Source organism: Salinivibrio sp. ES.052, from assembly GCF_900141775.1.
Classification (GTDB): domain Bacteria; phylum Pseudomonadota; class Gammaproteobacteria; order Enterobacterales; family Vibrionaceae; genus Salinivibrio.
Genome location: NZ_FSRI01000002.1, coordinates 633,015 through 690,685 on the forward strand (window position 1 = coordinate 633,015; position 57,671 = coordinate 690,685).

The window sequence follows — 57,671 nt, forward strand, 5'->3', positions numbered from 1 at the left end:
ACGGTAATATCAAACGAGGTATATGCGCCCGCACGATCGGCTAATTGATTATAAAATAGGAATAAATAACCGGCGGCTAAGCTTCCTACAAGGGCAAAGGCCCAGTCTATAAGCGGGACGCGGTCGCGAGGTGAGGTCTTATGTGCAGGGTAGGCGGTGTACGCCAAAAACATGGCAAAAGCCAAGTGTACGGAGCGTGCTTCGGTATTATTGAGTACGCCAAAATCGAGTGCAAACGGTAGTGGTGACGCATACCAAAGCTGAAAAAGGGACCAAAAAAGTGGTACCAGCCAAAGAATACGTCCTGATAGTCCATCTGGCGAGCGCGCGCCTGTGTCTGCTTGCGCCACCATGTCTTGCACATCAGGAGACGGTTGATGTGTCTTCGTCATGCAGTGTGTCCTTATTATCATGTGCACCGCTGATGCGGCTGCAGTGTCCCGAGAAATGCATACCTGGGCTGCTTCATCATTGTTTTGATCAGCCCGTCTGCAGCCCACTGTTAAGCTCATAGTATAATGAACCCTCAACGAAAACGTGAACAGTGTGTTGGCAGCTAGTGGTCGATAGTAACAGAGCGGTATCGAAAAATTAAAAGGATGTTATCGCTTTTATATCAATAGAGGGGAATGAAAGGCGAGAGAAAGCAGTCAGGCAGCGGCATTACGCTGCCTGATAGATGAATCAATAATAATATTCGAACAAGTCACACACCGCTTCGAAAAGCGCTTCTGTCGTTGTGCCTCGAGTCGGGGTAATAAAAATGGTGTCGTCGCCGGCCACCGCGCCCAAAATCCCTTCGGCTTTACCGAGGGAGTCGAGGAGACGCGCAATCAGCTGGGCAGCCCCTGGACCCGTGTGAATCACCACAACGGCCTCGTTGTAGTCTATCTCCATCACCAGCTCGCGTAGCGCACTTCCTGTGGTCGGTACACCGAGTTCGATGGGTAAGCAGTAGACCATTTCCATTTTGGCGTTACGTGTCCGCACGGCGCCGAATTTGGTCAACATGCGCGACACTTTCGACTGATTGATGCCCTCAAATCCTTGAGCACGTAAGGCTTCGACAATCTCGCCCTGAGAACTGAATTTTTCTTCTTTGAGGATCGCTTTAAACGCTCGAACCAATTGGTCTTGTTTTTCTGAGTTACGCATGACAGCTGACTCGCAATAACAAACGAGTAGCTATTTTGCATATACATGCATTCGGGAGCAATGACTGAGCGCGTAAAATGGCGACAATATCACTGTTGCTCGCCTTCACGTTAGTACTGAGGATCACCCATTTATGTGGTGAGAGAAAAAATGAGAGCTTAGGCTGATCATCACCGCCTGACGCTTGAGTGGGGGTATGCCCGAGCATATGATAAAGCAACAGTTCGCACCATTGATGGGCGATTTGTGCCCGAACAGAAGCCGGACCGGATCCGGACTATAAGAAATATCGAAAGGAGAACGACATGAAAGTTGCTGTGATTGGCGCCGCGGGAGGCATTGGTCAGGCCCTAGCCCTACTACTAAAAAATAACCTACCAGCCGGTTCCGACCTGGCGTTGTACGATATCGCTCCTGTCACACCAGGCGTTGCTGTCGACTTGAGCCACATTCCGACCCCGGTCACGATTAAAGGTTTCAGCGGTGAAGATCCGACTCCAGCGCTAGAAGGTGCGGATGTGGTATTAATCTCTGCGGGAGTAGCACGTAAGCCGGGTATGGATCGCTCTGATTTGTTTAACGTTAACGCCGGCATTGTGAAGTCACTGGCAGAAAAAATTGCCGATGTTTGCCCAAAAGCCTGTGTCGGCATCATTACCAACCCAGTGAATACAACCGTTGCCATTGCTGCTGACGTACTAAAAGCAAAAGGCGTGTATGACAAAAACAAACTGTTTGGTATTACTACGCTGGATGTGATTCGCTCTGAAGCTTTCATCGGCGAACTGAAAGGAATGGATCCGCGTGATGTGTCGATCCCCGTGATTGGTGGCCACTCGGGCGTGACTATTCTGCCACTATTGTCGCAAGTAAAAGGGGTGACGTTTAGCCAAGAAGAGGTTGAAGCCTTGACGCCACGCATTCAAAACGCTGGCACCGAAGTGGTAGAAGCCAAAGCCGGTGGTGGTTCTGCGACCTTGTCCATGGGTCAGGCTGCATGCCGTTTTGGTCTATCGCTGGTCCGTGCCCTGCAAGGCGAGCAAAACGTGGTGGAATGCGCGTACGTTGAAGGCAGTGGCGAGCATGCCCGTTTCTTTGCTCAACCCGTACGTCTAGGCAAAGAGGGGGTCGACGAGATCCTCAGCATCGGTGAGCTCAGTGCCTATGAGCAACAATCGATGGACAAGATGCTAGAAACGCTGCGTAAAGATATTAAAATGGGCGAAGAATTCGCTGAGAAGTAAGCGAAGCGATAATCGTAGAAAAAAGCGGCGCTCGAGAGGCGCCGCTTTTTATAGGGGGAAGGTGACGATTAGGTGTTGCGGTCGACCGCCAATTTGGCGAGCGTCACCAGCGCTTGTTTATACGGTGATGGAGACAGTGAATCCAGTGCTCGGATCGCTTTTTCTGACTCCTGCTCAGCGCGTTTGCGGGTGTAGGCTAGCGAACCACAGGTACCCATGCAGGTCAAAATTGCGTCTAACTTGTCACGCCCATTGCCTTTTTCGATAGCCTCGCGAATCATGGCGGATTCGGCCTCAGTCCCATGCTGCATTGCGTGCAACAACGGCAGAGTCGGCTTGCCTTCGGCTAAATCATCCCCTGTTTGTTTGCCCATCTCATCGTCAGCACTCGTATAATCCATCACATCATCAATTAACTGGAATGCTGTGCCGAGATAGCGGCCATAGTCTTGCAAGGCTTTTTCTGTTTCAGGATCAGCCTCGTTCAATATCGCACCTATCTGGGTGGCAGATTCAAACAAACGGGCTGTTTTAGAGTAAATTACCTGCATATAACTGCTTTCACTGGTGTCTGGATCGTTACAGTTCATCAATTGCAGCACTTCCCCCTCAGCGATCACATTGGTGGCTTCACTCATTAAGTCGAGAATTCTTAGAGAGCGTAAGCTGGTCATCATCTGAAAGGAGCGAGTGTAAATATAATCTCCGACCAAGACGCTTGCGGCATTCCCAAACAAGGCGTTGGCGGTAGCATTACCGCGACGCAAGTCCGACTCATCGACAACATCATCATGCAGCAAAGTGGCCGTGTGGATAAACTCAATAAAAGCGGCGGCAGTGGTATGCTTATCACCTTGATAGCCGAGCGCTCGAGCCGATAATATGGCCAACATGGGGCGTAGGCGTTTACCACCGCTGTTGACGATGTAAAAGCCAAGTTGATTAATCAGCGCGACGTCAGAATTGAGTTGTGCGAGTATATTTTGATCGACCTGCGCCATGTCATCGCTGATCAAGGCTTGGATTGATTTGAAATCCATGAATATATCCGGGCGTTGTCCTAGTTACTTGCCTGCCGAGCTAACGATATCACGCACCATTTACAAAAAGTAAAGGGTGAGGCACGCATCGCTAATGCGTTCAGACGGTAGAAGTTCTTCGTCAATATCGGCACCAGAGCGGGTATTTAGGCTTGCATGGTACACCAGATAACGTGTGACGAGATAGCTCTCTCATGGGGAAAATGTTTGGGAGTTAATGCTGAGCACCTTTTCACCAATTTTCTTGCGTTACCCTCTTGCCTCAAAGTAATTTCTACCGTAGAATTCGCGCCCTATTGATGAATTATATGCGCACCCCTTGTTGCTCATTAATGCAGCAGGCCGTGCGGAAATGCGGAGTAAACCATGTACGCAGTTTTCCAAAGTGGTGGTAAGCAACACCGAGTAAGCGAAGGCCAGACTATTCGCTTGGAAAAGCTAGACGTTGAAACTGGCGCAAGTGTAGAACTTGACGAAGTATTGCTAGTGGCAAACGGCGAAGACGTTAAAGTTGGCGCGCCTTTTGTTAGCGGTGCAAAAGTAACGGCTGAGGTTGTTACCCACGGTCGCGGCGATAAAGTGAATATCGTTAAGTTCCGTCGTCGTAAACATTCTCGCAAGCACATGGGCCACCGTCAGTGGTTCACTGAAGTCAAAATCACTGGCATCAGCGCTTAAAAGTAGGAGAGAGAAGAGATGGCACACAAAAAAGCTGGCGGTTCTACTAAAAATGGCCGCGATTCAGAAAGTAAACGCCTAGGTGTTAAGCGCTTCGGTGGTGAGTCTGTACTAGCAGGTAACATCATCGTTCGTCAACGTGGCACAAAGTTCCACGCAGGTAGCAACGTCGGTTGCGGTAAAGACCACACTCTATTCGCTCTGTCTGATGGCAAAGTGAAATTTGAGACCAAAGGTCGTCATAACCGTAAATTCGTGACTATCGAAGCTGAATAAGCTTCAGCGCCAAGCGAATTTTTGAAGCCCTGCCTTTTGGCGGGGCTTTTTATTGTGTCTGGTGATCTAAGCCACCGCCTCGCCACGGTATGCAGAAAATCGGCTAAAGCTGAAAAATGATCCTAAGATCGATAAGATCGCCATTCACTAATCTGGGATAAGGCCAGTTGCGATAAACACAGGTTTTGAGCAACGGGTGCGGAGAAGTTAGCATGAAGTTTGTAGATGAAGCGATTATTCGCGTCGATGCCGGTGACGGAGGCAATGGAACCGTCAGCTTCCGACGTGAAAAATATGTGCCTAAAGGGGGCCCAGATGGCGGTGACGGCGGCGATGGTGGTGACGTCTATCTGCTTGCCGATGAAAACCTCAATACCCTTATCGATTACCAATTTGAACGTTTTCATGCCGCGGTACGCGGTGAAAACGGTCGGGGTGGAAACTGTACTGGGAAGCGTGGTGAAGATTTAGTTCTGAGCGTACCTGTCGGCACACGAGCCATTGATGAAGACACGGGTGAAGTGATCGCTGACTTAACAGAACACGGTATGAAAGTCATGACGGCCAAAGGGGGCTTTCATGGTTTGGGAAATACGCGCTTCAAATCCTCGATAAATCGTGCACCGAGACAGAAGACCATGGGGACAAAGGGGGAAGTGCGTCAACTGCGTCTTGAACTGCTGTTGCTTGCCGATGTCGGGATGCTCGGGCTGCCAAATGCAGGCAAATCCACCTTTATCCGTGCCGTGTCTGCGGCGAAACCGAAAGTGGCGGATTATCCCTTTACGACACTCGTGCCTAGCCTCGGTGTGGTACGTGTTGCTGCAGATAAGAGCTTTGTGGTGGCAGACATTCCTGGTCTGATTGAAGGCGCTGCAGAGGGGGCGGGGTTAGGCATTCGTTTCTTGAAACACCTAGAGCGTTGTCGCGTACTATTACACATGATTGACTTACTGCCAATCGATGGTACCGACCCGGTAGACAATGCATTTACTATCATAGATGAGCTTAATCAGTATAGTGAAAAGCTAGCAGATAAGCCGCGTTGGTTGGTCTTTAATAAAGTCGATCTGATGCCGGAAGACGAGGCGCAAGCGCAGATTGAGCGGGTGCTGGAAGCGCTGGCATGGGACGATAAATATTATGCGATTTCGGCTATCAACAAGGCCAATGTTCAACCGTTAATCTATGACTTGATGGCGTCCATTGAGGCACTGCCTGCGCCTCAGCCTGAAATTGAGCCTGAAGATGAGACGGTGGCATTCAAATGGGACGATCATCACGAGCAACAGCTCAAGCAAGACGACGATGATGATGATTGGGATGATTGGAACGAAGACGATTACGACGTCGAGATCATTTACAAGCCATAATGCTCTAAACGCCGCTGCCAGTTGCAGCGGCTTTTTTTTTGCCCTGAGTTTGCTTATAAACTGATGGGAATTTTATTTGCATCAAAGAGCAGGGTTAGTGAATCGTCAATACTGCAACGTGTCGCGCGTTTATTAAGAGGGATTTTGAGGTGACAAAGCGGTTAACCGAGCCAGAACAACGAGCCATCTCTCGTTTGGTGATTGAAGTCGGCCAGCGGCTCTTGCAGCATGGTGCTGAGAGCAAATTGGTCAGTGATGTTAGCATTCGGTTGGGGCAAGCTTTGGGGTTAGATAGCGTCGAACTGGCCTTGTCTGCGAGCTCACTTGTTGTCACGACCCTGAGCCAAGGCCATTGTATTACCACGGCAAGACGCTGCCCTGATCGCGGTATTAATATGAAGGTGGTGACGGATATACAGCGTACGGTAATTTTGGCGGAAAAAGGTATTCTAGACGCCTCAGCAGTACGCAAACGCTTGAGTCGCATCAAACCATTTCGATATCCACCTTGGTTGGTAGTGGGAATGATTGGCTTGTCATGTGCCGCCTTTAGCCGTTTAGCGGGAGGCGATGCGGTGGTGTTTGCTTTGACCTTTGTGGCGTCAGCAACCGGAATGCGGGTTCGGCAACTGATTGCCCATCGCCACTTTAACCCTTTTTTGACTTTTGCTGTAACGGCGATGGTCACCACTTTGATATCCAGTGTCGGGACCATCATGAATTGGGGAAATGAGCCCTTTCTGATCATGGCATCGTCCGTTCTGATGTTGGTCCCCGGGTATCCGTTTATCAATGCAGTGTCGGATATGGTGAAAGGTTTTGTGGACATGGGAATAGCGCGTTGGACCATGGCGTCGTTATTAACGTTTGCGACCGCTCTTGGGATTGTTGGGGCGATGAACCTCGTTGGCGCATGGGGGTGGTTATGAGCTTACTACTCGCGTTACTGGAAGATATGTTTTTTGCCATGATCCCTGCGGTTGGGTTTGCGTTAGTTTTTAATGTGCCGGCTAAAGCACTTAAATATTGTGCCTATGGCGGTGCCGTCGGACATGGTTTGCGCTTTCTTTTAATGGAGTCAGGGGTGGCGATTGAATGGGCGACATTGGCCGGAGCTACCACGATCGGTTTTTTAGGCGTTTACTGGTCACAGCGTTTTTTGGCTCACCCTAAGGTGTTTACGGTGGCAGCGATCATTCCCATGATCCCAGGCGTCTACGCGTTTAAAGCGATGATTGCGTTGGTGACCATCAACAATCAAGGCTACAGTCCCGCGTTATGGGCTAGCTTAATTGAGAACCTGATCAGTGCCGGTTTTATTCTTTCCGCGCTGGCAATTGGTCTTGCGATGCCGGGGCTATTGTTTTATCGTCGCCGACCAGTGATCTAATCGAAGAAGGCGATCGCAATGCGAGTTAGCTTAGTAGCCGCAATGGCAAACGACCGAGTGATCGGAAAAGACAACCAGATGCCTTGGTACTTACCGGCTGATTTAGCGTGGTTTAAGCGCACAACACTGGGCCATCCTGTGGTGATGGGACGTAAAACCTTTGAGTCGATTGGGCGTCCGCTGCCTAAGCGTCTCAATGTGGTGATCAGTGGTGATTCGGATTTTTCGCCAGAGGGTGTCACTGTGGTGCGCTCTCCCGAGCAAGCGCTTGAGGTTGTTGCTGGCAATGAAGAAGTGATGGTGATTGGTGGTGGCACTATCTATCAGGCGTTTCTGCCTCGTGCCGACCGCTTGTATCTCACCTTTATTGATTTGGACGTCGATGGCGACACCCGCTTTCCGCTATGGGGAGAGGGATGGGTAAAAACAGAGGTCGGCACGCACCCAGTGGATGAAAAAAATGCCCACCCCGTCACCTTTACGGTCTGGGATCGCGCTTAACCTTTTTCTACTGGGCTGGGAGGGTAAAGCAGGCTTTGTCTTCCCAACGAAGCAGTGTGAGCTTACCTCCCCAAACACAGCCAGTATCTAACCCATAGAGTTTGGGCTGCAGGGTGCCATTCAGTGCGGCCCAGTGGCCAAAGACCACCGCTTGTTCAAGTGGTTGGCGTTCAGGTACGTCAAACCAGGGCAATAAGCCACTGTCTGATGCTTGAGCAGGGGGTAATTTGCACTGCATATCCAGACGTCCATCAGGGTAGCAAAAGCGCATCCGCGTGAAGCTATTAATGATATAACGATAACGTGCGAGTCCAGTCAGCACCGGATCCCACTGTTCTGGGCTGTCGGCATACATGTTTTCCAGTAGCCAATACTGATCATCACTGCACAGTATCGCTTCTACCTCGCGCGCACAGGCCACCGCCGTGTCTTTATCCCATTGCGGGCTAACTCCAGCATGGGTTAGCAAAAAGCCACCGTCAGGCGCGGAGACGTCTATTAGAAGCGGCTGTTGTGCCAGCCAGTCAAGCAGTTGCTCCCGATCAGGCGCATCAAGGATCGGCTGGGTATTGTCTTTTACTTTGACAGGCTTAATACCATTTGCCACTGCAAGCAAATGTAAGTCATGATTACCCAACACGAGATTAGCCGCGTCCCCTAGCTGATAAAAGTAACGTAATACGCTAAGTGAATCTGGCCCTCGCGCGACCAAATCCCCGACTGAGTACAAAGTGTCTTTATCTGGGGAAAAACCGACCTTGGTAAGAAGCGCACGCAATGTACGCTCACAGCCATGGATATCTCCGACAAGATAGGTCGCCATATGCCTCCTTGATGGGATTAATGGAGTATGTTTGGCAGCGCGAGACGGAAAGGCGCGATATCGACTTTAAACGACTGATCGTCTTGATCTTGCATGGTGTAAAAGCCTTGCATCACGCCCACAGGCGTCTCAATGATGGTGCCACTGGTATAAGTGTACTTTTCCCCGGCTGCGATCTTGGGCTGCTCGCCGACAACGCCTTCCCCTTCGATTTCTAGCTCTTTGCCATTTGCATCGGTGATCAACCACTTCCTACGCATCAGTTGCGCGGGGGCATCTCCCTGATTTTTAATCGTTACCGTATAAGAAAAGACGAAACGCTCGTTATCTGGCTCTGATTGATCTTCCACGTATTGCGTCGCAACGTGGATCTCGAATTGCGTTTGTTCAGTGGCTTGCAAGTCAAGGCTCCTGTTTATGATGAATGATTCGCGTCTAACCAGTTTGCTAGGCTAGAGAACTGCGCCAGTGTCATGTTCTCAGGACGTAAACTGGGGTCGATACCGAGCGCAGTCAAGGTGTCAACATCGACCAGCGACTTAAAACCGTTACGAATCGTTTTACGACGTTGGTTAAATCCTTCACGACAAACGCGCTCCAACCATGACAAATTGGTAACAGGGTGAGGCAACGTTTGATGTGGAACGAGGCGAACAACGGCTGAATCGACCTTGGGTGACGGCTTAAAGGCACTCGGCGGCACTTCCAACACTGGGACCACTTTGCAATAGTATTGTGCCATCACAGTGAGGCGACCATAGGCCTTGGTGCCTGGTCCGGCAGCGAGACGTTTCACCACTTCTTTTTGCAGCATAAAGTGCATATCTTGCACGTGATCGGCAAAGGAAAAGAGGTGGAACATTAGCGGTGTTGATACATTGTACGGTAGGTTACCGAAAATGCGCAGCGGCCCTTTTTTCGCCAGCTCCGCGAAATCAAACGCCATGGCATCGGCTTCATAAACCGTTAGTTTACGCCCCATAAAAGGGTGGCTACGCAAGCGTGCGGCCAGATCGCGGTCAAGTTCGACCACATTGAGGTGATCGACTTGTTCGGTAACAGGCTCGGTTAATGCACCTAAACCCGGACCAATCTCTACCAGGTTTTCACCCGAGAGAGGATTGATCGCCGATACAATTTCGTCGATGACATAGGGGTCGTTTAGGAAGTTTTGTCCGAAACGTTTTCTGGCACGGTGGCCTTGATGGACTTTATCGCTCATGCTTTGCTATCTACTAATTCAATGGCGTGGGAGATGGCCGTCCGCAGGCTTCCTGTATCCGCCGTACCGGTACCCGCTAAATCCAATGCGGTACCATGATCTACTGATGTTCTGACAAAGGGGAGGCCCAAGGTGATATTCACTGAGCGTCCAAATCCTTTGAATTTTAACACAGGTAAGCCCTGGTCGTGATACATCGCTAAGACAGCGTCGGTATCTTGCAAATATTTATCTTGAAAAAGGGTGTCGGCGGGCAACGGACCGACGATATCCATGCCCTGTTCGCGTAACTCGTCGAGTGCTGGAATAATAATATCGATTTCTTCTCGACCTAGGCAGCCGTCCTCACCCGCGTGCGGATTGAGACCACAGATATAAATTCGTGGTTGCTTAATCGCGAATTTCTCTTGTAAATCCTGATGTAAAATCGCGATGACATCATGCAAGCGCTCACGCGTAATGGCTTTAGCGACATAGGCGAGTGGGATGTGCGTCGTGACTAACGCAACACGCAAGCCTTCGGTGGCCAGCATCATCACCACTTGATTAACGTTGGCGTGTTGGGCAAAAAATTCGGTATGGCCACTGAAGGACACGCCAGCGCGATTGATGATCCCTTTATGCACGGGCCCGGTGACAACGGCCGCAAATTCGCCTGACATATTGCCCTCTGCCGCTCGAGTCAGCGTCTCGAGCACATAGCGGCCATTGGCTTCATCTAACTGGCCTGGCACCACCGCTGCTCCCATCGGGATATCCGCAACGACTAGCTCCCCGGCTTGATGAGGACGAGGCAGAGCGGATGCGTCGTAGTCGCGCAAACTGACAGCGAGATTGAGGGCTTGGGCTCGCTCTGCCAACATTTGCTTATTGGCGACCGCCACCAGCTGATGCGGCCAAGAGAGGAGAGCCATTGCTAAGACCAAGTCCGGACCAATACCTGCGGGCTCCCCAGGTGTAATGGCGATACGCTCAGCTGTCATCACTGATTACCTCAACATAGGCGCCTGCGCGTAGTGTTTGAAGCCAAGCTTGTGCTTCTTCATTAAACTTTCTGTTGAACAGCATACGGTAAGCACGGTTTTTAACTGCCGCATCGGTTTTGTCGACATCGCGACGATCGGTCACTTCGACAATATGCCAGCCATGTACAGTCTTAAAAGGATCGCTGATTTTCCCCTCTGGGAGGGTGTCAACCTTGGCTTTAAACGCGGGCACATAGGCGTCTGTGGTTGACCAACCTAAGTCGCCGCCGTTTACGGCAGAGCCGGGATCATCACTGTATTGTTTAGCTAAATCGGCAAAGCTTTGTTCGCCACGTTCAACTTGTGCAATCAGCTGGTTGAGCTCTTTTTTCGCCCCTTTATCACTGAGCACGATCGAGGGTTTGATCAAAATATGGCGGGCTTTGACTTCGGTAACCGCGACCGTTTCCAAACCTTGCACATCATCGATTTTCAAAATATGAAAACCCACACCACTGCGAAATGGCCCGATAATCGCGCCTTTTCCTTGGTTGGTAATTTGGTCGGCGAAAATGGTTGGCATTTCTTCTAGGCGTAACCAGCCCCAGTCTCCGCCATCAAGTGCTTTGGGTCCTTTGGAATATTCCATCGCCAGCTCAGCCACGTTGCCGGCATGACGTAACGTATCGACTAAGCGATACGCTTGCTTTTTCACCGCTTCACGTTCAGCTTTATCCGCGTCATCATCCAATTTTAGTTGGATATGCGAGAGCTTATAACGCACTTTTTGCATTTTTTGCTCATTAAGCTGACTGGCTAATGTCTCCACTTCTTGCGGCAAAATGCTAATACGGCGGCGTACCTGTGCATTGCGGGCTTCTGAGATGGTCAGCTCCCGGCGTACTTGCTCTCGGTACTGTCCCCAAGATACACCTTGATCGGCCATTTTTTCGCGTAAAGCGTCAACACTGATCGACTGTTCTTGAGCAATGTTACGGATAGCTTGTTGCAACTGACTATCGTCAATTTGAATGCCTAGGCGTTTCGCTTCCTGTAGCTGGAGTTCTTCGACGATAAGCCGTTCGCGCATTTGCTCTTCAAGTACATCTTGAGGAGGCAATTCACGATCGCTATTGGCTGCATTTAGGGTAACGGTGTGGCGCATTGCCGTCATTTCACTCTGCAATACCACGCCATCGTTCACTACTGCGATCACACGATCGAGCTCTTTGGGTGCCGCTTGCGTCAAGGGGGTAAGCAACACTAAAACGCCAGTGATGAGGGCGTGACTCCATTTGTTCATTCTTTGTCCACTTTTATTCATAGGTTCAACAGTCCAGACCACAATAAGGCGCGTTAGTTCTTTAATGCAAAGGGATCGCGATAACCCAGCGCGTTGCCTGAGTCAGTGCTGAAATTAAAGCCACTGTCTGCCCCCAGCCCAAGAAGACTAAATGACAAGGTCACATTGTTATCGTAAACCGGGTCGGCATTAATGTTGGACCGCGAGAGTAAGTATTCGTTATAACTTAACCCGACCACCCAGCAATCGGAGCGGTAGGTAAGACTGAGCTGGTTTTCTAGCATGATATCTTGGGTCATATCACGCCAGTACTGCCCTTTAAAACTGAGGCCATCCCAAAGCGGGAAGCCGGTGACGACACCAGCTTGTGAGAGGCCGTCATCAGTGAGTCGACTGATATTTCGGTTTGGCAGCGTTGAGACAATATACTCTTGTGCAACGTAGCGATAACTGGTTTGGGCATAAAATTGGCCGCGGCGGTATTCAGCAATCGCATTACCAAACTGCATTTCGCTAAGGTTGCTGTCATATTGCATGGAGGCCCGCAAAAAGAAATTGTCATCGATGTTGGCCTCTCCTTCTAATGCCCAAGATGAGTAATCAAAGGTTTCTGCATCTTGGTTAGAGGGTTGGTCAAAGTAATAGATTTGCCCGAATGACAGATTCAAACGTTCTTTGTAGCCACCGTCGTAAAAGCGCGTGGTGGCACCGTAGGTGAGTTGATTTGCCGGATTAATATAATCGATGCTGCTAAATTGGTTGCCGCGAAATAGGCCATAGTAGTCGGTCTGTAGGCGTGCGGTATCATAGCCACCGCCGCTAAAGTTGACGGGGTTATAGATATCCCCCTGATCCACGTCTTTGATGTACAAATACTGGATCTGTGGCTCGAGGGTTTGGCTAAAGTGGCCTCCCATCGCCCAGAAGTTGCGCTCCAAGACCAATCCAGAATGTAATCGCATGGTCGGAATTTTTCGTTCAACCGACTTACTCAGTGTTGCTGTCGATTCTGCATCCGGCATTGCGTTGTCAAAGCGTTGATCGTAATGCGTATACAGCATGCTAGCTTCTGCAGTGGCGTTAAACCAAGGTCGGGTAAACGGCATCGTCAATGTGGGTGCCAGGTGTGTCCGTGTTGCTTCTGGTTTATTAGGGTCGTCATTCGCAAACACACTAAATTGCGCAGGAACACTGATGTCTAGCCAGTTAGCGACCTGAGGCGCGTAATAGTTTATATCCACTTGTGGCATCAGACGGTAAACGCTGGTGTTTTCGGTTAGAGCTTGGAAATCACGGACACGGACTGTGCTGTTCCAGTCTAAGCCGCGGTAACTGATTTCACCGGTTTGGAGTAAGGTGTTGTCTTCACGCTTACCGACATCGGAATCGATATTTTGGAAGTAGGCAATATCACTGACTTTGCTGTAATCGGCTTCGTAACGCCAGTGACCTTGTACACCGTCATGTTGCCAGTTAAAGCCCCAACGTGCATCGAGATCAGGGTTGCGCTGGTCATCGGGAAGGTATTCAGAATACAGTGACCCGCTACCAAAAGGCGCAAGGTAACGGATGTTAGTGTTTAACTGTACGCCCCGCTCCGACATGTATTTGGGCGTAAGCGTCGCATCAATTTGTGGATGGATATTCCAATAAAATGGTGTTTCCATCTCAATGCCATCGCGATCGCTCCACGAGATTGAGGGGTATAAAAAGCCCGTTAGCCTGCCATCTTCAACTGGTACCCGCAGGTATGGCAGATAAAAGATCGGTACATTCATCACCTCAAATTTGGGGTGATAAAGGTTGGCAAATAAGCTGTTATCTTCTTTCTCAATCTTTGAGGCGGAAAAACGCCAGCTTTTATCTTCATCTGGACACGTGGTATAGGTGCCGTCCTCAAGCTCATAGAAGGTGGTGCCGTTTTTAAACACCCGTTTTGCTTCACCCCTCCCTGGGGTACACAGCATTTTGTACTGGGCGTTATTAAGCGTGGTGTCTTCGTTTTCGAGATTGGCTTGTAGGTAATCAGAAGTCACCATCATTTGCCCATCATTGAAGACCACATCTCCTTGTGCGGTGACGATACGCTCAGGGTCACGTAATGTTGCGGTATCGGCCGTCATTTTACGATGACCTTGCGTCACCTCTACATTACCGCTGTAGATGGCTTTCTCGTTAGTTTGTGCCTCCGCACGATCCGCGACCACTCGAATAGGCGCATTATTGACATCTTGTGTCTGCTCACTATCGGGGATACACCGCGCCTCACTATCAATGCAGGGCTGGGTATCTTGGTCTGTGTTGGCAAACACAAGTGCTGGGCCGTAGAGCGTCAGGCTGATCATGGTGGCTAAAAAGCTACGTGCAGTCGGTGACATTGAAGAAGACATTCCTGTTTTATCTGATTGCGTGGTGTACACGAAGGCAACGCATCAGTATGCTTTGGCTGCAAAATGTGATTATCATAAATCAATTTACGCCCAGCATCACCTGTAAATGTGCAGGGTGTGAAACTAGCAATGAGACCATGGCATGCAACTATATGGCAAGGTAATTGGTGCTTTTCTCGGCATTTTGTTGGGAGGCCCAATCGGTTTTTTTCTTGGCCTATTTTTAGGTCATCAGTTTGATAAAGCCAAACAGCGCGCGCGTTTCGGTGGGTTTGGCCGTGGATTTGGGGCGCAAGGCCCTCAAGCGCAACGTGTTTTTTTCCATGGCACCTTCGCGGTGATGGGACATATGGCGAAAGCCAAAGGACAGGTGACGCAACAAGAAATCCAGCTGGCTAGCTTACTGATGGATCGTATGCAGCTGCATGGTGAAGTCAGACAATTGGCCCAGCAGGCGTTCCGTGAGGGGAAGGACAGTGACTTTCCGCTGGATGAAACCCTCAGTGGTATTCGTACCCTGAGTCAGGGCCGGCGTGATTTATTGAGTTTCTTTTTGGAAGTTCAGGTGCAAGCAGCCTTTGCAGACGGTGAACTTCATCCCAAAGAGCGTGAGCTTTTGTATGTGATTGCCGAGGGCTTAGGCTTTTCGCCACAGCAGCTAGAGCAACGTTTACGGATGCAAGAAGCCGCATTTCGCTTTAGCCAAGGCTATCAAGGCGGGTGGCAGCATCAATCCGATGGCCCTGGTGCGCCGCCACAGCAGAGTGAAATTGAGGATGCCTATGACGTATTAGGTGTTGAACCTTCCGCTTCCTCTCAAGAGGTGAAAAAAGCGTATCGGAAATTGATGAATGAACATCACCCCGATAAATTGATGGCGAAAGGTTTACCGCCTGAAATGATGGAACTTGCCAAAGAAAAAACGCAAGAAATCCAAAAAGCGTACGATGTGGTAAAAAAAGCCCGCGATATGTAGCGGGCGTGCTCCTTTAATCGATATGCGTTTAATCGATGAGGGTGTGTTGTGGTGCACCGCTAAAAAAGCCATCAATGTTGTCTACCAGCTGTTGTACCAGCGTCTTCACCGCATCATCGGCGCCCCACGCAACATGCGGGGTGACGATGAGGTTGGATAAGGACGCTGAGACCAACGGGTGTGCATCCGGCGCTGGCTCTTCACTCAGCACATCCAAGCCTGCGCCACCAATTTGACCGCTTTTCAACGCGTATAATAAGGCCTGTTCATCCACGAGATCGCCGCGTCCAGTATTAATCAATATGGCATGCTGTGGCATCTTGGCCAACACATCTTGATTAATCAGGTGTTGGGTCTTATCGGTTAACGGACAATGCAGCGAGAGCACATCTGCCTGGCGAATCACTTGTTCAAAAGGTTGATAGCCCGGCCGGCATTCGCTGGCGTCTTGGTGCTCAGCAAAGATGACGGTCATCCCGACGGCCTGTGCCAGCTGCGCAACCGCTTGACCCAATGCCCCTTTACCAATAATCCCTAACGTACTGCCTGCGACACGGCCAATCGGATGGGTGAAAAAGCAAAACTGCCCATGCTTCTGCCACTCACCCTGACGCACATCGTTGTGATACCCCATCAGTTGACGCTTTAACGCAAAAATGAGTGCCATCACATGCTCGGGAACCGATTGCACCGCATAACCTTGTATGTGACAAACTTGAATACCGCGTGTACGACAGGCATCTAGGTCGACATTGTTGACGCCGGTGGCGGCGACAGCAATCAGTTTAAGATTTGGTAAGGCCGCGAGGATATCGTCACTGAGCACGACTTTGTTGGTGATGGCGACATCGGCTTCTTTCAGTCGTTCGATCACTGCATGAGGCGCGGTCGCACCATAAGCTTGCCAGTGATGAGGATGGCGAAGCGTGGGAAGCGGGATATGGTCAGGAAGGGTGTCTTGATCAAGAAAGACGACCTTGATGGGGGAGTGATGAGCCATGTGGGTCTCCGTGTCTCAATGCATGGCTCTAGGGTGTGAGATTTGCGTCGTTTCTGCAAACCTTAACCGTCAGGTTGTGATGAAACCGTGTGTCGGATGAGTGCCACCCATATTTACTCTGCGCCCACTAGCCGCCATTCTGTGCCAGTTGATAGTCACTCGTAAGCCGGTTATTCGGCATGTCATGATAAAAATCACAGGGGGCCTGAAAGTGCATCGGCATGTGGGTGGTCGGGTGCAAAATGCTCAACTCCGCGGCATGTAAGTGCAGACGAGAGGCATACCGAAAGGCTTCTGGCCGGGCATAAAACTCGTCACCGACAATACCGTGCCCAAGCGCTTGCATGTGAACGCGCAGTTGATGCGAACGTCCTGTGAGTGGGTACAGAGCCATTAAGCTCGTCTGTGCGCCTTGACGCAAACAGCGATAGTGAGTTTGCGAGGGTTTACCGTGTTCAAAACAGACTTTTTGCCTTGGGCGGTTGGGCCAATCGCAAATTAAGGGCAAGTCAACGTTACCTTCAGCAGGCTCAGGGTGCCCCCAGACTTCGGCGTAATATAACTTGGTGGGGATCCGATCACGAAATTGGGCTTTGAGGTGCCGCTCAGCCTCTTTGTGTGCCGCAAACACCATGACGCCGGACGTCGACATGTCGAGTCGGTGCACTAACTCGGCGTCGGCAAACGCGGCCTTTACACGTGACCAAGCACTGTCATAGTGGGCCGGGTCTCGCCCGGGGTTAGCAAGCAAGCCACTGGGTTTATTGATGACTACCAAATCAGCGTCTTGATATAAGATATCGAGCCAGGGCTCCGTGGGAGGATGATATTCAGTCATTGCCATATAAGGGATCGGGGCCAGCGGGCCCCGCCTTCGTTTAAGAGTGATTACTGGTGGCTGACCACAATCAAGCGCAGGGCATCTAAATCGATTTGTGCGTGTTGAATATGGTGCGAGAGAGTGCTGATTTGATCACGCAGCGCGTCGAGTTCATCATCACGGATATTTGGGTTAACCGTTTTAAGTGCTTCGAGTCGCGCCAGTGCCTGATTCAGTTCACTGTCCATTTCTTGATAGGCAGAGGCTTGAATATCGGCTAAGGCTTTTTCTGCCAGTGGGTCGCTTTTTTCGATGAGCTGATGTACCTGAGCCTGCACCGAGTTGACCATTTTACTGCCCAAATGACGATTTACCGGGCTGAGTTGGCGCTGGAAATGTTCAAACTCGACATTTGACGAGAGATCATTGCCATTGGCGTCTAACAACAACCGAACGGGCGTTTGTGGTAAGAAACGGTGAATGCCAGAGGATTTTGGGGCTTGTGCATCAACCGTGTAGATAAGTTCAACGAACAAGGTACCAACCGGTAGCGATTTGTTTTTAAGTAGCGAAACCGCCGTGGTGCCGATGCTTTCGCTTAGCAACAAATCAATCCCGCCACGAACAATGGGATGCTCCCAAGACACAAATTGGACATCTTCGCGGCTTAGGGCCGTTTCTCGGTCAAAGGTCAATGTGCAGCCATCGGCTGGCAGGCCAGGGTAACTCGGGACCATCATGTGCTCTGACGGTTTGACGACTAATGCGTTTTCGCCCTTGTCGTCTTGGTTGACGCCAATGGTGTCAAACAGCCCTAGCGTAAAGGTGACTAAGTCGGTGTCTCCATCATGTGCGGCAATCGTCTGTGCCAGCTCATTCGCGGCCTTCCCACCGTGAGAGTGCATTTCCAATAACTTATCGCGCCCTTGTTCCATCTCCGCTTTCAGACGTTGGTTCATGGCGGCGCTGTCGTTGATGAGCGTACTCAGCGACTCATCTTGTTGGTTGTTCGCCAGCAGTGCCAATAAGGTTTCACTATATTGCTCAAAGACTGCCCGGCCAGTGGGGCAGGTATCTTCAAACGCATCCAGGCCTTCATGATACCAACGCGCTAAAATGGTTTGTGCGGTGCCTTCAAGGTAAGGAACATGAATAGCAATATCTTGGTTCTGACCAATACGGTCAAGGCGACCAATGCGCTGTTCGAGTAAGTCTGGATTCATTGGCAAGTCAAACATCACCAACTGATGAGCAAACTGGAAGTTACGTCCTTCTGAGCCAATTTCAGAACAAATGAGAACCTGTGCGCCACCTTCTTCCTGTGCAAAGTAGGCCGCAGCCTTATCACGTTCGACAATCGACATGCCTTCATGGAATACGGTTCCGCGAATACCTTCACGCTCACGCAACGCTTGCTCCAACGTGAGTGCGGTTTGGGCGCGTGAGCAAATGATCAGCACTTTATCGCTGCGATGTGTTTTTAGGTAATCCAGTAACCAATCGATGCGTGGGTCAAATCCCCACCAACTGGCGCTGTCGCCCTCAAACTGCTGGTAAATATCTTCTGGGTAGAGGTTTTGTACCGCTTTTTGCTCGCGTGTACCAGTGCCACCCATCATGGTCGCGACGCGCATGGCGGTTTGATACTGGCTGGGCAAGGCCAGCGGGTGCATGTGTAGTTGACGGCTTGGGAAGCCGCTAATTGCCGCGCGGGTATTACGAAATAACACTCGGCCTGTACCGTGGCGGTCCATTAAATCATCAATCAGCTGTTGGCGAGCGCTTTGCTTGGTTGCATCATCACCACTATGAATATCAGCGAGACGGTCGTCGAGTTCGTCACTTTGTAATAGGGCACGAATGCCATTTTGGGCCTCATCGCTTAGTGGTGCATCGGCAAGTAAGGCTTCAACAGCATCGGCAACGGGAGCATATTGTGCGGCTTCGTCGATGAAGGCGTTGTAGTCATAAAAACGATCGGGATCGAGCAGGCGTAAGCGGGCAAAATGGCTTTGCTGGCCAAGTTGTTCTGGGGTCGCAGTGAGTAGCAAGACACCGGGCGTGTGTTCGGCAATACTTTCGATGATTTGATATTCACGACTCGGAGCATCGGGAGTCCAGGTGAGGTGGTGGGCTTCGTCTACCACAAGCAAATCCCAATGGGTCTCGCACACTTGCTCAACGCGACGTCGATTTTTACGCAAAAATTCGAGTGAGCATAATACCAATTGTTGGGTATCAAAGGGATTCGGTGAGTCGGCAAAGGCTTCGACACAGCGCTCTTCGTCAAAAATAGAAAAGTGCAGGTTAAAGCGGCGCATCATCTCAACCAACCACTGGTGTTGTAAGGTCTCGGGTACCACGATCAGCACGCGTTCCGCACGACCCGCGAGCACTTGCTGGTGGATGATCATTCCCGCTTCAATCGTTTTACCTAGACCGACTTCATCGGCCAATAGCACACGCGGCGCATGGCGGCGACCCACTTCATGGGCAATGTAAAGTTGATGTGGGATCAAGCCTGCCCGCATCCCTGTGAGACCGCGTAATGGGCTGCGCAGCTGTTGATGTTGATTGATCAAAGCCCGATAGCGCAATGCAAAGCGATCCATGCGGTCTATCTGACCGGCAAAGAGTTTGTCTTGCGGCTTATTAAAACGGATATGATGGCTGAGCAAGATTTCACGCAGCGAAACCTCTTCGTCTTCTGTGTCTTCGCGGGTGCCGAAATAGGTTAATACGCCATCGTTTTCCTCAACACGTGTGACCGTCATGGTCCAGCCTTCGTGGCTCTCTACGTTGTCACCGGGGTTAAACATCACCCGGGTGACGGGGGCATCATGGCTGGCGTATAGCCGTGTTTCATCACTAGCAGGAAACATTAGGGTCACGGTACGGCCATCTACGGACACGACGGTGCCCAGTCCAAGATCATGCTCCGTATCACTGATCCAACGTTGTCCAAGCGCAAATGACATAAGGGAAAACCTCTGAATTAACTCGATTGTCGAAAGACTCGGTGCTGCGCGGACGCAACCCTCTTTAAGTCGTGTGTTATTCAGTGTGGCACTGAAAAAATTGGTCGCCAATAGTACTTCAACTTGTGAGGAGGGTCACGATGAAACTCAACGAATCGCTGCAAAGATCGCGTTGACATACAATCGTCATTAAAGCGCGGCAAAGATAAAAGCGTGAACTGGCGCAGTAAAACGAGTTGGGCGGTTACCAATGGCCAGGTCTATGCTTACTTTACGCGCTGTCATTGCGACAGCGAACTGCCGACACAGGAGGTGCCTATGGGCGACGCTGACCGGAAGTTGTTTGTATTGGATACCAATATTCTCCTCCACGAACCCTTCTCTATTTACTCCTTTCAAGAACACGATGTCGTGATCCCCATGACTGTCCTCGAAGAATTAGATCGCATCAAAGATAGCAAGCGTGATGTCTCACGTGATGCACGGGTTGCGATTCGAGTATTAGAAGATATCTTCAAAGAAGCCACACCCGATGAAATTGGCGAAGGCATTATGGTTGGCAAAGGGGATGCCACCGGCACGGTATCTATTCTTGCCGATTTTGAGATTAAAGAAACCGTCCATGCGTTTGCAGATAAAGCCGGTGATAACCGGATATTAAATGTTGTCCTTCACTTACAAACCAAACGCTCACCGCGAAAAGTGGTGTTGGTGACTAAAGACATCAACATGCGTCTACGCGCCAAAGGCGCTGGCGTGATGCATGTCGAAGACTATCGCTCCGATCAGTTAATCGACGATGTTCGTTTGCTCACCAAAGGCTTCCATCAGTTTGCTGGTAATTTTTGGGATAGTGTGGGCGAATGTGATAGCCAAGCCTATGGCTCGGATACCCTGCACACGTTACCATCTGAATTGCTTGAAACGCCGTTTATTAATCAATATTTATTAGACGATAGCGGTGATTTTGCCGCGAGGGTTCAAGCCATAAACGGGGAAAAAGTCGTCATTAAAGATCTGAGTCGCGAGCGATTAATGCACCGTTCGGCATGGGATGTTAAACCGAAAAATATCTATCAAGGAATGGCGCTGGATGCCTTGCTGGATCCCAGCATTGATCTGTCGATCCTCACTGGCCCTGCAGGTTGCGGTAAAACCATTTTGGCCATGGCAGCGGCGCTGGAATTGGTCGTAGAGAAGGGGATGTATGACAAAATCATTGTCACCCGCAACACGCCAGATATTGGTGAGTCCATCGGCTTTTTACCGGGGACGGAAGAAGAAAAAATGCTGCCTTGGTTGGGCGCAGTGACCGATACGCTCGAGGCGTTGCATATGCAAGATGAATGTACCGATGGTTCGATGCGTTACATTATGGAAAAGGCCAATCTGCAGTTTAAATCGATCAATTTTATGCGTGGCCGCTCGATTCAAAATGCCTTTGTGATTTTAGATGAGTGCCAGAATCTAACGGCATCCCAATTGAAAACCATCATCACCCGCTGCGGTGAGGGAACAAAGTTGGTGTGCTCTGGAAACTTAGCACAAATTGACTCTTCGTATTTGACCCCAGTAACATCTGGGCTCACCTATATTGTCGAGCGGTTTAAAAACTTTGAAGGCAGTGCCTGTGTGTACCTCAATGGCGTGGTACGCAGTCGGTTGGCTGAATTTGCCGAAGAGAATTTATAATCGTGGATATTCGGTGGCGGTCCTCAGGCTGCCACCTTTATCCGTCGCCTAAAACAGTTCGACATCGTCTTCAGCAACAAAGGTTTTTATCATGCCAGATTGGCGAAGATCATCATAAAAGGCAACTTGATTGCGTCCATTTTGTTTCGCGTGATAAAGCGCCTGATCGGCATTGCCCAAAATGGTACTTGTGCTGAGCTGTCCGCGCTCAATGCGCGTCGCCCCCATTGAAATGGTCACCGTTTGCGCCGCGCCAAAATCACGCGCATTCACATTAGCAACCAATGTGTTGGCTTTTTGTTCTGCCATTGCACGAGTGCAGGGCTGAAATAGCACCACAAACTCATCTCCTCCGTATCGAAATAAAGAGTCTTGTGCGGAAAACGCCTGACGCATTAATGAGGCGATCAATAAGATGACTTCATCACCAAACACATGACCAAAGTTGTCATTAATCTGTTTAAAATGGTCAATATCGAAGATACCAATCCACGGTGATTGCACGTGCTCAGCATCGTCATCATCAACCGATTCACTTTGAGCTAAGCGTTCACAGATAAGGTCGAGTTTCTTAGATAACACCTTACGGTTGAACAAACTGGTAAAACTGTCTCTTTCACTGGCCATGATGATTTGTTGATAGTTTTCATAAATATGAGTGAGGCCTGATAGCAGTGCCCGTTGTTCATGGGAGAGTGTCGTGGCTCGGCCGCAAAGAATACTGCGGATATCATCGCCTTTCTCATAATAAATGGGGATCGCAATCAAAACATGATCGTCACTGTGGTGTTGCGTGATTTTTTGTGTGGATAGGCACTCATCAAGTAACGCGTCGATTTGGTCAATGTTTTCTTGTTGGAAAGCGCTATTCGCGTTGGTACCTAATACGGTAAAAGCTGGTTGCATATCGGCGCAGTAGTCGAGAAGCACCACTTCATCCACTGGGGTGAGTGCGGTGATTGATGTGAGTAGACTCTTGGTAATGGCATCCACTTCAGTTTCAGCTGTAAAATCAACGATCGAGTCAAGAATTTGGATGCTACTAGCGGCCACAAGGCGCCTCCTTTTAACTGTCCATGCAAATCATAAGTATAGAACCCAATACAAAGGGTGCCATTATGTTCATGCAATCCGCTGCCCGATATAGTCACGCATAACCCTAGGTGGATCGTTCAGTGCGTTCACCGGCTGATAAAGTTGGATTTGGCCTTGATCCAAGTAAACAAATTGGGTGGCAATCGCTTGTGCATCTTCCGGGTGGTGGGTGACCATTACCACGGTGGTGCCTTGCTCTTGGGCAGTGCGTTTGACCAACGACAGCATGTCTTTTTTAAGCGCGGGATCGAGCGCAGAAAAAGGTTCATCTAATAACAGCAATGGTTGATTACGGGCGATGCTCCGGCCTAAAGCAATGCGTTGGCGTTGACCGCCCGAGAGTTGACCGGGCAGCCGTGACAGATAGTCAGTTAAACCGACGGCGTGGGCGGCACGGAGAATGCTGTCACGTTGGGAGGCGGTAAGCTTCAGTGATGGTGATAAACCAATGGCCATATTGTCGAATACTGACAAATGGGTAAAGACGTTGTGCTCTTGAAATAAGATAGACAGTGGCCGCTGGTGGGCGGGCGTCGTGGTGACTGGTTTGTCTTCAATGGTGATCTCGCCACTATCTGGCGCGATCAGCCCAGCAATCAGTGATAATAAGGTGCTTTTCCCTGCTCCGCTGGGTCCGAGCACGGCCACAATCTCTCCGGGGGCAATGTGAGCGTCAAAGGTCATCCAATCTTGCTGGTAGCGGTATTGGACATGAGACAGAGTTAGCATGCTTGCCTCCATTGGATAAGGCGGGTCAGTAGGGCATAACAGCCCAAACTAGTGAGCAATAACAGCATGGCCGCCGCCGCGCCCGCTTCCATTTGATAGCTGCCCATTAAGCGAAACAAATACAGCGGAAGGGTTTGAAAGTTTTGGCTGCCAAAAAGTGCAATCGCACTGAGATCGCCCATCGATAACACAAAACTCACCGCCACGCCGCGCGCGATGGGCGCGCGTAAGCACTGCCATTCGATAAGACGTAGGCGATTTATACCTTTGAGGCCCAAGGTCGCACAAAGGTTATGATAGGACTGAGCGAGTTGATAGGCGGGCGCGCTTAGAACTTTTATCAAATAGGGCAATGCCATGAGTGCGTTGACGATCATTACCAGCCATAAGGCGAGACTAAACACATCACTAAACTGGCGGAAAAGCAAAAAGAGCCCGGTGCTGAGTACGATACTCGGTACCACTAAAATGATAGCGCCGAGGGTTTCAATCCCATCCGCCTGTTTTTTTCGTCCATGTAAGCGCCAGTGCCGACTGGCTAAGATCACCGCCACGGCTAACACAAAAGCAAAGACGGTGGCGCCCGTGGCAATGAACAGCGAGTGCAGAGTCGCTTGCCACAGTGCGCTATCGCCGAGCACCGCTAATGCGCTAGGGTTCAGCCCCCGAGCAATCACTACGCCGAGAGGCGGTAACACCAGTAGCAAAACGAGGCCAATCCAGAGACTGTCCCAGCATTTGGCGGCGCGGCTATCCAAAGACGCAGGCAGCGGAAGCACTTCACTGGGCGTGCTCGGCAGCGGACGTGTCAATGTTTGCACAGTAAATGCAATGGCTCCGCACAGCAGCATTTGCCACAGCGCGAGAACAGCACCCGTTTGTAAATCGAAATCAAAATGAATGGCTTGGTAAATGGCCAGCTCGATGGTCGTCGCTTTTGGCCCGCCACCCAGTGCCATGACAGTCGCGAAGCTGGTAAAGCACAACATAAATACTAGCCCCACGATATGCGGCAAGCTTTGGCGTAAATATGGCCATTCTAGGTGCTTAAAACGTTGCCAGCCTTTGAGTCCTAGCTGGGTAGCCAGACGGCGTTGATCGGCCGGGATCCCCTCTAAGGCTTGTACCATTAATTGGGCGGAAAAAGGGAGATTAAAAAACACATGGGCGAGTAAAATGCCGCTTAAGCCATAAATAGAAAACGGCATAGCAGTATCGAATTGCGCGAAAGCTTGTGCAATCCAGCCGCTACGGCCATAGATAGCAACCAATCCAAAGACCCCCACCAAGACCGGGAGCACCAAGGTCATGGCGAATAGCTTCAGCAGCCATGCCTTTGCTGGAAACTGTCGGCGAGACAGTGCATGAGCGACTGGCACCGCCAGCCCAACGCTAAGCACGACGGATAAGGCGGCCTGTTTAAAACTAAAATAGGTGACATGGCGTAAATAGGTATCTTGCCATAAGGTGGCAAGTGACAAATCGTGGCTGTGAGAGAATAACGCCCAGAGTGCGCTCCCAATCAAAGCCACGACCAAGCTGGCCGCAATACTGCCCGGCCAGGTTCGAGAAGGGTTGAGCATCTTGGCTATTCAACCAGCGCGGTTTGCCAATCGCGCACCCACTGTTGGCGGTTGCCCATCACTTCATCGGGCTGATACAACAGGCTCTCTTCTGGCTTATTCAATGTATAGAAGGCGTCAGGCAAACTGATATCGGTCACCGGGTACATCCACTGTGTGGTTGGAATGACTGACTGTGCTGCATCACTGAGCATAAATTGCAAAAATGCATCGGCTCGCTCTGGTTGGTCGGTATAAGCAGATTTAGCCGCGACCTCAATTTGCATGTAGTGCCCTTCTTCAAACATGGCGGCGGCAAAGCGATCATCATCATCGGTGACCAGGTGGTAGGCGGGTGAGGAGGTGTATGAGAGCACCATATCGGCTTCTTTGTTGAGGAACATGTTGTAGGCTTCAGTCCAGCCTTTGGTGACGGTGATGGTGTTGTCTGCAAGCTTGCGCCATGCTTGCTGATTGTTATCGCCATACACCTTTTGGATCCAAAGCATTAGGCCTTGGCCGACGGTTGAGATCCGAGGGTCTTGGTAAATCACACTGATGTCATCGCGCTCCTCAATCAAGGCTTTTAGGCTTTTGGGTGGATCGAGCAAGCGGGTCGTGTCATACACAAAAGCGAAATAGCCGTAATCGTAAGGGATAAAGAATTTATTGTCCCAGCCGCCCGGTACTTGCAGACGCTCGGTATTGACTGCGTGTTCCGCAACAATGCCGCTACGTTCGGCCTCTTTCATTAAATTAGTGTCCATGCCGAGTACGATGTCGGCTTTGGTGGTTTCCCCTTCAATACGCAGGCGGTTAAGCAAGGCGGCACCATCATTCAGTGAGACGAACTCTACTTGGCAGTCACAACGTTTCTCAAATTCGGTTTTGATTTTTGGTCCAGCGCCCCATTCGGCGATAAAAGAATCATAGGTATAGACAGTCAATGGGTCGGCGGCACGAGCGCCAAGCGATATCACTGATAAAGAGAGCAGGATTAAAAGAGAAGAAAAATGTTTCACAGCACGCTCCTAAGTTGGGCGTGGGTGTTGAGGCAAGTTGATGACAGCATCAAGATCTCAATCCCTACGCCAGTGTTAGCTGGATCAGGTTCGATGGGTCTAGCGCAATGCGCAATCTCAGCCGAGAGGCTCCCCAATGAGTACGCTGTTATTGTACTGATTGGCTTAGTGTTAACCAAGCCTTTTAGTCACTGGGTTGGTTGAGGTCCCAGTTGTAGTCATATTCCAATGTTGCCTCTTGTGGTAATGGCATATCGCGATAGTGGTTTATATGGGCGATCACATCTTTTTCGTCGCCGCCAAAGTCAGCCTGGAACCATTCATAAATGGAGGAAAGCTGCCATTTTCCGCCTTGCTGACTGACACCTTTGTCGCTGTTAATAAACGTGTAGGCCGCGTGTTCGAGCTGTGCCTCAAGTGAGTTTGCTTGAAAGGCTTTGGATTGCAGGTTGGGACAGCCCAGGCTGGCGCAATTGACCGCATAGTGAGTGCGTGGGTCTTGCCAAAGAGGGCGCAAAATACGGTGTTCGATATCGTTTAACGTGAGCGGCTCCCCAGCGACCGTAACCACCTCGTCGTCCCATGGCCCAAAGCTAAATAATCCCCCTAATTTGGTGATGGAGCGCACCGGATACTCGGCTAAAATCAGTTTCACAGTGACTGCATTATAAAGGTTGACCCAGTAAGCGTATTGCTCGTTTTTAGTGAGGGTGCGCGGGTCGCGCTCTGTCAGCATACGAATGTAATGATCGAGTGTCTCTTTGTCGGGATCCGTGACCGCAGCATAGTTAAATAAGGTGTGCTGCCCCTGAGGTTGCAAATACTTATCGAGTAACACTTGCCAGCTGTGATGAGTAAAGGTGGCTTGGCTATCAGGGTTGTGCGCGTCCCACATTGGCCAATAGTCTGCTTTAGGGGCTGCGTGTGCGATCAGAGGTAAAAGTAACCCGAGTAGAAGTGTTAAACGCTGTAGCATCGCCATCCCCTATTGATATCAAACGTCTGTATATACTAGACCAAGGCAAGAGCCTATTGATTTCATTTTGGGATAAAAAACAGGATATAGCGATAAAAAAACGCTGCTGAGGCAGCGTTTTATCGATGAGTGGATGGATTTACGTCAAGAAGTCAGGGATCTGCTGTTCAAAGCGCGATATGTCGGCTTCATGTTGCAATGTGAGCCCGATACTATCCAATCCATTGAGCAAGCAATGGCGGCGAAAGTCATCCATCTGGAAGCTAAAGCCGTGCTCACCGGCACGGATGGTTTGTGCGGGTAAATCGAGGGTCACGGTCGCGCCTTCATTGGCCGCCACATAGGCAAACAAGGTATCGATTTGTGCTTCATCCAGGGTGACCGGTACGATCTGATTATTGATGCAGTTGCCATAAAAAATATCGGCAAAACTGGGAGCAATGATGACTGCAAAGCCATAGTCGTCCAATGCCCACGGTGCGTGCTCGCGTGATGATCCGCAACCAAAGTTCTCTCGGGTCAGCAGCACACTTGCGCCTTGGTAGCGGGGTTGGTTAAGGACAAAGTCGGGGTTAGGTTGTTTGCCTGCATCATCCAGAAAACGCCAATCGTGAAACAGGTGTTGACCAAATCCAGTGCGGGTGACTTTTTGCAAAAACTGCTTTGGGATAATGGCATCGGTATCGACGTTGGCTGCATCTAAAGGGGCAACAATGCCGGTATGAGTGTGTATGCCTGACATAAGGCCTCCTTATAATTGGTTAACGTCGACAAAATGACCGGCAATCGCTGCCGCGGCGGCCATGGCTGGGCTAACCAAGTGGGTACGTCCCTCGCGGCCCTGGCGCCCTTCAAAATTACGGTTGCTGGTGGATGCGCAGCGCTCTTTGGGGCCTAAGCGATCGTTATTCATCGCCAAACACATCGAACAGCCGGGTAAACGCCATTCAAAGCCCGCCTCACGGAAAATGACATCCAGCCCTTCTTGTTCTGCTTGTGCACGTACTTGTTCAGATCCAGGGACCACCATGGCATGGACGTTCTCGGCCACGCGTCGACCTTTAGCGACCGCGGCGGCGGCCCGCATGTCTTCAATCCGTGAGTTGGTGCAAGAGCCAATAAAGACTTTATCGATTGTAATGTCCTTGATCGCTTGGCCGGGCGTTAGCCCCATATATTTGAGGGCGCGTTCGGCCGAGTGGCGCTCAATGGGATCATGCATTTGCTCAGGGGCTGGGACCTTATCGTGCACACTGACGACTTGGCCGGGATTGGTTCCCCAAGTCACCTGATGGTGGATGGTGCGGCCATCCAGGGTGATCACACGATCAAAGGCGGCATCGGGATCGGAGTAGAGGGTTTGCCAGACGTCAACGGCTTGCTGCCATTGCTCGCCTTTGGGCGCGAATTTTTTGTCTTTTAAATAGGCAAAGGTGGTCTCATCAGGGGCGATCAGGCCGGCTTTGGCGCCTAATTCTATCGCCATGTTACAGACCGTCATTCGTCCTTCCATGGACAAGTGGGTAATGGCATCACCACAAAATTCCACCACATGCCCGGTGCCGCCTGCATGGCCCACTTTGCCGATAATCGCTAGCACGATGTCTTTGGCGGTGATCTCGGGCGCGGTCGGACCGGTCACTTCGATTTTCATGGTGCGCGCGCGGGATTGCTTCAGGGTTTGCGTCGCGAGCACGTGCTCAACTTCGGAGGTGCCAATCCCAAATGCAAGCGCCCCAAAAGCACCGTGAGTCGCGGTATGAGAATCACCACACACGATCGTCGTGCCGGGCAACGTAATGCCGAGCTCCGGGCCCATCACATGGACAATGCCTTGGTAGGGGTGATTCAAGTCATACAGGGTGACACCAAATTCTTCACAGTTTTTGGCTAGCGTCTCCATCTGGATACGCGCCATTTCTCCTGACGCGTTAATGTCCTTGGTTTCGGTAGAGACATTGTGATCCATGGTGGCGAAGGTTTTACTCACTTGGCGCACTGGACGGCCTTTCTCTCGCAGGCCGTCAAAGGCCTGCGGTGAGGTGACTTCATGGACCAAATGACGGTCAATGTATAAAAGCGGCGCCTCACCAGGCTGTTCGGTGACAATATGGGCTTGGTGGATTTTTTCATACAAGGTCTTTGCGCCTTGCTGGGGAGTTGCATTCGACATAACTCGTATCCTTACTCTGTAATTTTTATGCGCCTTGACGGATAGAGGCGGCGATACGATCGCCCATTTGTTCGGTGCTGAGCGCCGGTTTATCGCTGGCCAGATCGGCGGTGAGTTCACCGGCGGCTAATGCCTGGCTGACCGCGTTTTCAATAGCCCTTGCGGCATCGTCTTCGCCTAATGAATAACGTAACATCAGAGCGGTAGATAAAATTTGTGCTACGGGGTTGGCGATATTTTTCCCCGCGATATCGGGCGCGGATCCTCCAGCGGGTTCATACAAACCAAATTTGCTGGCATTGAGACTGGCTGACGGTAGCATGCCCATTGAGCCGGTGATCATCGCGCATTCATCCGAGATGATGTCGCCGAAAATGTTGGAACACAGCATCACATCAAACTGGGCAGGATCTTTAATCAGCTGCATGGTGGCGTTGTCGATGTACATATGGTTTAAGCGGACATCCGGATAGTCTTTTGCGACCTCAGCCACTACCTCACGCCATAGCATTGAGCTTTGCAGCACGTTGGCTTTGTCTATTGAGCACACTTGCTTGTTACGTAGCTGGGCTGACTGGAAGGCGATCCGAGCAATGCGTTCAATTTCATAGCGGTGATAGACCTCGGTATCAAAGGCTTTCTCTTGCTCGCCTTCGCCTTCGCGACCTTTCGGTTCGCCAAAGTAAATGCCGCCGGTCAGTTCTCGCACCACCACAATGTTAAAGCCTTTGTCGGCAATATCGGCGCGCAGTGGGCAAAAGCTTTCTAGGCCGGTGTAGATCTGGGCCGGGCGTAAATTACAGAACAGACCAAAGTGTTTGCGCAGAGGTAACAGTGCCCCACGCTCTGGCTGCTCGGTCGCAGGTAAGTGTTCCCACTTGGGGCCACCCACTGAGCCAAATAAAATCGCATCAGCTTGTTCACAGCCTGCCAATGTATGCGCGGGTAGCGGAGAGCCATGGGCGTCGATCGCGGCGCCCCCCACGGGATAATGCTGGCGCTCAAAGGTGAGTGAGAAACGGTCACTGACAGCGTCGAGCACTTTCTCGGCTTGAGCCATCACTTCGGGGCCGATACCGTCACCGGATAGGATTGCAATGTGGTGTGCGCTGGCCATGATTATACGGTCTCCTTTTTTAAATGGGATTGTTCCTTAATTTGGGCAATTTTGTCGGCACGATAAATGGCATTGATCACATTGAGTAACGCTTCCCCAGAGGCTTCGATAATATCGGTCGAGACCCCGGTGCCGTGGTATTTTCGACCTTTGTAATGGGCAATGATGTCGGCTTGACCGAGGCCATCTTCCCCTTCGCCTTTAGCGGTCAGATCGAATTTATCTAGCTCAATGTCGTAACCGGTGATGCGATAAATACACTGATATAAGGCATCAACGGGGCCATTACCAATTGCGGCCTCGCGTTTTTCTTCGTCGCCACACTGCAGTTTAATGCTGGTGGTGGCCATCAGGCTGCCTGATTGCACACCTAAATAGTTGAGTTTGTAAAAGTCGTCTTCTTCTTTGAGATTGTTGAAGAACATCAGGGCTTCTAGATCGTAATCAAACACCTGACCTTTACGATCGGCCAGTTGCAAGAATGACTGGTACAAACTTTCTACGTCGTAATCTTGCTCAGTGTAACCGAGGTTATCCATGTGGCTTTTGACCGCTGCACGGCCAGACCGGCTGGTCAGGTTCAGTGCTTTTTTGCCTAAGCCAATCGATTCGGGCGTCATGATTTCGTAAGTGTTTTTGTTTTTCAGCATGCCATCTTGGTGGATGCCTGAGGAATGGCTAAAGGCATTGGTGCCGACAATGGCTTTATTGGGCTGAATGGGCATATTACAGAGTTGGCTCACCAATTTACTGGTGCGTGCAATTTCAGTGTGATTCAAGCCTGTTTCGACGCCCAACATATCCGCACGCGTTTTTAATATCATCGCAATTTCTTCCAACGCACAGTTACCCGCACGTTCGCCAATGCCATTGATGGTGCCTTCCACTTGGCGAGCACCGGCTTGCACTGCAGCAATGGAGTTGGCGACTGACATTCCTAAATCATCATGGCAATGGACAGAGATCACCGCTTTGTCGATGTTGGGGACGCGATTGAAAAGGGTAGAGATGATGCTGCCAAATTCGCTTGGCACTGTGTAGCCCACGGTATCTGGGATGTTGACCGTGGTGGCGCCTGCATTGATCGCCGCCTCAACCATGCGGCATAAATTATCGATCGGTGTACGCCCGGCATCTTCACAAGAGAACTCAACGTCATCTGTGTATTGGCGCGCATGCTTGACCGCACGCACGCCCATTTCCACCACATCGTCATAGCTACGGCGTAGCTTATCTTTGACATGAATTGTCGACGTCGATAAGAAGGTGTGGATACGAAAAGCGTCGGCTGTTTTGAGAGACTCGGCAGCGACATCAATGTCTTTGGGCACGGCACGAGATAAGGCACAGACGCGCGCGTGTTGCATATGCTCAGCGATGGTGCGGACCGATTCAAAGTCCCCGGGTGATGAAACGGGAAAGCCTGCTTCGATAACATCGATCTTTAATCGGTCCAAGGCTTGTGCGATTTGCAGTTTTTCTTTGACCGTTAAACTTGCCGACAGCGCCTGCTCACCGTCCCGTAACGTTGTGTCAAACAAAATGACTTGGCTGTTCTCGCTCATGGATGACTCCCTGTTGTGTTTGCTGGCCGCCGTCATGGCTCTTTTCGTTGGCACTTTCTTTTATTCTGGCGACGTTAGATACAAAAAAACCCGCGTCTGGCGCGGGTTTTTGAGGTTTGGCATTCACTATTTTCAGCCCAAAACCTACCCGCGCGACTGGGTCACGATAAGGAGGAGAATGAGGCGTAGGTGAAACAGTGTCATGCGTATGTCCGTCAGTAAATATTCTGTTACCAGAAATAACAGAGCGATGGGGAAACCGTCAATCTGAAAAAAACAAAACCCGTTATCTGCGAAATGGAAAGGGAAAATACTAGCGAATAAAACTGGTTTATCAGTCAAATGTCAGCATCTTTCACTGTTCTTTGCGGCCAGTTTATCCGCTTTTCATTACTTTTTATCGCAATGTGCTTATGGCTTCTCTCATTCATAGTGGCACGATGAATTCATCAATATGACCAAACAACGTCACCGACTTGTCATACCCGCTGACTAAAGTTTAATCATCAACTCGCCGCATTGGGAGGCAAGATGAGAAGCTTTACCGTGATTCAACGCTTTGATCATACGGTGTCGACACTGTGTTTATCTCACCGCTTTAGCGCCGGCGTTGCCAAAATAGCCCGTGGCGTTTCCCGCTCTGGTGATGGTCCACTTTATCTCGTGATTGGCTTGACTGCCTGGTGGCTTCATGAGGCGGAAGGACTATGGTTCTTGCTCACAGGGCTGACCGCATTTGCCATCGAGCTACCGATTTACTGGGTGTTAAAGCGGTGTTTTCGTCGCGCTCGCCCGTCTCAATTGCCTGCTTTTATTACCCCATCCGACTTATACAGTATGCCCTCAGGCCACACTGCCGCGGCTTTTCTGATGGCCTCTCTACTGAGCATTTTTTTCCCATCACTCACGCTTTTGGTGTTCATCTGGGCCAGTTTGATCGGGATATCGCGTGTATTACTGGGCGTCCACTTTATCACTGACATTGTGGTTGGCGCAGGACTAGGAATGATGTGCGCAACATTGGCACACAGTCTCACCCTCGATCTTTACGGAATAACAGGTATTTAATGAAGCTTTTATACGGTGTTCAAGGAACGGGTAACGGTCATATCTCTCGTGCCCGCGCCATGGCTCGCGCCTTGGCAGGTTATAATGTCGAGGTCGATTTTATTTTTTCTGGTCGGCCAGCCGAACGCTATTTTGATATGGCGCCATTCGGCGACTATCGCACCTTTACGGGGATGAGCTTTGTCAGTCGTCATGGCAAAATCGACATGTTGGCCACGGCTCAACACAATCATTTGGCGCAGCTACGACGGGACATACGCCAGCTGGATGTGTCAGGTTACGATAAAGTCATCTCTGATTTCGAACCCATCAGTGCGTGGGCGGCGCGTCAACAAGGTGTGCCCTCCGTGGCCATTAGCCACCAGGCCGCGTTTTCTCATGCGGTCCCTAAGCACGGGGAAACCCTTATAAATCGACTGATCATGCGTTACTTTGCGCCAACAGATTATGCCGTTGGTCTGCATTGGTATCATTTTAATCAACCGATTTTGCCACCCATTATTGATACTCATCCTGGTGATAACACGGCGGAGTCGCCGGAGGCGGAGAAATCGGTGTTGGTGTATTTACCGTTTGAATCTTTGCCTGCGGTCAGTGAACTGCTGTTCCGTTTTAATCAGTCTTTTATCTGTTTTCATCCCGATGTGAGTGAGCCATACCAGCGCGAAAACCTCACGTTCATGCCATTGGGTAAAGAGCGCTTTCACGCAGCCCTTCATCAATGTCAGGGGGTGATTGCTAATGGTGGTTTTGAGCTCCCGTCTGAAGCGCTGACATTAGGCAAGAAACTGCTATTAAAACCACTGTCCGGCCAGTTTGAGCAGTTGAGCAATGTCGCGACCCTCACTCAGCTTGGGCTCGCGCACAGTATGGATAGCTTAGAGGCGAGCGCTGTACGTGAATGGTTAAATACGCCTGCGGTAGGGGCGATTGACTATCCAGATGTGGCCCAAGCGCTGGCGGAATGGCTGGTTAAAGGCGAGCTAAACCAGACACGCAGCTTGTTTCACCATCTGTGGGCTCAAGTGGATTATCCAGAAGCGGTCGAAGACTCGATGATGGACTTTAACCGACCTTGGATGCGCGTTAATCAGTATCCACTTAGGTTGCAACGTTTGATTCGTTAGCTGGAAGGCGGTACGCAGGCTACCTGTTAGCGCGAGACTGAATCACGTTTTTACATTTTCAATAGAGTATTCACTCGATTTCTCTTGAGTTTGGTGGTGCGCTCGGTAAACTCGCTGACATTATTGAGCGTACATGTGTTCGCCAAATGGTGAGCCAAGAGAGACACAGTGAACACCCAATATCATATAGTTAGCCGCTTTCGTGAGCAGATACACACTCTCGGGACACGAGAAGCGATACGTTTCCAACAGGGCGGCCAGTGGGCGAGTATCAATTGGCGCCAGCTGGGTGAGCGTGTTGATCAACTATCTCGCTGTTTGCTAAAAGCAGATTGTGGTGTACAGCAAACCATCGCGATATTCGCGCCCAATAGCGAAAAGTGGGCGATGTTAGATTATGCCGCCTTACAAATTCGCGTCGTGCCTGTCCCTATTTATGCCACCAGCACCGCCCAACAAGCGGCACACATTATTAATGATGCGGATGTACAATGGATTTTTGCCGGTGACGATCAGCTTGAGATGGCGGTAGCGGCCTTGGAGACGTGCCCCAATGTCAAAGGTATCGTCGCCTTAAGCCAGGAGGCGTCAGTCCCTAATCATCCGAAAGTGTGGAGCTGGGCCAGTTGGTTATTGCAAGACGATCGTCGTTATCAAACCGAGTTAGATGCGCGTATTGACGCACGCTGTATGGACGACCTGATCACCTTAATTTATACCTCCGGGACCACTGGAGAACCGAAGGGGGTGATGCTCGATTACGCGAATGTTGCCGCGCAGCTTGATATTCACGATCAAGTCCTGGCAATTGATTCTCGTGATGTCTCGTTGGCGTTTTTGCCGCTTTCTCACGTTTTTGAGCGCGCGTGGAGCTACTATGTCCTGCACCGTGGGGCCGTCAACTGTTACTTGTCAAACCCACAACACATCCGTGATGCTTTGACGACGGTTAAACCCACCGTCATGTCTGCCGTCCCGCGTTTTTATGAGAAAATTCACGGCGCGATCCACGATAAAGTCAGTCGTGCCAGTGGTCTCAAGCCACGGTTATTTGCTTGGGCTCTTCGTCAGGGCGAGCGCCATGCCAGCCAGTTGCGCGCCGGACAGTCTCCTTCTCGTCTGCAACAATGGCAAGTCGCACTAGCCGATAAGCTGGTACTGAGTAAACTGCGTGCGCTGCTGGGCGGTAACATGCGCTTGATGCCATGTGGTGGTGCACGGCTCGACCCGGCTATTGGCGCGTTTTTCCATGCCATCGGCATTAACGTCAAACTCGGTTATGGCATGACGGAAACCACCGCGACCGTCTCTTGTTGGGATGATGCGCGTTTTGATCCCCAATCTATTGGTTATCCGATGCCCGGGGCCGAGGTGCGGATTGGGGAGCACAATGAAATTCAAGTACGCGGGCCGATGGTGATGCGCGGTTACTTCAATCAGCCTGAAGCCTCAATGGCGACTTTTACCGAGGATGGCTTTTTGAAAACGGGTGATGCGGGTTATCTCGATAGTGCAGGTAATGTGTTCATTACTGACCGAATCAAAGAACTGATGAAAACCTCGGGCGGTAAATATATTGCACCACAACGTGTCGAAGGGGCGCTAGGTCGCGATCATTTTATTGACCAAATTGCTGTTGTCGCGGAAGCGCGTCATTTTGTCTCAGCGTTAATTGTGCCCTGTTTCGATGCGTTGGAAGAATGGGCGCGTAATATGAATATTGATTACCAAAACCGTAAAGATTTACTCAAGCATTCTGATGTCGTGGCACTGTTCGAAAAACGGCTACAAGCGCTACAAAATGAGTTGGCGAAGTTTGAGCAAGTCAAACGTTTTACCTTGCTGCCTCAGGGCTTTTGCATGCACAGTGGCGAGCTGACACCCACGATGAAACTACGCCGTAAGGTGATCCTCTCTCGCTATCAGCACGACATTGATGCCATGTATCAAGGCTAATGGCATGATGACGGCACGTGGATGATTTTGCTTATGGATAAGAAAATCATCAAAACGTGCCGTTTTTCCCTCTTTTTTCTCCGCTTTCTGAATAGTTAATCTGGCAAAGTCATCACTTTGTAGTCGATCTTTCCGGTTTAACCCCTCTCAATCAGCGTAATCCAGCAACATACACTCAACATTTAGATTAAAAATGTAAATACTGATTAGCTAATAGACAGTTTTGCAAATAAAACGTTACATTGATTGTAGCTTCAGTCGAGGCTGGCCACATAACAATCTAACGCCGCCTTATCGCCAGTATTTGGTTGTGATGTCCGCGTGGTTACACCACCAGTACATCGAAGAGTAAGGGGCTGGATTAGGCTAAAAGTAAGTCCTAACTATGCATACAGGGAGGCGTAGAGTGGAAATGTTATCCGGTGCCGAGATGATCGTGCGCTCCATGATCGATCAAGGCGTAAAACATATTTTTGGGTATCCAGGCGGGTCAGTGCTGGATATTTACGATGCATTACATGAGAAAAGTGGTATTGACCATGTGTTAGTGCGTCACGAGCAAGCGGCCGTACACATGGCGGACGGTTACGCACGCGCAACCGGTGACGTCGGCGTGGTACTGGTAACGTCAGGCCCAGGCGCAACCAATGCGATTACGGGAATTGCCACCGCCTACATGGACTCCATCCCCATGGTGGTTTTTTCCGGGCAGGTGATGAGTAGCTTGATTGGCAATGATGCCTTTCAAGAGTGCGACATGGTGGGGATTTCTCGTCCTGTGGTGAAACACAGCTTTTTAGTCCAGCGTGCTGAAGATATTCCCAATATTGTCAAGAAAGCCTTTTATCTTGCCTCGACTGGACGTCCCGGCCCTGTCGTGGTGGACATTCCTAAAGACATGGTTAATCCTGCGCAAAAGCATCCGTATCAGTATCCTGATAGTGTGCGCATGCGCTCTTACAACCCGACAACAACCGGCCACAAAGGACAGATTAAGCGCGGCCTAAAAGCGCTACTGGCAGCGAAAAAGCCGGTATTGTATGTCGGCGGTGGGGCAATCATGGCCGATTGCGGCGAACAAATCCGCCAACTATCAGAAAGCTTGAACATCCCGGTGGTGAGCACCCTGATGGGTCTGGGGGCCTTTCCGGGCACCCATGATCACTCGTTAGGTATGTTGGGGATGCACGGTACCTACGAAGCCAATATGGCGATGCACCAAGCCGATCTGATTTTTGGTATTGGTGTTCGTTTTGATGATCGTACCACTAACAACTTAGAAAAATACTGCCCCGATGCCACCATCATGCATATTGATGTGGATCCCTCGACTATTTCTAAAACTGTCTCGGCCGATATTCCTATCGTCGGCTCTGCCGACGCTGTGCTGAGTAGCATGCTTAAGTTGCTGGTGGATCAGGGAGGCAGCAATGACAGCGATGCGATCAGCTCTTGGTGGCACAATATTCAAATATGGCGTGAGCGCCAGTGCTTAAAGTATGCGTCCGATCCAGGGCGGATTAAACCGCAGCAGGTGATTGAAACCTTGTATCGACTCACCCATGGCGAGGCGTATGTAACCTCAGACGTCGGGCAGCACCAGATGTTTGCCGCACTCTATTATCCGTTTGATAAACCGCGCCGTTGGATTAACTCGGGGGGCTTAGGCACCATGGGCTTTGGGCTACCCGCGGCGATGGGGGTGAAGTTTGCCCTGCCGGATGCGCAAGTGGTGTGTGTGACCGGCGATGGCAGCATTCAGATGAACATTCAGGAACTCTCTACCGCGTTGCAATATGATATTCCGGTGGTGATCGTTAACCTCAATAACCGTTTCCTCGGGATGGTCAAACAATGGCAAGACATGATTTATCAAGGTCGCCACTCACATTCCTATATGGATTCGGTGCCGGACTTTGCTGCGATCACTGAGGCCTATGGTCATGTGGGGATGCGCATTAGCCATCCGTCTGAGCTGGAATCCGGCTTAGAGGCAGCCTTGGCGATGAAAGATCGCTTAGTCTTTGTCGATATTCATGTCGATGAAACCGAGCATGTTTACCCGATGCAGGTACGCGGTGGGGCGATGAATGAAATGTGGTTGAGTAAAACGGAGAGAACCTAATGCGCAGTATTGTATCGGTTTTAATGGAAAACGAACCAGGTGCCTTGTCGCGCGTGGTGGGCTTATTCTCTCAGCGTGGCTACAACATTGAATCACTCACGGTGTCACCGACGGATGACGCAACCTTATCGCGCTTGAATATCACCACCTCGGTGGTGAGCGACGCGGACCGCGAGCAAATCGAAAAGCACCTGCACAAGCTGATTGATGTGCTGAAAGTAAGCAATGTGACTGAAAGCGATCATATTGAGCGCGAGCTGGCGTTGGTGAAGGTGAAAGCCAGCGGCTTTGCCCGCGCGGAGGTAAAACGCACCGCCGATATTTTCCGCGGTCAGATTGTGGATGTGACGCACTCGCTCTACACCGTGCAGTTGACGGGTGACAGTGACAAGTTAGATGCCTTTATTCGCGCGGTCGGTGAGATCACTGAGATCATTGAGGTGGCACGCAGCGGTGTGGTTGGCATCGCACGCGGTGAGCGAGCGTTGCGTCAGTAACCAAAGCCACTGGCCGTTGTAAGAAAAATGGCACGCCAAGGCGTGCCATTTTTGATCAACAACATGATGCACCACGAAAGCAAGGCAGTCATGATCGTGTTAGCTCGCTGCGAGTCATGCGAGAGGGTTCTTTACCATGCCGAAGGGGAAGATGGGCAGAACGCCAAAGGCATCATGATAACTAAAGCATTACAGGCATCACCCAGTAACTTCGAGGAAGACGACAATGCGGACGGATTCATTTAATGAGGGCTACGCCCATGCAGCACAAAAACACCGCTACACCAACCCTTACCCTGCAAACACAGATGAGCATGAGGAGTTTGCCCGCGGCTACTTCCAATACATAAAGCTGTATGGCGATGCAGGGATCCCAAAACACGACCACAGTATGCGCCGCTTGGGTGGAAGACATCAAAGCATTGAAGACTACAAGGCTGGAGCCACATCCTCACCAAGCAATCACTACGCAAAGAGGAGGGGATAACTAGCCTCATAAAATTTTTCCCATTTTTTTAAATTTATCCCCTAAATGCCCTTGCATTCTAAAAAGTGGGTTTAGCCTAGTGATGTTCAACGCATAAGGCGCGGCTTTAACACCCTTCACGCGAAGCTGGATGTTTGTATTTGATAGGTCAATCAAAAGCATACAGTTGTAATTATTTAAAACACTGTATTAACACACAGTATTCGGGGGGCTATTAGGAGGCTAAGTGTCTGATATTTCAAATCAAGCGGTAGCGTGGATAGAGTGCGCATTATCGCAAGACACATGCAGTGCGGATACCGACAAAACCGCCATAGAAGCCTATTTGTATCGGCTTATTGCAAAAGACATCGAGGACCAGCGCGCAGCCACGTGCGATGGCGACAAATGGAAAATCGGTACTGCGTACTGATTAAACAATGTTCATTAGACGACATAGGTCACATTCTTATCTTTTATTCGAAGCATGGCCTAGCCTCTATTCAGAACATGCCACAGAACCCCTCTAAAACGACCTCTCGTAATTGTATTAGTACGCATGCACACTTTCCCTGCCCTTAAGGGCAGGTTGTCTCTAGAGAGCTTTTTTTGTGCGTTTAAACCGATCTAGCCATACTTTGACGTGCTTTAAAAAGCTTGAACTGCTTCAAAAATGGGTTGTAATGTAACTCTACAAGTGGATAATTTGCGGCCACTTCGTTCTTCGCCTCAAAAGAAAAATAACGTCTAATATTTGAATCAACGGCAAGGTCTTACATGAGTAAAGGATTGGTTATGAGTGCACTATGTTTAGCGCTCAGCAGCAATGCAAGCGCATCACTGATTGACGCTCAGCAAGTGGCAATCAATTACGATGTCTCAGACGAGCAATTGAGCTCGAAAGGCAGCCATGCCGCCTTTACCAAAGCCATGGCTGAAGCTAAGCAAGCTATCGATGAAGAGACTAAAGGTTGGCAAGAAAAGTATAGCGAGATTGAGTCATCAGACAACCCAATACAGTACTTCCATGCTGGTAACGTGGCGCAACTGGAATCCACTGATTTGATCGTTCGTGGCAACGAAATGATGCTTCGAGTTCAGGTCGAGGAGCTGTTTTCAAAGTTCGGTGAAAAGATCCCAAGTGAGGTAGCGCTGTCAATTCGCCAGCTGCGTATATCTGTTGCCAAGCTGCGAATGTCCATCACAAATGTTATGGACATGGAAAAACAACTTCGCCCAGCAATTAGTGCGGATAAAGCGTCTTTTACTATGACTCCCGATGCATTAGAATCAATGAAGGCTGCGACAAAAAACGCATATTTTCATTGAGCCAGGAATCATTAAGGGGCTAAGGAATGCACCAAATTTCGTTTTCAGCACGGTTTGAAGAGGAAGCCACTGCACTTAGCCTTGATCACAGCACTCTGGATAAGATAGGTGAAGACCTAAAAAAGCACTTAGATGCAATCCATCGAGGAACAGGAGAAATGCCTGTTCCTTATCTTGGGAACACAAGCCCCTTTACTTATCCACAAAGCGCGTACGATGCCCCGCTATATCGTATACATGTATTCGATATCAATTGCCCTAACTTTAATGACAAAGAGCAAACGAGGTGGAATAAGGCTTCTCAGCTCCACCATCGGACGAGCGACACTTACTTCGTTTTTACACGTAATTTCCTGTCTGAGTTTGAATGCCGCTTTATTGGCGTAATTTCTGACGCCCACAATACCTGTAGAACAAATAAGACTTGGTATGTTCCCTTCGTAGAAGAAGCAGATAGATTCAACAACATATAACCCTTATCAATACCCATTCCCCTCTCTTATAAGCATTATCATCACCTCTGCGCCTTTTTAGTGTGGCCCTCAAAACAACGACAACTGACTATGTAAATCCTTCCGCCGCTCTGGCGTGAGTGATTTGATTAGCGCGCTGGCGAGTTCATCGGTTGTTTTCGTGCTTGGCGAAAGTGGGCTGTGGTAGTGAGAGAACGCGACGAACTGGTGACCGCAATCAGCGTTCGTGCACTGGCAATAAATATCGGCACAGTTTTGCGAGAGTCGATTTGTTTTCGTGATCCGCGCGCGGGAACCACAGCCACAAAAATGCGCTTCTGTTTCACAAAAGTGCCCTGCTATGACTCTAATTTGCTGTGCTGCAGCGTGTGTTTATAGCTCACCGTTTGCACAAAGCTGTGACTGTAATTCGGGTCGCTGCACACACAGTGCAAATCACTTTTATCAAATCTTTGTTCATGTTTTGGTGTGTGCTACCGCGCCGAATTGGAAAAAAACTCTCAAAGTATCCTTCATCACTTAAATCTATACTTTTCTTGGCACAACCTTTTTTTTAGCTGGTAATGTGTATTGATAAAATGGCACGCCAAGGCGTGCCATTTTTTATGCTGTTAGGCCGAGTGAATCAAATACACCAAGGCTTCATAGGGTGCTAGTTGCATTTCTGGCATTAACGGCTTGGCTTCTGGGTAATTATGGCTGACCAAGTCTGCGTTCGGGGCCGGGGCGACAGGCAAGGTCGCCGTGACCGGTTCGCCATAAAAGTTACACACCACCACCAGTTGGCTGTCGCCATTGTCGCGACGATACGCGAGCAGTTGTGGGTGATCAGGCAGCAAGTCCTGATAATCGCCTTCACGGATCACGGGTAAGGTTTTACGCAGGGAAATCAGCTGCTTGTAGTGATAGAGCACCGAGTCTTTATCCGCCAGTGCGGTGTCGACATTGACGTCAACATAGTTAGGCGCAGGCTTTAGCCACGGTGTACCTGTGGTAAAGCCGGCATTCTCTGAACGATCCCATTGCATCGGTGTGCGGGCGTTATCCCGTGAACGTGCCGCCAAAATCGCTAATACTTCCCCTTCTGGCATGCCTTGGTCGCACAGCAGACGGTGCATGTTCAAGCTCTCAACGTCTTGATAGTCATCGATACGCTGATAGCCAGGGTTGGTCATGCCAATTTCTTCCCCTTGATATACGTAAGGCGTGCCTTGCTGCATATGAATCGCAGTGGCAAGCATTTTGGCGGACGCGACCCGATAGTGGCGGTCATCACCAAAGCGGCTGACCACACGCGGCTGGTCGTGGTTACACCAAAACAGTGCACCCCAACCTTGATTATGCAGGCCGTGTTGCCAAGTGCGGAAAAGCTGTTTTAGGGCCAAGAAGTCAAACGGCGCCAGTCGCCACTTTTCGCCGTCCGGATAATCGACTTTTAAGTGGTGGAAGTTGAACACCATGGAGAGCTCTTTGCCATCGGGTGCGGAGTATTGCTGGCAGTGCTCCAGGCTGGTGGAAGACATCTCGCCCACGGTGACGCTGCCGTAACGTTGGAAAATATCTCGGCTGATCTCTTGCAAGTACTCGTGGACGCGGGGGCCATCGGTATAAAAACGGCGGCCATCGCCTTGGTGATCATTCGGGAAGGACTGATCTTTAGAGATCAAATTGATCACGTCGAGTCGAAAGCCATCCACACCTTTGTCGGCCCAAAAGGCCATTACGTCTTTGACGGCTGCCCGCACCTCAGGGTTTTCCCAGTTAAGATCGGCTTGCTCGGTAGCAAATAAATGCAGGTAATACTGGCCGGTGGGGTCGTGCCATTGCCACGCATTACCGCCAAACTTTGATTGCCAGTTGTTCGGGACGCCACCGTTAATTGGATCTTTCCAAATGTAGTAATCGCGATACGGACTGTCTTTGCTTGCCAGCGCTGATTGAAACCAAGGGTGCTCGGTTGAGGTGTGGTTAATCACAATATCCATGATGATGCGGACATCGCGCTTGTGCGCCTCGGCGAGCAGGGTGTCGAAGTCGTCCATGGTGCCTAGGCTGGGGTCAATCGCATAATAATCGGCAATGTCGTAGCCGTTATCGACTTGTGGTGATACATAAATGGGGGTTAGCCATAATGCATCGATGCCCAAGGTCGAAAAATAGTCCAGTTTTTCGATAATGCCCGGCAGATCACCTGTCCCTGTTTGTGTGGTATCACGGAAGCTTTTCGGGTAAATCTGATAGATGGTGGCCGTTTTCCACCAGGGATGTGCGTGCATAATGTCTCTCTTAACGCTAAAAAAGCGGGGAGCTTACTCCCCGCGGACGGAATGGGAATTAGACGACCGCCAATTTGCCTTTGCTGGCCTGGCGGCGATACATAAAGGCGGTGAGTGCGATTGGCACCAAGATGGCGATTAACATCGCGACTGCGTAAACACCCCAGAATTGTGGCTGGATAGATAAGATGCCTGGTAGCCCCCCGACACCAATACCGTTGGCCATCACACCGGAAAGACCACATACAATAGCGGCCAGCGCTGAGCCAACCATCGCACATAGCATTGGGAATTTGTAACGTAGGTTAATCCCGTACATGGCCGGCTCTGTCACGCCAAGGTAGGCGGAAATCGCCGCGGGCACAGAGATTTCACGTTCGTTTTCTTTCTTGCTGACCCAAATAATGCCAACCACCGCCGAGGCTTGTGCAATGTTGGACAGGGCAATCAGCGGCCAAATAGGCGTGCCGCCCATTTCCTGCATCAGCTGCAAGTCCACCGCGTTGGTGGTGTGGTGAACACCGGTAATCACCAAAGGAGCATAGAGGAAGCCAAATAGCGCAGCACCGATAAAGGCGAAATCACCGGTCATCGCCGTGCGAGCCAAGAAGGCGACGCCGTTGCCGATTTCACGCCCAAAGGGACCGATGAGGGTGTGCGCCAGCACCACCGAGGTGAGTAGGGCCACAAATGGCACCACCACGAGATAGAGGTAATCAGGGATAATGCGTTTTAACTGGGTTTCAATAAACGCCAGCGCCATACCGGCAAACATCGCCGGGATCACCTGCGCTTGATAGCCGACTTTTTCAATCGAGAACCAACCAAAGTCCCACACTTCGGGCATCTCTTTACCAATAAGGTAAGCATTCATCAACTGGGGTGATACTAGGGTAATACCCAGAACGATACCCAAAATGGGTGTTCCGCCCATTTTCCTGACCGTGGCCCAACACACACCGACCGGGAGGAAGTGGAAGATGGCTTCGCCGATAAGCCATAAAAAACCGTGTGCCGTGGCCCAAAATTCGCTGATCTCTGTCAGCGTTTTTCCGTCAAACATGCGGATGTCGCCAATCACGTTACGGAAGCCCAGAATGAGACCACCTGTGATGATCGCGGGGAGAAGGGGAACAAAAATTTCCGCGAGGTGTGAGATGGCGCGTTCAAGTAGGCTCATGTTTTGACGTGCCGCTTGTTTAGCATCGTCTTTTGATTGGCCTTCAACCCCGGTTTTCTCTTGTAGTAGGGCAAAAACCTGATCCACGTTGGTGCCAATGACGACTTGGAACTGCCCGGCACTGGTAAAGCAGCCTTTTACCATCGGAATGGCTTCAATCGCGGCCACATCGGCTTTTTCTGGATCGTTGAGGACAAACCGTAAACGTGTGAGGCAGTGGCTCACGGTTGCAATGTTATCTTTGCCGCCAATTTGTGTGACCAACTGGTCAATGGCTTTTTTATCTATCTGGCTCATAAGCAATCCTGTATTGCTGTAGGGTATTCATTGGTAACGTTCCCACTGATTATGGATCGTACTAATCCAATTATCAGTGGAATCGTTCCCATTATTTGAAAACCATCACACAGAAATCTGTAACTGCTTGATTATTTGGTGTCGGTTTCAGGCTAGGGCGTGACAAGATGACAAGGTTGCGTCCAGTGGCTAATCACTGGCGCGTCGTCATCTAGCTGCTTGAGCAGCAAGTCGGCGGCATGTTGTCCCGCTTGATGGTAGCCCAACTCCACGCTGACAGCGCGTGGGAACATAAAGCGTAGCATGTCGTGATTACCGATGCCGCCAATGGCAATATCTTCTCGGCCAAGAGTTTGTAGGCGTTTCGCGACACCCAGAGCTAGAGTGTCAGACGCACAAAGGATCGCTTGTGTGTGAGGGCCAATCAAGGAGGTGGTTGCATCGTATGCCGCGTGTAGGCTCATCTCACAGCGGTGCAAGTGGACAGGAAGCTGGTGGGTCTCACAGAAAGAGAGGTAAGCATTGGCACGTGCTCGGCCAGTGGTTTCATCCTGCTCATCTATCCCAAGAAAGGCAATAGGGTGGCGTGCTTGTTCATAAAAATGCGCCATGACTTGTGTCACCGCACCTTGGTTGTCATAACTGACACTTGAATAATCGTCACTGTCCACTGCGAGTACGACACAGTTTGGTGCAAAAGGGGCAAGAGCAGAGAGATCACAGCCTGAAAAGCCAAAGAATATAATGCCATCAACGTTACGACGCTTTAAGACGTCGAGGTGGGCTTGTGCTTTCAGTTGAGAGAATTGACTTTCCATGATGGCCGCGTCATAGCCTTTGGCGTACAGGGTATTGAGCAGCCCTGTGAGTGCAGTGTTCTCTGAATTTGAACTCAGTTTAGCCACAATGACACCAACCACACCACTGCGCTGCGCGCGCATGGCTCGTGCCGATTTTGAGGGTAAAAAACCATATTGATCGATCACTGCTTGTACCTTAACGCGGGTACTATCTTTGACGCGCGCATCATTGTTTAGCACACGAGATACGGTTGATTTACCCACGCCAGCTAAGCGGGCAATATCCAAAATGGTGAGTGGTTTTGTCATGATGCTCTCTATGGTATTGATCGATCAGCTGCTTCAGATTCGCACGTTATGTCCACCATGATAACAGCCGTGATTCGCGCTTGCGATTTATTGAGTAGTTTGTAAACTATTGGCTGTTTTTTGAACGCTACTGGTGACTGTCATCATTGGCTATCCATAATGAGGTGAGGGACATCGTGGTACAAACCATCAATAAATGCTTGGTTCGAGCAACAACGTTAGCTCTGGCCATCATGGCATTAAAATTAAGCGCGATTTATTTGGTGCCGTTAGCGGTACTGATCAAAACGCACTTCAAAGAAATTGTCCACTGGTAAGCTTACCTATTCTGTCCTCTATCTGTGAATTGAGCTCTTGCCAGTAGGCTTGATAAGCCTGAGTGTGTGCTTGCGGACGAGCCGACACCAGCCCCCGTAAGGTTGGAAGCAAGTTCTGCCAGCTTTGAGCGATATCGAGTGCGATATCTGGGTGAGTCAGATAGCGCACATGATGGGCAATGATCGGCTGTATTGCCTCATCAAGGTAGGGGTTAATCCCTGAGCATAAAGTATGATGCAGTTGCTGATGCCAATGCGCCAGAATGGCTTTATCACAGTAGTCTTTGGCAGGTAAGTGCTGAATGCTGTGAATCAAGCCCAACAGCGTAAGGGCGGTTTGCTCATCAATGCGAGCAGGCAATCTATCAACGCACGCCCCAATGAGCCCGTTCAACCCGATCGAGAGGCGGTGCCAATCTTGCTTACTTAATGGGGCGAGTTGGTAGCCCAAATGAGGCTGGTACGTGACTCGCCCCGTCATCGCTAATAGATGTAGCCCGTCGCGAGCAGACGCGGTGGTTAAGCCAAGCTGATCGCACAAAATGGAAACTGTCATGGGATAAAAGCCGTCAGCGTGTGGGACGAGTGACAGTTGACGAGTGAGTATCGCGGCCCATATGTGTTCCATCGCGATTTGTGCTTTCGTGCGTTTCATGGCGCTCCCTGCCTACTTTTCTCTTTATCATGCCACCGAGCGATAGATAAAAAAACGCCCCGAACCAGTCGGGGCGTTAGGATTGACTGTGATTGTTTGATTAAAGAACGTGCACAGAGGTGGTGTTGGTCGTACCGGAAGGAACCAATGCACCTGATACCATCACGACGATATCGCCTTTGTTCGCCAAACCTGATTCCAGAGCGATGGTTTTACCACGACGGTAGAATTCATCGGTGCTGTCGATGCTTTCGATCATGACTGGGGTCACGCCTTTGGTCAGACACAAGTGTGCGGCGGTTTTCGGGTTCGTCGTGACCGCGATAATGTTCGCGGTTGGGAAGTACTTACGTACAGAGCGAGCGGATTTACCTGCCTCGGTTGCCACAACGATCAGTGGTGCGCCCAATTTTTGTGAAGTATCCACAGCACCTTTACACACGGCTTCGGTGATGCGAAGACGATCGCTATCCAAACGAGAGCCCAGTGCCGGTGACATTTGACGGTCAGTGCGCTCACAGATTTGTGCCATGATGCTCACGGCTTCAAGTGGGTACTTACCTTTTGCTGATTCACCAGACAGCATCACCGCATCGGTGCCGTCCATGATGGCGTTGGCAACGTCACCGGCTTCTGCACGAGTTGGACGTGGATTTTTGATCATTGAATCCAGCATTTGAGTCGCGGTGATAACCAATTTACGAGCTCGGTTACATTTTTCGATCATCATCTTCTGCGCGAAGATAACTTCTTCGACCGGGATTTCAACACCCAGGTCACCACGGGCAACCATGATACCGTCAGACGCTTCCAAGATGGCGTCAAAGTTATCAACCCCTTCCTGGTTTTCAATTTTAGAGATGATCTTGATATCGCTGCCGCCATTTTGTGCCAGCAGTTCGCGGATTTCTTCCACGTCTTCTTTTTTACGGATAAAAGAGGCCGCAACAAAATCAACACCTTGCTCGCAACCAAATTTCAGGTCAGATTTATCTTTTTCAGCCAGAGCAGGTAAGCTCACAGACACACCCGGCAGGTTTACACCTTTGTTTTCCCCGAGTTCACCGTTGTTAAGGACTTTACATACGACTTCTTTTTCAGTCGTTTCTAGTACTTCCATCTCAAGAAGGCCGTCATCAACCAGCACAGTATCACCGGCTTTTAAATCGTGGGGGAGACCAGCGTAAGTCACAGCAACACGTTCTTTATTACCTACGACAGACGAATCGGTAGTGAAAGTGAAGGTTTGACCGGCTTCCAGCATGACATCATCGCCATTTTCCAGTTTTACCGTGCGGATTTCTGGGCCTTTGGTATCAAGCAGGATAGCGGCTTGTTTGCCGGTTTGCTTCATCACATTACGTAGATTAGTGATACGAGCGCCGTGCTCTTCGTAATCACCGTGTGAGAAGTTAAGACGCATGACATTCATACCCGCTTCTACAAGCTGAGTCAGCATCTTTTCAGATTCGGTTTTTGGGCCAATCGTACATACGATTTTGGTCTTTTTCATCGACACATTTCTCCGGTCAAAAATTGAAACATAAGCCTGATGCTTCTCACAACACACTGAAAAGGTGTCATTTTACCACGCACTGTTTTTCTTCTAATGGTTGTGAAAGCGAAACTTTTGCATTTATCAATGGCGTTACCGCAGCCATTGTCGCTGTGGTGACATCACTGTTTTATTGAGTGAGAGTATAGATTGTCTGCATTGATCTGTGTTGATCACGGGCAATAAAGCCGCTAACGACCGCAAAGGATTCGTCGCGACACAGATGACGTTATTACCGCTTCCTCGTCTTTGGGCGCGTAAATTTACCACAGCTACTGACTTAAATCATTACAAGTGGGTGACAGGCAAGCGTCTTCTGAAGATATTTTTGTGTTAATTACGCTTTCTGTTGATGATTTCGCTTTACCATACGACGTATTCCCTTTTGATTATTTTCTGCCCCGTTAGTACGCGGTTGATGTCTATTTGGTGTGATCTAGCTTCCAATTTGAACTGGATCATGCTTTTTTATTAAGTCTTTTGCGTTCGCTTAGAATTTATCTACCATCAAGACTCTTTGAATGGACTGCCTAACAATGTTTGCGTGTATTTTTCGGATTTTGACAGGGATGCTGCTTCTTGCCTGCACGTACAGCAGTACGCTTGCATGGGCTGACGACGCCTATCTGTCAGAAGAAAAAGACATTTTAGTCGTCGCGCATTCGTCTGAATGGAAACCCTATAGCTACCTGACAAGCGAAGGCCAGCCTAAAGGGTTATTGATCGATTTTTGGCGCGCCTATGCGAAATATAATCACACCTCGATTCAGTTTATGTTGCTCGATTGGCCTGAATCTCTTTCTTATATGAAAGAGGGCGGTGATCGGGTGCATGCGGGATTACTCAAATCACCAGAACGCGAAACTTATTTAGATTATGTTACGCCTATCTTTAATACTAACGGTTCTTTATATGTGCAAAACCAATCAGGAAAGGTGAGTAAGGAACCTCTAGCCGCCGGTAAAGAAGTGGGTGTTGTATCAGAAAGCTACGAATCTTGGTTTCTATCCGAGCACTACCCAGAAGTTAAACAAAAGCGTTTTACCCGTAATGAAGCGTTATTTGCTGCTGCGCTTGATGGCGAGATCCAGGCGCTCGTCGCTGATAGCCAAACGGCCAACTTCTATTTCCTAACCCAAGGGAAACCACTCGCATTTGTGGCGGATCAAGTGCTGTATACACAGCCTATCTATGCCGCGGTCCCTAAAGGCAATCAGGCGCTTCTCAATGAGGTGCGCGAGGGTATTAATAATATTCCGGCAGAAGAACGACTGCGCATTAAGCAACGATGGGTTAATACTGAACGGGTAGAGGCTTATCCAGCGTGGCTTCTTCCTGGTGCTGTACTCGCGGTAATGTTTGGCGCGGTGACTTACATTTTTATCCTAAAACGGATGGTGTATAAGCGCACGGTCGCCCTGCGCCAAGCTAATACACGCTTGCGTGAATTCGCTAACACAGACCCCCTCACGCAGTTGTTGAATCGCCGTGGTCTCGATGCTTACTTTGCACGCCTAAAACCCAAACTCAGTCGTCAGCAAGAAATGGGATTGATCCTGATTGATCTTGACCATTTCAAGCAAGTTAATGACACCTATGGGCATATGCAGGGCGATAAGGTACTGGTACACCTTGCCAGTTACCTAAAACGATTTGTAAAAAAAGGGGCCGTTGCTCGCTTGGGAGGCGAAGAGTTCTGCGTCTTATGTCCCACACAAGATTTAGATGCCTTGATTGAGCTAGCCAATCATATTCGCTGTGATGTTGCCGATACTGTGTTTGAGTTTGAAGGCGCCGACATACGCGTGACGGTTAGTATCGGGGCGATTGTCTCCAGTGATGTGGTGGATGGTATCGCGGCGTTGGAACTGGATGCGTTAATTCATGCGGCAGACTTACTCATGTATCGCGCCAAAAATCGAGGCCGAAACCAAGTGATGCTGGCATCCTCTTCATCGGTGGGTACGCCCATCGCAGAAATATAATCACGTATTGTATTGATAGCCGCGCCTTTCAAGCGACATGATACTGTTGAGCACGCATTTTCGTTAACGCGAGGCGCTAGCTATATTAGAGCATGAGCGCGCAGGGCAGGCGGCAATGGCTTGGATCCGTCTGCGCTGCAGCTCATCACGAATCGCCCCACCTTTAAACCCGGCATCAACAATGGGTTTTACATCGACCTGCTGCGCACAAACAAAACATTCCCGTAACGCATCAGCTTGCGGATAAGCGTAGTTTTCCCGCCCCTTACGGCCGCGTACATCCGCTAAGCAGGCCACCGCAAGTTGCTCAACACGTTCGGGCTTACGCCATGCGTCTATCTGATTAAACAACGCCACCCAGTGCTCAGGGCTTAATTGATCGCATTTATGAATTTTGGAGTGGTGAGCACTGACTACTAGGGCTAAATCCCGATATGAGTTGGGAATGCGTAGTCGCTCACACAGATCTTTGATCACCGGCAGTCCACGATCGCCATGGCCGCGGTGGCCGGGCAGGATCGATGCTGGAGTGAGCGCTTTACCAAGATCATGGACTTGCGCGGCAAACCGGATGCATTTGTCATCGGTTAAAGAGGCGGCATAACGGCTGACCATCTCAGTGTGAATGCCGGTGTCTATCTCGGGATGCCAGTTAGCGGGATTAGGCACGCCGTACAGGGCATCGATTTCTGGGATCACCACACCGAGCGCACCACAGGCGCGCAGGACGGAAAGAAACACATCAGGTCGGTCACTGCTAAGCGCTTTCTCCCATTCCCGCCAAACCCGTTCGGGGGTCAGATGTGCAAGCTCGCCTTTAGCGACCATGTCTTTCATTAGCGTCGAAGTGCTGTCGGCAATGGTAAAGCCTAAATGCGCAAAGCGAGCGGCAAAGCGTGCCACCCGTAGCACCCGTAATGGGTCTTCGCTAAAAGCGGGTGAGATATGGCGTAGCACACGGTTTTCAAGATCCTGTTGGCCACCATAAGGGTCAAGCAAGGTGCCATCTTCATCTTGGGCGATCGCGTTGATAGTAAGGTCGCGGCGCTGCAAATCCGTTTCGAGTGAGATATCTGGGGAAAAGTCGCATATGAACCCAGTATAGCCCTGGCCCGATTTACGTTCGGTGCGGGCGAGCGCATGTTCTTCATGGGTGTCAGGATGCAAAAATACCGGAAAGTCTTGACCGACTTGTTGATAACCAGCCGCTTGCATTTGTTTGACCGTGGCACCGACCACGACCCAATCTTTATCTGTGACCGGCAAGCCTAATAATGCATCACGCACAGCACCGCCGACAAGATAATGTTCCACACCAGACTCCTTAATGACACAGAGAAGACACAATCACATTTTGCATCGTGAATGGTCAGTATACATAGAGCCTAGCAGCACGCCTACCGTGTGCTTAATAGGATTCTACAGGGGTCGCAATAAAAAAGGCTGCCAACGCAGCCTTTCATTCAAGATTATGCCCAGCCATCACGGCGACGTTTCTTACGTGGGATCAGATGGGGTAGAAGCAAGCCAAATAACAGCCCCCCACCGGCTACCATGCCCCCATAAGTGAACCAGCGCATTAGCAAATCATCTTTTTGCGTATCAATCTTGGCACGCAAAGCGCGAATTTCATTTTGTGCGTCAATTAACTTTCTGTTGAGCTCGCTGCTGTGTGCCTCTAGTTTCTCGATCTGTCCGTTACGCTTTTCTAATGAGGACACTAAGCCTTTTTGTTGTGCTTTTGCATCATCTTGAGCACTCGCCAATGCTGACTTGACCTTCTTCAGCTCTGCTTCAAGTGCAGGAACGCGTTCTTTCAGGCCCGGTTGAGTCGTGACATAGTCACTCTTTACCCAGCCTTTACGACCCCGGCTATCGACCACTTGGGTGTACCCCTCATCACGATTACGTTTGAGTACGGTAACCTTATCGCCGGCATCAACACTGCCGAGAATGCGATACTGCGTACCGGGACCAGCGTGCATATAGGTAAATAAGTCATCAGAAATATAGTTTTCAGCCATCGCTCGAGGCGCGGCGATGAGGACTAGCAGCAATACGAGAGCAGAATACAGGTGTTTCACGTCTGGGGTCCTTTGCGTAATTTCAGTGTGGGACACGTCGGCTTTGCTGAGCATAGTGCCATAGCCTAAAAAGAAAGGGGAGCCATGCCCCCCTTTTTTTGACTGTGATTTGACATCGCTGCCGCCTGTTAAGCAAACAAAGCGGTCATGATTTGGTAAAAAATCACCGCCAACAAGGCGCCAGCGGGTAAGGTGATGAGCCACGAGGCAACAATATTGCGTACTACACCGAGGTTGAGTGCGGCAATGCCACGGGCAAATCCAACGCCCAGAACGCCACCGACCAATGTTTGCGTGGTCGAAATCGGCAAGCCTGTTCCCGAGGCTAAAACGACGGTGCTCGCGGTGGCTAACTGTGCGGCAAACCCACGACTGGGGGTCAACTCAGTAATGCCCGATCCCACCGTCGCCATCACACGGTGTCCTAGTGTCGCTAACCCTAGGACGATGCCCGCTCCGCCCATTGGCAGAATCCACCAAGCAATGTGTGCCTTTTCTGCCACCGTGCCTAGATTTTGTACTGTCGCGACGATCGCTGACAGAGGGCCAATGGCATTGGCAACGTCGTTTGAGCCGTGAGCAAAGGCCATGGCGCAGGCCGTTACCACCATCAGTAAGCTGAAGATACGTTCCACCCCCTGAAAACCTTGGCTTTCATCACCGCGATACTTTTTGGAGATGTAATAGACACCAAAAAACATGATGAGGGCAGACAACACAATAGAGGCGCTGACTGACTCTAGCGTTGTGAGGTGTAAGCCAACGTGCTTTAACCCTTTTTTGATGGTGACCATCGCGATAATAAACGCGGTGAGAAACATATAAATGGGCACGAAGCGTTTAGCGTTAAGGACGGGACGATCGGTATCGAAGATGAGGCGTTGGGCGCTGAGGAATATAAAGTAAGCGAAAAGACCGGAGATAAAGGGGGTGATCACCCAGCTACCGACAATGCCTTGTACTGTGTGCCAATCGACAGCTTCCGATCCGACGGACAAGCAGGCAAAGCCAATAATCGCGCCAATAATTGAATGGGTAGTAGACACTGGCCAGCCCATATACGAGGCAAGGAGCAACCACGTGCCTGCCGCCAGTAGCGCTGACATCATGCCAAAGACGAGCTCTAGAGGTTGATCAGCATAAAAGCTGGTATCAATGACCCCTTTGCGAATAGTGTCTGTGACTTCACCGCCGGCCAGGTAGGCACCGGCGAACTCAAAAATCATCGCAACAATAATGGCTTGCTTGACGGTCAGAGCTTTAGAGCCGACAGAGGTACCCATCGCGTTAGCGACGTCGTTGGCACCGATACCAATAGCCATTAAAAAACCAAAAGCCGCGGCGACCATGATCAGTATGGTCCCGTGATTCATCAGGATTTCCATTGTAATACCTTGTTGTTACATCACTCGGTTAGGAACGGGAAAGCATGACCTCTAAGCGCGCACCGACACGTTGCGCTTGATCAGCGATTTCGCCGACCCACTCGAGGATTTTGTACAAGAACATGACATCGACAGGATTATACTTCTGCTCAACCGCCATCAATGCCTGGCGAAGCTGGATTTGCATTGAATCGGTATCGTCTTCAATCACATCCAACTGATGAATCATTTCGGCCACCAAGGTGACTTCGCGTCCTTTAAATCCAGTTTCAAGCAATTCTTCGAGTTCATTAATGACTCGACGTGCTTGAGCCGCTGCATCTAGGCACCGTTGTACATAATCAATAAAGGCGGTATTCATTGACGGGGGCATACGAAGCTGACGACCGATGACACGGCCGGCAATATCTTTGGACAAGTTAGCCAGTTTGTCTTGCTGAGTCAGTAGTTCGAGCATGTCCGTCCGATCGACGGGCATAAACAGGCCACGGGGCAACTTGAGTCGAATATTACGCTTCAGGGTATCAGCGTCTTTCTCTATCTCAGAGATTTGCTGACGGAGTTGGTTTGCCTTTTCCCAGTCTTGCTGCTCACAAGCATGAAAGAAAGGGATCAGTAACTCACAACAATCGTTTACACGATTGACGTGGCGTTGCAGAGGTTTTATGGGGCTTTTTGCGAATAGCCCAACAATTGTATTGACTGGCATAGCCGTAATCTACCTAGTTGCCTCACGCCCAAAGGGCAAAGAGTGGAGGCCAAACGTTCAACGATGGTATATCGGAGCGGCGAATGGTAGCGCAGAATATTCGCTAAAGAAACAGCTTTTGTGATCTCTGCCTCAGTGCGCGTGATCAAGCCTGGTGGTTATAGCGCTTGCCGACAAGATCAATTGTTCATATCCTTGTCAGGCAATTGGCTATAGGTACCCGTATGGACACTGAGATAGAGCTCAAATTTTTTGTCTCTTCTGACTTTCCTCATCGCATCCGCGATAAGATCGTCAGTGTAAAGCAGCTACAGCAGAGCCAGCGTGAGCTGGGAAACATCTACTTCGATACGCCAGATTTTACCCTACGCAAACACGATATCGGCTTGCGTGTACGTTGCTTTGATGGCGTATATATTCAAACGCTCAAAACCGCTGGCCGAGTGGTGGCTGGGCTACATCAGCGCCCAGAGTACAACGCAGAGCTTAAAGGACCTGAGCCGGACCTTTCTTTGATCCCTGTCGATGCATGGCCCGATGGCATCAATGTTGAGGAACTGAGCCAGGCGATTCAGCCGCTCTTTTCCACTGACTTCGTCCGCCAGCAGTGGTTATTGGCCACCGATGATGGGAGTCAAATTGAGTTGGCGTCGGATCAAGGTGAAGTCTCGACCGACGCGGGCGATAAAGATGTGATTTCAGAGGTCGAGTTAGAGCTGATCTCAGGCCAAACCGAGGCTTTGTTTTCATTGGCACGCAACCTTGCTGATGAGGGAGGCCTACGCTTAGGAAACCTGAGCAAAGCAGCTCGAGGTTACCGTTTAGCAACGGGCTATCAAGGCGATCCTGTTAAAGCTTTATCCATTGTCAAATTGGGGGCTGATGATACCCAAGAGAAAGCCCTGATTCGGATCCTCGAGCATGCGTTAAACCATTGGCATTATCACGAGCAAATTTACATCGAGCGAGAGTCGCTTGAGGCTTTGCAAGAAATCCGCCATGCGGTGTTGTTGATCCGCCAAGCTTTTGTGCTATTCGGTAGCGTGGTGCCGCGCAGAGCCAGCAGTCTACTTCGTCAAGAGTTACAGTGGTTTGACGGTGAGTTGGCGTGGCTCGATGACGCCCGGACGAATGCGCGGCTGTGTGAAGACAAAGGGCAATACCTGCGCAAGCTAAACGCACGCAAAGGCATGGTCAAAGCCTTGAAAGCGGAGCAAGCCAAATTGCCTGATCGTGAAGATATCGTGGCACTGCTGCATACGTCACGCTACTGCAATTTATTGCTCGATTTGAGCCGTTGGATCCTCTCTAAAGGGTGGCAGCCTTTCCTGGATGACAAGGCAGCTGACAAACTGGCACAACCCATCCAAACCTTAGCCGATAAAGCACTGCCAGAGTCTTGGCATGAATTACTCGATGCCTTTGACGAAAGCAAAGACTTATCGCGTCACGAGTATTTCGACCAGTCCTTACGGCTTCAGCGCAACTTGTTATTAGGGACTTGTTTGGCGTCATTATTTGATCGAAGCCGGCGTAAAGCATTTCGATTACCTTGGATTGACTTACTGCAAGGTATCGAAGAACTGAGATTGCTTGAGCCTGTGCGTGAGTTGAGCATGGCGATGGAAGACGACGACGATAAGAAGCAAGCGGAAAAGTGGTTAGCGCGTAAAGAAGACTCACTCTTTCACGCCATGACCCAAAGTCGACAAACAGGGTTACGTTTAACGCCGTATTGGGAAGAGTAACTATTATCAATAGCGCGAAAGCAGCCTTTGGGCTGCTTTTCTTTTATTCGAGCCTTTATGCGAATAAGTTGCTTGTGTATCCATCACGGACAGCACGCACCGAAGTGTGCCCATCACGTTAAACCCCAGCTAAGATCAACATTTTTTGATCTTTTTTGCGTTATAAACGGTCAGCGCACTGCATGATAATTTGATTAAGTTATCATTATTCGCATTGTTTGTGGGTAACATTCACAAATGCGGTAAACAAGGATTCAGCCAGAGTGGGGTTTGCCGATATAACAACACTCAGGATTAATAATCGTCCGTCATGTCGGGCCAGTCAGCTGGCAGCGTGGCGGTCATGGAGCTTTCAGGATTATGGCTAAACATACCTTCTATGCGTGGGAAAAACCCGTCACCAATCTACGCTTGATCCCTAAACTTGTGATTCTTATGGTCTTTAGTACCATCATTTTGGTCGGTAAGCAGATGTGGGATGCGAATACGTTCCGTCAATCCGTGATTGATTTTACGCTCCATCAGACACAAGAGCTTGCACGCTCAAGTGCGGCGATGACGGGAACACTGATTGAGCAACCCAACGGTGAACGCTTAATCCGAGAGACCGTCGACACCATGAACAATGAATTCAGTGAAGGGGCCTATCTGTATTTAGTCAATGGCAATACTCGCCAAGTGTTGGCTCACCCCTCAATGCGACAATTCGATGAATTACGTGTGCCTGATCAACGATCAGGTACCGAAGTGGCAGATTTATTTATTAATCAATCACAGTCTTTTAGCTACACCGTTTACGATGGCGGTCGCCATGGTTACGCGGTACCCGTGGGTAACAGTGACTGGTGGTTGGTGGCGTCTCAGTCAACATCTGAAGCGCAAGCCTATTATCAAGATTATATGATCCAAGTTGCTTGGCAGACGGTTGTCATGATCGCATCTTTTATGGTGATCCTGCTTGGCGGCTCAAATATTATGCTACGTCAAATCAATTATCTAACAGATAGAATTCGTGCTTTGGCTAACCGTGATTTGAGTGAGCCTATCGACATGGATAGCCGAGATGAATTCGGTGACCTAGCTCGCGAGCTTGAAACATCACGCCAGCAGTTGGTCGATGTCATTAACGCACAGCGCCAAGCGTCGGATGAGCTTTCTTCTCTCGCTGAAATTATGACCATCAGCATGTCGGAGACCAAGGAGTCGTCACAAGAGCAGTTCTCTGAAATGGATCAGTTGGCGTCTGCCATGAGTGAGATGAGTGC

At 50.1% G+C, this 57,671-nt stretch carries 53 protein-coding genes and 1 riboswitch (2 of these 54 cut by a window edge); of the genes, 22 read left to right on the forward strand and 31 right to left on the reverse strand.

What is annotated here, in order from left to right; genetic code table 11:
• Positions 1 to 392: the start of a TRAP transporter permease gene (locus BUQ98_RS12585; protein ID WP_074214130.1), read on the reverse strand. The gene continues 2,179 nt to the left of window position 1, outside the view; the window shows 392 of its 2,571 coding nt (coding positions 1–392); its start codon is at positions 390 to 392; its stop codon lies off the left edge, out of view.
• Positions 393 to 684: 292 nt separating this feature from the next.
• Positions 685 to 1,155, reverse strand: coding sequence for a transcriptional regulator ArgR (gene argR / locus BUQ98_RS12590; RefSeq protein ID WP_074214131.1), 471 nt, complete (start codon positions 1,153 to 1,155; stop codon positions 685 to 687).
• Between the two features lie 305 nt (positions 1,156 to 1,460).
• Here argR and mdh point away from each other — a divergent pair, with 305 nt between their 5' ends.
• The gene (gene mdh, locus BUQ98_RS12595) at positions 1,461 to 2,399 is read left to right on the forward strand and encodes a malate dehydrogenase (RefSeq protein ID WP_074214132.1); all 939 of its coding nucleotides are present in this window, start codon (positions 1,461 to 1,463) and stop codon (positions 2,397 to 2,399) included.
• 68 nt (positions 2,400 to 2,467) lie between these two features.
• Here the strand turns inward: mdh and ispB are convergent, their stop codons facing one another.
• Positions 2,468 to 3,439 carry an octaprenyl diphosphate synthase gene (ispB, locus tag BUQ98_RS12600; protein ID WP_074214133.1) on the reverse strand — a complete coding sequence of 324 codons (972 nt, stop codon included), beginning with the start codon at positions 3,437 to 3,439 and terminating at the stop codon, positions 2,468 to 2,470.
• Between the two features lie 366 nt (positions 3,440 to 3,805).
• On the opposite strand from ispB, the gene rplU reads away from it, so the two are divergent.
• From rplU to folA, 6 genes are all read left to right on the forward strand, one after another.
• On the forward strand, positions 3,806 to 4,117 hold the full coding sequence (gene rplU, locus BUQ98_RS12605; RefSeq protein WP_074214134.1) for a 50S ribosomal protein L21: 312 nt from the start codon (positions 3,806 to 3,808) through the stop codon (positions 4,115 to 4,117).
• An 18-nt stretch (positions 4,118 to 4,135) separates the two neighbouring features.
• Complete coding sequence (gene rpmA / locus BUQ98_RS12610; RefSeq protein WP_025675203.1) at positions 4,136 to 4,393, forward strand: 50S ribosomal protein L27; 258 nt, start codon at positions 4,136 to 4,138, stop codon at positions 4,391 to 4,393.
• Positions 4,394 to 4,605: 212 nt separating this feature from the next.
• Entirely contained in the window at positions 4,606 to 5,766 is a 1,161-nt protein-coding gene (gene cgtA / locus BUQ98_RS12615; protein WP_074214135.1) for an Obg family GTPase CgtA, read from the forward strand.
• A 149-nt stretch (positions 5,767 to 5,915) separates the two neighbouring features.
• Positions 5,916 to 6,695, forward strand: a complete 780-nt coding sequence (locus BUQ98_RS12620; protein WP_074214136.1) for a threonine/serine exporter family protein — start codon at positions 5,916 to 5,918, stop codon at positions 6,693 to 6,695.
• Complete coding sequence (locus tag BUQ98_RS12625; protein WP_074214137.1) at positions 6,692 to 7,156, forward strand: threonine/serine exporter family protein; 465 nt, start codon at positions 6,692 to 6,694, stop codon at positions 7,154 to 7,156. The genes BUQ98_RS12620 and BUQ98_RS12625 overlap by 4 nt, the downstream gene beginning before the upstream one ends.
• An 18-nt stretch (positions 7,157 to 7,174) precedes the next feature.
• Positions 7,175 to 7,657, forward strand: coding sequence for a type 3 dihydrofolate reductase (folA, locus tag BUQ98_RS12630; RefSeq protein WP_074214138.1), 483 nt, complete (start codon positions 7,175 to 7,177; stop codon positions 7,655 to 7,657).
• Positions 7,658 to 7,664: 7 nt separating this feature from the next.
• Here folA and apaH read toward each other — a convergent pair whose 3' ends face one another.
• The 6 genes from apaH to lptD are packed head-to-tail and all read right to left on the reverse strand — an operon-like array spanning position 7,665 to position 14,348.
• Positions 7,665 to 8,480 (reverse strand): bis(5'-nucleosyl)-tetraphosphatase (symmetrical) ApaH, encoded by an 816-nt coding sequence (gene apaH / locus BUQ98_RS12635; protein ID WP_074214139.1) that lies wholly within the window; start codon positions 8,478 to 8,480, stop codon positions 7,665 to 7,667.
• Between the two features lie 17 nt (positions 8,481 to 8,497).
• A complete protein-coding gene (gene apaG, locus BUQ98_RS12640) occupies positions 8,498 to 8,881 on the reverse strand; it encodes a Co2+/Mg2+ efflux protein ApaG (protein ID WP_074214140.1) in 384 nt (127 codons plus the stop codon).
• 14 nt (positions 8,882 to 8,895) lie between these two features.
• Positions 8,896 to 9,702, reverse strand: a complete 807-nt coding sequence (rsmA, locus tag BUQ98_RS12645; protein ID WP_074214141.1) for a 16S rRNA (adenine(1518)-N(6)/adenine(1519)-N(6))-dimethyltransferase RsmA — start codon at positions 9,700 to 9,702, stop codon at positions 8,896 to 8,898.
• A complete protein-coding gene (pdxA, locus tag BUQ98_RS12650) occupies positions 9,699 to 10,685 on the reverse strand; it encodes a 4-hydroxythreonine-4-phosphate dehydrogenase PdxA (RefSeq protein ID WP_074214142.1) in 987 nt (328 codons plus the stop codon). Before pdxA ends, rsmA begins: the two co-directional genes overlap by 4 nt.
• On the reverse strand, positions 10,675 to 11,970 hold the full coding sequence (gene surA / locus BUQ98_RS12655; protein ID WP_074214143.1) for a peptidylprolyl isomerase SurA: 1,296 nt from the start codon (positions 11,968 to 11,970) through the stop codon (positions 10,675 to 10,677). Before surA ends, pdxA begins: the two co-directional genes overlap by 11 nt.
• A 53-nt stretch (positions 11,971 to 12,023) precedes the next feature.
• The gene (lptD, locus tag BUQ98_RS12660; protein ID WP_074214144.1) at positions 12,024 to 14,348 is read right to left on the reverse strand and encodes an LPS assembly protein LptD; all 2,325 of its coding nucleotides are present in this window, start codon (positions 14,346 to 14,348) and stop codon (positions 12,024 to 12,026) included.
• A 154-nt stretch (positions 14,349 to 14,502) separates the two neighbouring features.
• Between lptD and djlA the strand changes: the two genes are divergently transcribed.
• Positions 14,503 to 15,336, forward strand: a complete 834-nt coding sequence (gene djlA, locus BUQ98_RS12665) for a co-chaperone DjlA (protein ID WP_074214145.1) — start codon at positions 14,503 to 14,505, stop codon at positions 15,334 to 15,336.
• Between the two features lie 28 nt (positions 15,337 to 15,364).
• Here the strand turns inward: djlA and BUQ98_RS12670 are convergent, their stop codons facing one another.
• The 3 genes from BUQ98_RS12670 to rapA form a co-directional block, all read right to left on the reverse strand.
• The gene (locus BUQ98_RS12670; RefSeq protein ID WP_074214146.1) at positions 15,365 to 16,336 is read right to left on the reverse strand and encodes a D-2-hydroxyacid dehydrogenase; all 972 of its coding nucleotides are present in this window, start codon (positions 16,334 to 16,336) and stop codon (positions 15,365 to 15,367) included.
• 127 nt (positions 16,337 to 16,463) lie between these two features.
• Complete coding sequence (gene rluA, locus BUQ98_RS12675) at positions 16,464 to 17,180, reverse strand: bifunctional tRNA pseudouridine(32) synthase/23S rRNA pseudouridine(746) synthase RluA (RefSeq protein WP_074214147.1); 717 nt, start codon at positions 17,178 to 17,180, stop codon at positions 16,464 to 16,466.
• Between the two features lie 44 nt (positions 17,181 to 17,224).
• A complete protein-coding gene (gene rapA / locus BUQ98_RS12680; RefSeq protein ID WP_074214148.1) occupies positions 17,225 to 20,134 on the reverse strand; it encodes an RNA polymerase-associated protein RapA in 2,910 nt (969 codons plus the stop codon).
• Positions 20,135 to 20,452: 318 nt separating this feature from the next.
• Here rapA and BUQ98_RS12685 point away from each other — a divergent pair, with 318 nt between their 5' ends.
• Positions 20,453 to 21,826 carry a PhoH family protein gene (locus BUQ98_RS12685; protein WP_074214149.1) on the forward strand — a complete coding sequence of 458 codons (1,374 nt, stop codon included), beginning with the start codon at positions 20,453 to 20,455 and terminating at the stop codon, positions 21,824 to 21,826.
• A gap of 48 nt (positions 21,827 to 21,874) precedes the next feature.
• Here the strand turns inward: BUQ98_RS12685 and BUQ98_RS12690 are convergent, their stop codons facing one another.
• The 9 genes from BUQ98_RS12690 to leuA all read right to left on the reverse strand — a co-directional run bounded on the left by BUQ98_RS12690 (position 21,875) and on the right by leuA (position 32,065).
• Positions 21,875 to 22,879 (reverse strand): GGDEF domain-containing protein, encoded by a 1,005-nt coding sequence (locus tag BUQ98_RS12690; protein WP_074214150.1) that lies wholly within the window; start codon positions 22,877 to 22,879, stop codon positions 21,875 to 21,877.
• A gap of 69 nt (positions 22,880 to 22,948) precedes the next feature.
• Positions 22,949 to 23,650: a thiamine ABC transporter ATP-binding protein gene (thiQ, locus tag BUQ98_RS12695; RefSeq protein ID WP_074214151.1), complete on the reverse strand. Its 702-nt coding sequence runs from the start codon at positions 23,648 to 23,650 to the stop codon at positions 22,949 to 22,951.
• Positions 23,644 to 25,233, reverse strand: coding sequence for a thiamine/thiamine pyrophosphate ABC transporter permease (gene thiP / locus BUQ98_RS12700; RefSeq protein WP_074214152.1), 1,590 nt, complete (start codon positions 25,231 to 25,233; stop codon positions 23,644 to 23,646). The genes thiQ and thiP overlap by 7 nt, the downstream gene beginning before the upstream one ends.
• A gap of 5 nt (positions 25,234 to 25,238) precedes the next feature.
• Positions 25,239 to 26,234 carry a thiamine ABC transporter substrate binding subunit gene (gene thiB, locus BUQ98_RS12705; protein WP_074214153.1) on the reverse strand — a complete coding sequence of 332 codons (996 nt, stop codon included), beginning with the start codon at positions 26,232 to 26,234 and terminating at the stop codon, positions 25,239 to 25,241.
• Between the two features lie 44 nt (positions 26,235 to 26,278).
• A riboswitch (TPP riboswitch) is annotated at positions 26,279 to 26,380 on the reverse strand.
• 38 nt (positions 26,381 to 26,418) lie between these two features.
• Positions 26,419 to 27,210: a DUF547 domain-containing protein gene (locus BUQ98_RS12710; RefSeq protein WP_074214154.1), complete on the reverse strand. Its 792-nt coding sequence runs from the start codon at positions 27,208 to 27,210 to the stop codon at positions 26,419 to 26,421.
• Positions 27,211 to 27,349: 139 nt separating this feature from the next.
• Positions 27,350 to 27,952: a 3-isopropylmalate dehydratase small subunit gene (gene leuD / locus BUQ98_RS12715; protein WP_074214155.1), complete on the reverse strand. Its 603-nt coding sequence runs from the start codon at positions 27,950 to 27,952 to the stop codon at positions 27,350 to 27,352.
• A gap of 9 nt (positions 27,953 to 27,961) precedes the next feature.
• Positions 27,962 to 29,383 (reverse strand): 3-isopropylmalate dehydratase large subunit, encoded by a 1,422-nt coding sequence (gene leuC, locus BUQ98_RS12720; RefSeq protein WP_074214156.1) that lies wholly within the window; start codon positions 29,381 to 29,383, stop codon positions 27,962 to 27,964.
• Between the two features lie 25 nt (positions 29,384 to 29,408).
• Positions 29,409 to 30,500 (reverse strand): 3-isopropylmalate dehydrogenase, encoded by a 1,092-nt coding sequence (gene leuB / locus BUQ98_RS12725; RefSeq protein WP_074214157.1) that lies wholly within the window; start codon positions 30,498 to 30,500, stop codon positions 29,409 to 29,411.
• A 2-nt stretch (positions 30,501 to 30,502) separates the two neighbouring features.
• A complete protein-coding gene (leuA, locus tag BUQ98_RS12730) occupies positions 30,503 to 32,065 on the reverse strand; it encodes a 2-isopropylmalate synthase (protein ID WP_074214158.1) in 1,563 nt (520 codons plus the stop codon).
• 531 nt (positions 32,066 to 32,596) lie between these two features.
• Here leuA and BUQ98_RS12735 point away from each other — a divergent pair.
• The 10 genes from BUQ98_RS12735 (at position 32,597) to BUQ98_RS12780 (ending at position 41,106) form a co-directional block, all read left to right on the forward strand.
• On the forward strand, positions 32,597 to 33,133 hold the full coding sequence (locus BUQ98_RS12735) for a phosphatase PAP2 family protein (protein WP_074214159.1): 537 nt from the start codon (positions 32,597 to 32,599) through the stop codon (positions 33,131 to 33,133).
• Entirely contained in the window at positions 33,133 to 34,260 is a 1,128-nt protein-coding gene (locus BUQ98_RS12740) for an MJ1255/VC2487 family glycosyltransferase (RefSeq protein WP_074214160.1), read from the forward strand. The genes BUQ98_RS12735 and BUQ98_RS12740 overlap by 1 nt, the downstream gene beginning before the upstream one ends.
• 168 nt (positions 34,261 to 34,428) lie before the next feature.
• A complete protein-coding gene (locus BUQ98_RS12745; RefSeq protein WP_074214161.1) occupies positions 34,429 to 36,216 on the forward strand; it encodes an AMP-dependent synthetase/ligase in 1,788 nt (595 codons plus the stop codon).
• A 406-nt stretch (positions 36,217 to 36,622) separates the two neighbouring features.
• Positions 36,623 to 38,341 carry an acetolactate synthase 3 large subunit gene (locus BUQ98_RS12750; RefSeq protein ID WP_074214162.1) on the forward strand — a complete coding sequence of 573 codons (1,719 nt, stop codon included), beginning with the start codon at positions 36,623 to 36,625 and terminating at the stop codon, positions 38,339 to 38,341.
• Positions 38,341 to 38,838: an acetolactate synthase small subunit gene (gene ilvN / locus BUQ98_RS12755; RefSeq protein WP_046074256.1), complete on the forward strand. Its 498-nt coding sequence runs from the start codon at positions 38,341 to 38,343 to the stop codon at positions 38,836 to 38,838. The genes BUQ98_RS12750 and ilvN overlap by 1 nt, the downstream gene beginning before the upstream one ends.
• 27 nt (positions 38,839 to 38,865) lie before the next feature.
• The gene (locus BUQ98_RS12760) at positions 38,866 to 39,084 is read left to right on the forward strand and encodes a hypothetical protein (protein WP_074214163.1); all 219 of its coding nucleotides are present in this window, start codon (positions 38,866 to 38,868) and stop codon (positions 39,082 to 39,084) included.
• The gene (locus BUQ98_RS12765) at positions 39,065 to 39,325 is read left to right on the forward strand and encodes a hypothetical protein (RefSeq protein ID WP_074214164.1); all 261 of its coding nucleotides are present in this window, start codon (positions 39,065 to 39,067) and stop codon (positions 39,323 to 39,325) included. The genes BUQ98_RS12760 and BUQ98_RS12765 overlap by 20 nt, the downstream gene beginning before the upstream one ends.
• 226 nt (positions 39,326 to 39,551) lie before the next feature.
• On the forward strand, positions 39,552 to 39,737 hold the full coding sequence (locus BUQ98_RS12770; protein ID WP_074214165.1) for a hypothetical protein: 186 nt from the start codon (positions 39,552 to 39,554) through the stop codon (positions 39,735 to 39,737).
• 362 nt (positions 39,738 to 40,099) lie between these two features.
• Positions 40,100 to 40,633 carry a hypothetical protein gene (locus tag BUQ98_RS12775; protein ID WP_074214166.1) on the forward strand — a complete coding sequence of 178 codons (534 nt, stop codon included), beginning with the start codon at positions 40,100 to 40,102 and terminating at the stop codon, positions 40,631 to 40,633.
• Positions 40,634 to 40,659: 26 nt separating this feature from the next.
• Entirely contained in the window at positions 40,660 to 41,106 is a 447-nt protein-coding gene (locus BUQ98_RS12780) for a type II toxin-antitoxin system YafO family toxin (RefSeq protein WP_074214167.1), read from the forward strand.
• Positions 41,107 to 41,175: 69 nt separating this feature from the next.
• Here BUQ98_RS12780 and BUQ98_RS12785 read toward each other — a convergent pair whose 3' ends face one another.
• The 6 genes from BUQ98_RS12785 to pykF form a co-directional block, all read right to left on the reverse strand.
• Positions 41,176 to 41,457: an ogr/Delta-like zinc finger family protein gene (locus BUQ98_RS12785; RefSeq protein WP_371515122.1), complete on the reverse strand. Its 282-nt coding sequence runs from the start codon at positions 41,455 to 41,457 to the stop codon at positions 41,176 to 41,178.
• Between the two features lie 260 nt (positions 41,458 to 41,717).
• Entirely contained in the window at positions 41,718 to 43,382 is a 1,665-nt protein-coding gene (gene treC / locus BUQ98_RS12790; RefSeq protein WP_074214168.1) for an alpha,alpha-phosphotrehalase, read from the reverse strand.
• A gap of 58 nt (positions 43,383 to 43,440) precedes the next feature.
• The gene (treB, locus tag BUQ98_RS12795) at positions 43,441 to 44,859 is read right to left on the reverse strand and encodes a PTS trehalose transporter subunit IIBC (RefSeq protein ID WP_074214169.1); all 1,419 of its coding nucleotides are present in this window, start codon (positions 44,857 to 44,859) and stop codon (positions 43,441 to 43,443) included.
• 152 nt (positions 44,860 to 45,011) lie between these two features.
• Positions 45,012 to 45,968 carry a trehalose operon repressor TreR gene (gene treR / locus BUQ98_RS12800; protein WP_074214170.1) on the reverse strand — a complete coding sequence of 319 codons (957 nt, stop codon included), beginning with the start codon at positions 45,966 to 45,968 and terminating at the stop codon, positions 45,012 to 45,014.
• 294 nt (positions 45,969 to 46,262) lie between these two features.
• Positions 46,263 to 46,940 (reverse strand): hypothetical protein, encoded by a 678-nt coding sequence (locus BUQ98_RS12805; RefSeq protein WP_074214171.1) that lies wholly within the window; start codon positions 46,938 to 46,940, stop codon positions 46,263 to 46,265.
• A 100-nt stretch (positions 46,941 to 47,040) separates the two neighbouring features.
• Complete coding sequence (gene pykF / locus BUQ98_RS12810; protein WP_074214172.1) at positions 47,041 to 48,453, reverse strand: pyruvate kinase PykF; 1,413 nt, start codon at positions 48,451 to 48,453, stop codon at positions 47,041 to 47,043.
• A 563-nt stretch (positions 48,454 to 49,016) separates the two neighbouring features.
• Here pykF and BUQ98_RS12815 point away from each other — a divergent pair.
• On the forward strand, positions 49,017 to 50,480 hold the full coding sequence (locus BUQ98_RS12815) for a transporter substrate-binding domain-containing diguanylate cyclase (protein WP_083605285.1): 1,464 nt from the start codon (positions 49,017 to 49,019) through the stop codon (positions 50,478 to 50,480).
• 63 nt (positions 50,481 to 50,543) lie between these two features.
• Here BUQ98_RS12815 and BUQ98_RS12820 read toward each other — a convergent pair whose 3' ends face one another.
• The 4 genes from BUQ98_RS12820 to BUQ98_RS12835 all read right to left on the reverse strand — a co-directional run bounded on the left by BUQ98_RS12820 (position 50,544) and on the right by BUQ98_RS12835 (position 54,658).
• The gene (locus BUQ98_RS12820) at positions 50,544 to 51,794 is read right to left on the reverse strand and encodes a multifunctional CCA addition/repair protein (protein WP_074214173.1); all 1,251 of its coding nucleotides are present in this window, start codon (positions 51,792 to 51,794) and stop codon (positions 50,544 to 50,546) included.
• Between the two features lie 155 nt (positions 51,795 to 51,949).
• Positions 51,950 to 52,564 carry a TIGR04211 family SH3 domain-containing protein gene (locus BUQ98_RS12825; RefSeq protein ID WP_074214174.1) on the reverse strand — a complete coding sequence of 205 codons (615 nt, stop codon included), beginning with the start codon at positions 52,562 to 52,564 and terminating at the stop codon, positions 51,950 to 51,952.
• A 128-nt stretch (positions 52,565 to 52,692) separates the two neighbouring features.
• Entirely contained in the window at positions 52,693 to 53,949 is a 1,257-nt protein-coding gene (locus BUQ98_RS12830) for an inorganic phosphate transporter (RefSeq protein ID WP_074214175.1), read from the reverse strand.
• Positions 53,950 to 53,977: 28 nt separating this feature from the next.
• Positions 53,978 to 54,658 (reverse strand): TIGR00153 family protein, encoded by a 681-nt coding sequence (locus BUQ98_RS12835; RefSeq protein ID WP_074214176.1) that lies wholly within the window; start codon positions 54,656 to 54,658, stop codon positions 53,978 to 53,980.
• A 224-nt stretch (positions 54,659 to 54,882) separates the two neighbouring features.
• Between BUQ98_RS12835 and BUQ98_RS12840 the strand changes: the two genes are divergently transcribed.
• A complete protein-coding gene (locus BUQ98_RS12840) occupies positions 54,883 to 56,406 on the forward strand; it encodes a CYTH and CHAD domain-containing protein (RefSeq protein ID WP_074214177.1) in 1,524 nt (507 codons plus the stop codon).
• A 360-nt stretch (positions 56,407 to 56,766) separates the two neighbouring features.
• Positions 56,767 to 57,671: the 5' portion of a methyl-accepting chemotaxis protein gene (locus BUQ98_RS12845; RefSeq protein ID WP_074214178.1), read on the forward strand. Its footprint extends 697 nt past the window's final position; the window shows 905 of its 1,602 coding nt (coding positions 1–905); the start codon lies at positions 56,767 to 56,769; the stop codon falls past the right edge of the window.

Bases quoted from the DNA above. Each gene is read 5' to 3' on its own strand.
- argR (WP_074214131.1), bottom strand. From the start codon at position 1,155: ATGCGTAACTCAGAAAAACAAGACCAATTGGTTCGAGCGTTTAAAGCG.
- mdh (WP_074214132.1), top strand. From the start codon at position 1,461: ATGAAAGTTGCTGTGATTGGCGCCGCGGGAGGCATTGGTCAGGCCCTA.
- ispB (WP_074214133.1), bottom strand. From the start codon at position 3,439: ATGGATTTCAAATCAATCCAAGCCTTGATCAGCGATGACATGGCGCAG.
- rplU (WP_074214134.1), top strand. From the start codon at position 3,806: ATGTACGCAGTTTTCCAAAGTGGTGGTAAGCAACACCGAGTAAGCGAA.
- rpmA (WP_025675203.1), top strand. From the start codon at position 4,136: ATGGCACACAAAAAAGCTGGCGGTTCTACTAAAAATGGCCGCGATTCA.
- cgtA (WP_074214135.1), top strand. From the start codon at position 4,606: ATGAAGTTTGTAGATGAAGCGATTATTCGCGTCGATGCCGGTGACGGA.
- BUQ98_RS12625 (WP_074214137.1), top strand. From the start codon at position 6,692: ATGAGCTTACTACTCGCGTTACTGGAAGATATGTTTTTTGCCATGATC.
- folA (WP_074214138.1), top strand. From the start codon at position 7,175: ATGCGAGTTAGCTTAGTAGCCGCAATGGCAAACGACCGAGTGATCGGA.
- apaH (WP_074214139.1), bottom strand. From the start codon at position 8,480: ATGGCGACCTATCTTGTCGGAGATATCCATGGCTGTGAGCGTACATTG.
- rsmA (WP_074214141.1), bottom strand. From the start codon at position 9,702: ATGAGCGATAAAGTCCATCAAGGCCACCGTGCCAGAAAACGTTTCGGA.
- pdxA (WP_074214142.1), bottom strand. From the start codon at position 10,685: ATGACAGCTGAGCGTATCGCCATTACACCTGGGGAGCCCGCAGGTATT.
- surA (WP_074214143.1), bottom strand. From the start codon at position 11,970: ATGAACAAATGGAGTCACGCCCTCATCACTGGCGTTTTAGTGTTGCTT.
- lptD (WP_074214144.1), bottom strand. From the start codon at position 14,348: ATGTCACCGACTGCACGTAGCTTTTTAGCCACCATGATCAGCCTGACG.
- djlA (WP_074214145.1), top strand. From the start codon at position 14,503: ATGCAACTATATGGCAAGGTAATTGGTGCTTTTCTCGGCATTTTGTTG.
- BUQ98_RS12670 (WP_074214146.1), bottom strand. From the start codon at position 16,336: ATGGCTCATCACTCCCCCATCAAGGTCGTCTTTCTTGATCAAGACACC.
- rluA (WP_074214147.1), bottom strand. From the start codon at position 17,180: ATGGCAATGACTGAATATCATCCTCCCACGGAGCCCTGGCTCGATATC.
- rapA (WP_074214148.1), bottom strand. From the start codon at position 20,134: ATGTCATTTGCGCTTGGACAACGTTGGATCAGTGATACGGAGCATGAT.
- BUQ98_RS12685 (WP_074214149.1), top strand. From the start codon at position 20,453: ATGGGCGACGCTGACCGGAAGTTGTTTGTATTGGATACCAATATTCTC.
- thiQ (WP_074214151.1), bottom strand. From the start codon at position 23,650: ATGCTAACTCTGTCTCATGTCCAATACCGCTACCAGCAAGATTGGATG.
- thiP (WP_074214152.1), bottom strand. From the start codon at position 25,233: ATGCTCAACCCTTCTCGAACCTGGCCGGGCAGTATTGCGGCCAGCTTG.
- BUQ98_RS12710 (WP_074214154.1), bottom strand. From the start codon at position 27,210: ATGCTACAGCGTTTAACACTTCTACTCGGGTTACTTTTACCTCTGATC.
- leuD (WP_074214155.1), bottom strand. From the start codon at position 27,952: ATGTCAGGCATACACACTCATACCGGCATTGTTGCCCCTTTAGATGCA.
- leuC (WP_074214156.1), bottom strand. From the start codon at position 29,383: ATGTCGAATGCAACTCCCCAGCAAGGCGCAAAGACCTTGTATGAAAAA.
- leuB (WP_074214157.1), bottom strand. From the start codon at position 30,500: ATGGCCAGCGCACACCACATTGCAATCCTATCCGGTGACGGTATCGGC.
- leuA (WP_074214158.1), bottom strand. From the start codon at position 32,065: ATGAGCGAGAACAGCCAAGTCATTTTGTTTGACACAACGTTACGGGAC.
- BUQ98_RS12735 (WP_074214159.1), top strand. From the start codon at position 32,597: ATGAGAAGCTTTACCGTGATTCAACGCTTTGATCATACGGTGTCGACA.
- BUQ98_RS12740 (WP_074214160.1), top strand. From the start codon at position 33,133: ATGAAGCTTTTATACGGTGTTCAAGGAACGGGTAACGGTCATATCTCT.
- ilvN (WP_046074256.1), top strand. From the start codon at position 38,341: ATGCGCAGTATTGTATCGGTTTTAATGGAAAACGAACCAGGTGCCTTG.
- BUQ98_RS12760 (WP_074214163.1), top strand. From the start codon at position 38,866: ATGGCACGCCAAGGCGTGCCATTTTTGATCAACAACATGATGCACCAC.
- BUQ98_RS12765 (WP_074214164.1), top strand. From the start codon at position 39,065: ATGCGGACGGATTCATTTAATGAGGGCTACGCCCATGCAGCACAAAAA.
- BUQ98_RS12775 (WP_074214166.1), top strand. From the start codon at position 40,100: ATGAGTGCACTATGTTTAGCGCTCAGCAGCAATGCAAGCGCATCACTG.
- BUQ98_RS12780 (WP_074214167.1), top strand. From the start codon at position 40,660: ATGCACCAAATTTCGTTTTCAGCACGGTTTGAAGAGGAAGCCACTGCA.
- treC (WP_074214168.1), bottom strand. From the start codon at position 43,382: ATGCACGCACATCCCTGGTGGAAAACGGCCACCATCTATCAGATTTAC.
- treB (WP_074214169.1), bottom strand. From the start codon at position 44,859: ATGAGCCAGATAGATAAAAAAGCCATTGACCAGTTGGTCACACAAATT.
- treR (WP_074214170.1), bottom strand. From the start codon at position 45,968: ATGACAAAACCACTCACCATTTTGGATATTGCCCGCTTAGCTGGCGTG.
- BUQ98_RS12805 (WP_074214171.1), bottom strand. From the start codon at position 46,940: ATGAAACGCACGAAAGCACAAATCGCGATGGAACACATATGGGCCGCG.
- pykF (WP_074214172.1), bottom strand. From the start codon at position 48,453: ATGAAAAAGACCAAAATCGTATGTACGATTGGCCCAAAAACCGAATCT.
- BUQ98_RS12815 (WP_083605285.1), top strand. From the start codon at position 49,017: ATGGACTGCCTAACAATGTTTGCGTGTATTTTTCGGATTTTGACAGGG.
- BUQ98_RS12830 (WP_074214175.1), bottom strand. From the start codon at position 53,949: ATGGAAATCCTGATGAATCACGGGACCATACTGATCATGGTCGCCGCG.
- BUQ98_RS12835 (WP_074214176.1), bottom strand. From the start codon at position 54,658: ATGCCAGTCAATACAATTGTTGGGCTATTCGCAAAAAGCCCCATAAAA.
- BUQ98_RS12840 (WP_074214177.1), top strand. From the start codon at position 54,883: ATGGACACTGAGATAGAGCTCAAATTTTTTGTCTCTTCTGACTTTCCT.